Below are 57,671 nucleotides of genomic sequence, written 5' to 3'. Positions count from 1 at the left end.
TGCCCCCTCCCCTACCCTATTTATCTAGAACTCTTTCCTTTTTGGGGCTTGCCCGCCCTTCAGGCGGGCCGGGCTGTGTCAGGGCTCGCAGGCCTGCTCGGCCCTTCGCAAAAATGCTTTGCATTTTGCTCGGTCTGCGGCTGCGCCGCCCCCTTTTCCATCCCTAAGCCGGCGGCTTCGCCGCCTCTACACGCAATTGGACCAAAAGGCTGAAAACAACTGCCCAATCTAGCATAAACCGATGAGCGGCCTAGCGATGCGGCGGGGTGGCCGTCAGGCCAGACCGAGGCGGCAAAGCCGCCGCAGGGCCGAGCAGACCTGCGAGCCCCAAAGCGTAGCGCCGACGAGCGAAGCGAGGCGGAGGCCCCAAAACACAAAAAGGACAGCCTTAAAAGACTGTCCTTTTTTACTTCTATAATATAAGGAGCATACTAGCGCTGAATAACTAGTTTTTGCTGCAAGTTGCCATAAGGGGTATTCAGTACCACCATATAAATACCATTGCTCAGTTGCCCAACTTCTAAAAGTTGCGCATTGTCGCCAGCAAAAAACTGAATCTTATCTAGACCCGCTACTTTGCGGCCATCTAAACTATAGACCTGCAAGCTTCCTACTAAGTCCTTAGGCAAATTGATTAACAATTCTGCCGTAGAACCTGTTAGTGGGTTTTGCATTAAACGCATTTCTGACATGCTGTTAAATTCTTCTCCAATAACAGAAGATACAGGGGCTGTTGTGCTAAAACTCTGTGTAGGAGAAGTAGCACCACAAGTATTCAACTGATTGATGGGTCGAACCGTCCAACTATAATCTTTAGGATATCCTAAATCGGCTTCAGGAATAGTTAGTGAAGTAGCCCCATAAACCAATTCAATAGCAACTGGAGCAATTGGACTACCAAAGAACGTGCGGTATACTTCTACATAATAGGCCGTAGCATTGGGTACAGCCGTCCACTCCAAAGTAATATCTCCATTTAACTCTACAGTGCCACCATTAGCTGGCGTTACTGCGGTAAGCCCTGCCCCAGAAACGACAGCATTAGGAGTAGGAGCTGAAAAAGAATTCCAACGGCTCAAAATATCAGCTGCCATAGCTGCCTTTTGCTCGGCAGTAAAAGAATCTACACAAGCATCGGCATAATAAGACATAAAGTTAGATTCCATAGGGTCGATGGCTACTCCTGAAGGATCTTTTACCCCTCCAGTATAAGGGCAATTGTCGCGGAAAGACACATAATCTGCTGGGGTATCGCAAAATCCATCTGCAGCAGAGCTACAGTTGGCACTACTCCCTGATCGAACAGCTCGTTCTACTGCCACACCATTAATCAAGTTAGGCGCATTTCCTGGCTCATAGGCAGTTACATCAGCTCCCTCCCAACCATAAAAGGTGTGATTTAGGGTGAAGAAGTGCCCTACCTCATGCGTCCCCGTACTAGAAGTACCATTGGCCATTTGATTAAGCACAAATACAAAATCTCCTGATGGCGTATAATAAGACGCTACCTGGTTATTTACCGAAGCACTCATGAAGATGTTAATCGCTCCAGCCGATTTATTATTAAACATGATGTTTTGAGAACCAAAGGCCCCACCATCATTATATACACTGCTATTATTAAAGAAGTTAATAGAATTCGTCACTCCCTGCATATAAAACTGTACATCTTGCGTGCGATAGTCATTGTTCATATCGCAAAGCATCGCAAAAACCTGTGTCAAGGGAACTGTATTTTCACCATTAGCATCACCTACCACATGAAACTTAACAGGGATATATTTAATATTTCGACTCTGTTGGAAGGCAGCAATCTCTGCAGGATCCACCAAACGGCGGTTTTCCATCAGACGTTGTTTAATGAGTTGACCATCGGCAAAGCTAACACCACAATCTGTATTTAGCTGCTGGGCCTGTAGGCTAAGGCTCGATAAACCCAATAGGGCAGCTCCGACTAGTGCTTTTATTTTCATAAAAATTTGTATTATAGTTAGTTAATCCCTTTATTGATAGGCTAATCTTTCAAAGATAAATAATTATATCTTGCTAAACGGCCTAAGTGACAGTATTTTTTTAGGCGAAAGAGCTGCTTTGGCTCTCAATTATATGCCCACTATGCTTTCTAAGACGATCCTAACTGGCCTCTGTTTTTTGGCCTTTTTTTCTTCTTCGCTACAAGCTCAGCTACATAATCAAGGTGCGCTGATTTCTATTAAATCAGGAGCTATGTTGAGTATTCAGGGAAATCTCCAAAATGCTGGGGCCATTCATAACAGCGACACGATACACCTTTATGGTGATTTCATTCAAAATCACCCCACAAACCAAGGCTTCACTTCTACTAACGAAGGTTGGCTCTTTTTGGATGGAGGACAACAAGCTATTAGAGGCAATTTTCCTAGCCGTTTTCACTATTTGGTCTTGGCCGGCACAGACCATAAAACGGCCAAGGCCCAATCTAGTTTTGTGACGGGCCAACTTCGCTTAAATGAATGGGAATTAGCCCTAGATAGCCAACGATTAGAAATTATTTCTACAGCGCCGAATGCCCTGCAAACTGGGCAAAGTGGCCAATATGGCTTTATTTCTTCCTCCGGACCTGGTGGCCTTGTTCGTGCTATGGACCGGCCCGCCCCCTATCTCTTTGCCTTAGGCGGAGAGGATAATGGGCTCCGCCTTTTTCGCCCTATTTTAATTCAACCTCAAATTAATGACAGTAGTCAAGTTTGGGCCAGCTATTGGGCAGGCGATGCAGGCCAATATGGCCTAGACCGACAACAAAAAGAACTGGAACTCTGTCTGCTCAACCCGCTTTATAGCCATGCCATTAATCGAGAAGCGGGCAGTAGCCCTCTCCAATTTAGTTTTTATAGCGACCCCAACACAGAAGGACAGTTTGAACAATTGGCCCAATGGAACAACAACTGGAGCTACCTTGAAGAGCTTCAAAATCAATTTCCTAGCTTTGCTGGCCTACAAAGCCTTACTCTCGATAGTCTACTCACTAACTGGAGCGATAGCCTCTTTATTCTGGCCCAAAAAAGTCCCGAATTAATGCTAGAAGCAGAAGCCGCTCCCTATTGCGACAACAAGGGGATTCTACTTAGCGAAACGCTTGGCCAATACAATGATTACGAACTCTACATTAATGGACAAGCTTGGGGGAATAGCAGTAGCTCCAGCTTTTCGCCCCTACTCGCCCCCGGCCAATATCAGCTTCAGCTCTTGGGCCAAAATGCAGCCTGCGGCCGCTGGAGCGATAGCCTATTCATTGAGGTGTTTCCCGCCCCTCAACTCCAACTTAATAATGATACCCTTATCGTAGAAGGCAGCAGCCTTCCCCTACAAGCTAGCGGAGCCGATTTTTACAATTGGAGCCCTAGCCCAAATATAGATTGTGACATCTGTTCACAAACAATTGCCCAGCCCAATAACAGCGGATACATCCAACTTTTAGGCGAAAGTATGGAGGGCTGCAGCAGCCTCGATTCTTTTTATGTCGAACTGCGCCAAAAAGTAGAAGACATCCTCTTTATTCCCAATGTGATTACGCCCAATAACGACGGCCAAAATGACTTTTGGGTCATCCAGAATATCCAGCTTTTTCCCAAAAATAAGTTGCGCATTCTCAACCGCTGGGGAGACCTGGTCTACCGAGCCGATTTTTATAACAACAACTGGCAGGGAGACTTTGCCAATGGTCCTCTTCCCGCTGGCACTTACTATTATATTCTGGACCTAGGCGAGGGCTGGGGCGTCTTTAAAGGCCCTATTACGATTATTCGTCAGTAGCCTGTATTTTAATAATCATTTGCCGAATCTCTTCGCAAAGGCGGCCCGAATACTCTAATTCTAAAAGGAGCTCTCGGGCCGCCTCTTTTTGGCCCCGATAGTAACGATAAAGGGCCGCTTGCAGCTTCAATCCACCAAATGTATAATGGTCCTCCGCCTGCTCCAAACCCGCCAAAGCCAATTGATAAGCCTCGCTGGGCCGCTGATCCAAATAACGACAAGCTTCCAAATAAGCTGGCGCATAAGCTACCGCATGTTGCCGCATGAGGCTTAGCGCTTGCAGAGCCTTTTCTTTGGGCAAATTTCGACTTTGGATGAGCGCCCGATAAAACCCTTTGGGAAAACGCCCCGACAACTCTCCTTCTACGGCCCAACTCGCTTGCACCGCCGCCCGAAAATCGCCCAAAAAAGCATAGGTTTGCTGCGCCCAACGATAGCGCTTGAGCAAAAGCAATGCATAGGCGGCATCATATAGAAATTCAGGCTGTTGGTCCAACTTGTAGGCGGTCCAAAAAGCCCGCAAAGCGGCCAAAGGCTGGTTGGCATTTAGGGCATTTTGGCCCTTTTCGTATTCTAATTTGGCGCTGCTGTTCATCTTCTTTTTATTTTTTTTTGGGGCCTCCGCCTCGCTTCGCTCGTCGGCGGTTACTCCCTTCGGTCGTCGAACTGCGCCCTAAAGGGCTTGTTGTCGTTTCGGGGCTCGCAGGTCTGCTCGGCCCTGCGGCGGCTTTGCCGCCTCGGTCTGGCCTTCGGCCACCCCTGCACATCGCTAGGCCAGCTGGACCCTAAAGGATGTTTTTTGCTTTTAAGCGCTAGCGTTTGCGTTTAAAAAAGCTTTGGAGTAGGGCTTGGGCTTCTTCGGCTAGCGGTCCTTGTTCTAATTTGGTTTTGGGGTGTAGGGCTTTTGGAGCAAGGGCCAAAAAACCTCTTTTAGGATCGGCGGCGGCATAGACAATTCGACCAATTTGGGCCCAAGCCAAAGCGCCAGCGCACATCAAGCAAGGTTCTAGAGTCACATAAAGCGTGGCCTTGGGCAAATACTTGCTATCTAAGGCTTGAGCGGCGGCCGTAATGGCCAAAATCTCGGCATGAGCGCTAATATCGGTCAGGGCTTCGGTGCGGTTGTGGGCCCGGGCCAAAATCTGATTTTGGGCCACCAAAACAGCGCCAACAGGCACCTCCTCTAGTTCAAATGCTTTTTGGGCCTCTAAGAGGGCTTGGCGCATAAAAAACTCATCGGAAAAAACATTGAAATCCATATTCTTAGACATTAGACAGGCTGGCCCTTTTTTGGACCAGCCCGTTTTGCTTGACGTAGGCGGCAGAGGAGCGAAGCGACTGGCCTAGCGATGTGCAGCAGTGGCCGTCAGGCCAGACCCAGGCAGCTTTGCTGCCGCAGGGCCGAGCGAATAGCGAGCTGCGCAACGTAGCGCCGACGAGCATAGCGAGGCGGAGGCCCCAAACCTTTAATTACTCCCCTCTTTGTTCATATTGGTAAATCACTTGCAAAACTGTTTGGCCAACGGCTTTGAGAGTAGTTGGGCTAATAATGTCAATATCATCTTGATGAGTATGCCAGTAAGGGCCAAAGCCAGTGGGGCTTCCTTTGGGTAAATTGATAATATCGATCATGGGAATTTTGCGAATTTCATTCACAAAAAGGTGGTCATCGACCAATTGGCCGTGTGTTTCGTCTACAAAAAAGTCGTTATAGCCTAATTTCCAAGCCGTTTGCCAAACCTCATCCACATAAAAAGCGGCATGTTTGAGAGAAACCCCTTCTTTCGGGAAGCGGGCGGCACGGGCGCCGACCATATCGAGTAAAATTCCAAATTTCGCTTTATAATTGGGAGCATGTGGGTTTCGGCTCCAGTGTTGGGCACCTAGGCACCAAGAGCTGCGATCGTAGGCATCGCCAGAAAGGCCTTGGTCTTCCACATCAAAAAGGACAATATCCACGCCTACATTTTGGAGGCTTTGTTTTTGAATTTGGCGGCTAATTTCGAGTAAAACGGCCACCCCGCTAGCGCCATCATCTGCGCCAGGGATAGGCTCTGATTGGCGTTCGCTATCGCGATCGGCCATAGCGCGGGTATCCCAGTGAGCGGCAAGTAGAATGCGTGTTTTGGCCTCGGGCTTAATTTGGGCCACAATATTTTTGATGGGGTAAGTTTTGCCTTGGCCGTTATTCATTTCGGCCGTTTGGATATGGGCCTTTGTTCCGTAAGCTTCAAACTTTTGGATTAGCCAATTGGCGCAATCCTCATGGCCTTTAGTTTCGGGCACTCTGGGGCCAAAAGCCAGTTGTGCTTTCACAAAAGCGTAGGCAGAATCGGCCACAAAAACGGGCGCTTTAGCCAGTTTTTCTTCTACTGGAGGAGTTGGTTTGGGTTGGGGTTTAGGCTTATCATTTTCACAGGCCCACAATAGGCTTAGGGCGAGTAAAAGAGTGGCAAATTGGCGCATAATAAATTAGGATTCGGGAGCAGCTTTTGCGGTTTCTAGAAGGAGTTTAAGGCTAGCGATGCCGGCCAGTGAATCTTGGCGGCTATACTGTTGAAACTCAATTTTATAATTGCCCAATTGATCAAACTTAATATTGGGCATAAAGATAAGGCGACGTTGGCAGAACTCGCCTTGGCATTCGCCCTCCCATTTGCCTTTAGGGCTAGCGAGTTCGAGAGAAACCTGTCGTTCATTGAGCTTACCGTCGGGCATTTGGACTTTAAGTAAGCTATAGACATTTTCGAACTCATAATCCTGCTTATGTTTAATTTCTAAGTAGAGATTATAGGCCAGAGTAGTATCTGTGATAGGGAGTGTAAATTCAAGCGGTTCGGCATAGGTCCAGACTGCCTCCTTAATAGCTTGTTCTTCTTCATAAAGGTAATCTTGGCAGCTAGTAAATAGGGCCAAGAGTGGCAACAACATAAAAGGGAGCCAGTTATTTTTTGTTAGCATCATGCTTCGCTTTATTATTTTGCGAGTTTCGGGGGCGTTTTTTACGATTGCTTTTTGGGCGAGTAGGCTTCGTTTTATTCTCTGCTGATTTTGGCCCTTGTGGCCGTTGATTGGAGGCGTTAGGATTTTTAGGTTTTCGCTTGCGTTTTCGTTTGCGATTATTTCGTTTTTGATCTTCTTTGAGTTCGCTTAATTCTAGGCTACCGGAGCCATCGACAAAATCATCGGGGCCGGCTTCCTTATTAAAGTGGTGGCTTGTTTTATTATCCACAATAAACTCAGAGAGGTGATAGGGTTTTTGTCCTTTTTTATTTTGGGCAGCAATTTCCTCTACTCGTTCTACAGAAAGGGGAAAAACCTCCATTCCGCCAAATTCTTTTTGGTAAGCGAAGTACATAATTCGCTTAAAGATATCGGTTTTAAGGAGTTGGGCTGTCCCCTGTTCTGTTTCTAGGCGGTGAATATGTTTGGGAAAGGTTTTGAGGGCATCGAGGTAGGTATTCAGCTCAAAGTTGAGGCAACATTTGAGGCGCCCGCATTGGCCAGATAATTTAGATTGGTTGATGGCCAAATTTTGGTAGCGTGCGGCTGTGGTAGAGACCGATTTAAAATCGGTTAGCCAGGTAGAGCAGCAGAGTTCGCGGCCACAGGGGCCAAGGCCGCCGATAAGGGCAGATTCTTGGCGGGCTCCAATTTGGCGCATTTCAATTTTCACGCGGAACTCTCTAGCAAAGATGCGGATCAATTCGCGAAAATCGACTCGGCCATCAGCGGTATAATAGAAAGTGGCTTTTCGCCGGTCCCCTTGGTATTCTACGGCACCAATTTTCATATCGAGTTCTAACTCGCGGGCCAAAAGTCGAGCTTTCACCATTGTTTCTTGTTCGGCAGCTCTAGCCTCGGCTAGGCGTTCCAAATCTCGTTCATTGGCTGTGCGGAGCACATTGGGGAGGATAGCATTGGGTTTAACCCTTTTCTTTTTCATTTGCAGGCGAACCAATTCGCCCATTAGACTCACTCGGCCAATATCATAGCCTCCAGATTTACTTTCTACGGCTACTAGGTCGCCTGTATGAATTTGTAAATAAGGAGGAAGGCGGTAAAAAGCCTTACGCATATTGTCTTTAAAAGAAAGTTCTACCAGATCTAGTTGGGCCATATCGGGCATTTCCATATTGGCCAGCCAATCAAAAGTATTGAGTTTATTACAGCCTCCGCTGTTACAGTTTCCGTTATCTCCACAACCAGTACTGCTACAACCGCCAGTACTGGAACAATTCGAACATCCCATAAATATGTATATAGCTAGAGGGCTTAGCCCTCTTTATTGTTGAGAAAGATGAGTTAGCGCTTTTTATTTAGGGCAAGGGAAATTGGGCTCTCTCGCCAAAGCGCTATAAAAATTCAGCCAACTGGAGTTGTGCTAGGCCATTGCCTTAGAGCAGTTTATCTCAAGTAAATAAGCAGGCACAACAGCCTTAAAAAGGATCTATCTAATTAAATAGAAAGGCTTATTTTAGCTCGCTAAAAATCATTCAAAAGTACAAATTTGTTTAGACTTTTGTGGCCTTCAGCAAAAAAAAGGCCGCCTTTTTGGCCGCCTTAAAGTTTTCTTTAGTTGTTATTGGGAGTAACAATTAGTGCTTCTTGCTCAAAGTCGTTGGGCAACTCTCCGTATTGGCCCAAATAAGTCCATTCTCCTTGATCATTGCAGCCAAACTGCCATTCTACCGTCATTTCTTCTCCTTGGTCGTTATAATAAGGATAGACATAAGAAATCAGCCAGCCCCCATATATTTTTTTGCTGTAAATATCTGGTCCTCGTTGAGCTAGACTTGGAATCTCGACTAAGAACACATTGGCCTGCTCCGAGAACTTACGTGCGATATAAGCAATATTTTTAGGTCTTGGACTTTGCAAATTTAATTGGAGTAGCCCCTCTTCCTCTTTCCAAGATTTAATACTCAGCTCATAGGTATCCAACAATAAGCGCAAAGGCCCCCTTTGTAATTGGTTGCTGCTACGTAGCTCTTGCAAATCAGGTAAACTAGGATCTAAATAAAGCGTAAAACTATAGCAATTGGCCGTTTGCTGTGCCCGAATATTCAATTCATTGATAAACAAAAAAGCTTCATGGCCCGACTGGCTGAGTGTTTCTAACAAAATAGCCAATTCAGCCACCTCAGCCAAAGGTAACTCGGCCTGCTCTACAGCCTCCGCTTGTCTAGCTACAAGCTGCAAGGCATTTTGATAATACTGATCCTGAGCACTAAGCGAAATCGAAACAGCAAAGAAAGCAATAGTAAGAAATAATAGCCTGTAAAGATGTCCCATAAAAGCAATATTCTAATAATGTTGGTTTCCATAGAGAGCACTAGTGGGGAAATAGGTCACTATGAAAAAATAAACTTAGGGATATATGGGATGAGTCTTATCTAAAGATAGTCTTTTTTAAACTAATGACAAGACTCGCTCTCAAGTTATTCCATTTCGCTAAAAAGCAGTACCTTTCAGGACCTTAAAAAATAGTATTATGCCTAGCATTTTTAGTAAAATTATCAGCGGTGAAATTCCCGCCTACAAACTAGCCGAAACCGAAGACTTTTTGGCTTTCCTCGATATTTCGCCCGTAGAAAAGGGCCATGCTCTCGTTATTCCAAAAAAGGAAATCGATTATATTTTCGAGCTAGAAAATGAGGAACTTGCCCAACTCCATATTTTCGCAAAAAAGGTAGCTCTAGCTATCGAAAAAGTGGTCCCTTGCAAACGCATTGGCATGGCGGTAGTTGGCCTAGAGGTTCCTCATGTACACATCCACTTGATTCCGCTTCAAGGTCTAGGCTCTATCAATTTCACTAAAGAAAGAGTACAGCTCGCCAAAGAAGAATTTGCCGATTTGGCCCAAAAAATTCAGCTTGCCTTAACCGAGCAGCACTAGCACATTATGCTAGACCTCCTCTTATTGTCGGGCCTAGCCATTTTGCCTAGTCTCGTCCTAATTCTTTTCCTCTATGGGCTCAGCTATAAAGCTCCGCCCCCCATCCCCCTTATGCTTATTGCCTGCCTTTTTGGCGTCATTAGCACCTATCCCGCCATCAAAATGGAGGAGTTTGGGATCTATGATTTAGGTATGCTTTTACAAGGCGATCTCTGGACCAGTTTTACCTTCTCGTTCCTAATCGTAGCCTTTAGCGAAGAAACCCTCAAGTATATTTTTTTACGCTATTACCTCTATCCCAAAAAAGAGTTTGCTGTCCCCCTCGATGGCATTGTTTACGCTGCCTGTATCGGTTTGGGCTTTGCCGCTGCCGAAAATTTTCTCTATCTCGTTATCCGATTAGAAGATCTTGAACAAGCCTATTCCCTAGCCTACCGCCGAATGTTTACCGCCCTGCCCGCTCATGCCGCTTTTGGGGTCGTAATGGGCTATTTTATGGGCCTTGCCCGCTTTCAAACTAAAAGAGAAGTCTTTTTTTTACTCCTAGCCCTCCTCCTTCCTATTATTCTACACGGCCTATACGACTTCTTCATTTTTCAAGAATTATCTAAAGTTTTAACTATATTTACCGAGATAACCTTGGCCATTTCGCTACTCTTGGGCGCCTTCATGATTCGCGCCCATCGGCATTATAAAAGAAGAGCAGAGAAAGGCCCTCCCCCATTTATTGAGCTATAATAGCTTCCAAACTTTTTTACATGGATTACTATCTCTTGGCCCTCTCGGTCTTGCCGGGCTTGGCTATCTGCTATTATATCTGGTGGCGCGACAAGCACGAACCAGAACCCAAACACCTCCTCTTTTTCTGTTTCCTTTTTGGCATGCTGAGCACCGTTCCCGCTATTTTTCTCGAAACCCTAGGCCAAAATATGGGCATCATCGCCGATGAGAATTTAGTCAAAACTTTTGCCTTTGCCGTTGGCGTAGTCGGCTTTAGCGAGGAGTTCTGCAAGTTTCTATTTCTCCGCTATTTTATCTATCCCAAAAAAGAATTTGATGAGCCAATGGATGGCATTGTCTATTCTGTTATGGTGAGTATGGGCTTTGCCACCCTCGAAAATATTCTCTACGTGACCCAAGGCGGCTATGAAGTCGCTTTTCTACGCATGTTTACTGCCGTTCCCGCTCATGCCGCTTTTGCCGTGATTATGGGCTATTTTGTGGGCCTTGGCAAATTTCACTTGCACAAAGGCAAAGAAAGCCTTTTCTTGCTCAAAGGGCTGGCCCTGGCCGCACTGGTCCATGGCCTCTACGATTTCTTTATCTTTCAGGTCAATTTCCCCAGCCTGCAATACCTTACTTTTGTGGTCCTTTTTGTGGCGATTTTCATCACTTTCCCCATGATTAAGCACCTCCAACATATTTCGCCCCATAAAGAAGAACCCAATGATGTTTATTAAAGAGCTGATGTAGGGGCCTCCGCTGCGGCTTCGCCTTGCGGCGCTACGTTTCGGGGCTCGCTATTCGCTCGGCCCTTCGCAAAATTTCGCTACGCTCATTTTGCTCGGTCTGGCGCTCTGCGCCACCCCTCCACATCGCTAGGCCGTTTGGCCTTCGGCCATGGGGCCGTTTTTGCTTCTTTTAGTGTCCATTTATGTCTAAACCACCTTATATTAGTTATGAGGCCGCTCTGGCCAAACTACAAAGCTTTTGCGCTTATCAAGAGCGCTGCCATCAAGAGGTCCGCCAAAAACTCTTGGACCTAGGCGTCTATGGCGAACGCCTAGACGAAATTATAGCCGACCTAATCGAAGATAATTTCCTTAATGAAGAGCGTTTTGCCCATGCTTTTGCTGGCGGGAAATTCCGAGTTAAAAGCTGGGGCCGCCTACGCATCCAAAGAGAACTCAAGGCCAAAAATGTCTCGGCTTATTGTATCCGCAAGGCCCTCAAAAATGAGCTACCCGAAGAGGAATATTTTCCCAAATTGCTGGATCTATTGCGCAAGAAAAACCGCCTTCTCCATAAGGGAGATTATTATAGCCGCTCTAAAAAATTGGCCCAATATGCTCAATATAGAGGCTATGAGGCCCATCTCATTTGGGAGGCCATCAAAATCGTTTTAAACGAAGAAGAGGAAGAATAATTTTGGTCCAAAACGACCGAAGGGAGTGGCCTAGCGATGTGAAAGGGTGGCCGAAGGCCAGACCAAGCAAAATGAGCGCAGCGAAATTTTGCGAAGGGCCGAGCGACCTGCGAGCCCTGAAACGTAGCGCCGCAAGCGCAGCGCAGCGGAGGCCCCAAAAAAGCATAAAAAAAGAGCAAGATTTCCCTAAGGTCATCTTGCTCTTTCTATTTTAGATTTGCCTCAAGAACTAGTCTTGGTAGCAGTAGTCGTTGGCAGCAAGTAGGCTGTCTGCAATTTGGCGACGAAGCGCCTTAGTATTGATAAACTCTTGCTTGCAATAGCGTTTGATAGCGAGCATTAGCGTCTTCTTTTTGTCGCCATCGGCCCAAGAAGCCACTGCTTGGCGGGCAGAGAAAGCGATGCGTTCGGTGGCATCATTGAGGTAAATGCGGCTCATGGCAATTTGGTCGGCCACAGCGGCTTCTCCACGGATACTAGCCAACTTTTGAGCGCGCAAAATAGCGGATTCTGCCAAGTAGATTTCAGCCATTACATCAGCCATATTCATCAAGATTTCTTGCTCATCTTTGAGGCCCATCATGAGTTCTTGAGCGGTCATACCAGAAACGGCCAAGAAACATTTTTTGAGGTTTTGGACCTGTAGCAATTCGGCTTCTAGCAATCCTTCGGGAGCTGCTTTTTGCAAAGAGAAAGACATCAATTCTTTTTGGATCGCCATAGCGGGCGTCATCATGTCCAACTCGCCTTTCATAGCCTTTTTGAGGAGCATATCTACCGAAAGCATGCGGTTGATTTCGTTGGTTCCTTCAAAAATGCGGTTAATTCGAGAATCGCGATAAGCGCTAGCCATAGGCGCCTCTTCAGAGTAGCCCATACCGCCATAAATTTGGAGGCCTTCATCCACCACATAATCCAAACATTCTGAGCCGCGCACCTTGAGGATTGCGCATTCGATAGCGTACTCTTCGGCAGCACCTAGTAGTGATTCGCCCAAAGTTTTGCCCTCTGCTTGGAGTTGGTGCTCTACATGATCAATAGCTTTGCTTGCACGATGTACAGCGGCTTCAGTAACCCAAATGCGAGTAGCTTGCTCGCCCAATTTGTGCTTAATTGCGCCAAAGTTACCGATAGATTGGCCAAATTGCTTGCGCTCATTAGCGTAACCTACAGCATGCTTCACCACAGACTTAGAAGCGCCCAAAACGCCAGCCGCTAGTTTAATACGGCCAATGTTCAAGATATTAAAAGCGATTTTGTGGCCTTTTCCAATTTGGCCCAAAACATTCTCAACAGGAACCTCTACATTTTCGAAAAACACCTGACGAGTAGAAGAACCTTTGATTCCGAGTTTCATTTCCTCGGCTCCCAAGCTAACGCCTTCCCAAGCTTTTTCTACGATAAAGCCCGTGAATTTCTCGCCATCGATTTTAGCAAAAACCACGAAGACATCAGCGAAACCCGCGTTAGTAATCCACATTTTTTGTCCATTAAGGATGTAATGTGTGCCTGCTTCATTCAAGACGGCCTTCGTTTTTGCGGCCAAAGCATCTGAGCCAGAATCGGGCTCTGTAAGGCAATAAGCGGCAAATTTATCGCCAGCGACTAGGCTAGGCAAGTATTTGCTTTTCTGCTCTTCATTTCCAAAATAAAGAATGGGAAGCATCCCGATCCCCGTATGTGCGCCCACAGAAAGAGAAAAAGAGCGCGTATGCGCTAGATATTCGGTAATGGTCATGTTGGTAGAAAAATCTTGCATAAATCCACCGTACTCCTCGGGGAAAGAAGTCCCCAAAAGGCCCAAATCACCTGCTTTTTTAAGCAGTTCTTTGGTCAACTCGATATCTAGTTTTTCAATTTTGGCCGTATTGGGTGCTACTTCCTTATCAATAAAATCTTGTAGCATATTGAGGACCATGTTCTGCTCCTCTGTGCGTTCTTCTTTGGTAAAAATGTTTTCGTAACCGATCTGCTCAAGGAGAAATTCTCCACCGCCCAGTACTTTTTTGCTAGTTGTCGTAGCCATAATAAATTTGATTAGAATTTGGTGATGATTAGCCATCTAAACAGCTAGAATTCATAGCGGTTTATTTTGGCCCGCTTAATATAATGAGTTCTCATTAAAAAATGATTAAGTTTTGCATACAAGCTCATCACAGATCATAAAAAAACTCTCCGCGCCCAAGGGCACAGAGAGTCACAGCTAACAAACAACTAAACAACATAAACCATTAAAATATCGTCTTAAAACGATAAAAGCTCAAAGGCAAATACCCTCGAGCTTTTTATATTTCGTCATCTTTCGATGCTTCATTTAAAACAGCTTCGCTTATCTGCCCCTCCACCTTTCGGCTTCAGTAGGAAGTAGCACCTTGCCTCTAAGAGCAGGTTGCTAAGGTTTCTTTGGGCCTAATCCCTCCACCTTTCTGGATAAGTAAAAGTCCATCTAAAAGCCGCTATTTAAGCAGCCTTTAAAGGGACCATATATAGAACTTTCTATACACAAATATGGGGTCTATCTCTCAGATTTCCAAATCCTTTTGACAATTATTTGTCCCAACAACCATTTTCTACGCCCTCTACATCTATACAACTAAAAGGGCTAAAATAGTCCCATTTTAACATATCCTTTTATAATTTTTCATTTCTTCCAAAGGACTTAATTTTATCAGCTCAAAGCCAAGATAGGCCCCTATTTTTAAAATGATATTTTGAGGCCCTTTTTCATAAAACTGGCAATATGCGCAGCATTTTTTTTTTCATTTTTTTTCATTTTTTTTTCTGCAGCCTTGCCCAAAAGCAGGCATTTGTCTCTGAATATTACATTTATAGTGGTTTGCCCCCTGCAGACAGCCTCCCCAAAATGAAGTTTTTACATAGCTGGGGCGACAGTCGCTGGAGCGCCCCTTTTGCCCCTACGGGAGGTGATATTCGCTTTGCCGCTCATGATTCTATTATCCTGATTGCAGGAGGTAGTTATCTAACAGCTTGGGATAGGTTTGCTGGCGAGCTTATTTGGGAGAGAGGTTTTTCTCACCGAAAAAATTACAGCAACCTGAGCCGAAGCCTGCGTATTCTAAAGGATCAACCGCTGGGAATGGTCAGCAATGACGGGAATGGGGCTTATGTCTTTAATTATTATACTGGCGAGCTAATCGATAGTCTGCCCTTTTCTTCTGACTATCCAGAGGCCCGGATTAGCCCCGATGGCAAATGGTTAGCTATTTATGGCGGCCAATACCAGCTCTCTAAAATTAAAAACCTAAAAACTGGCGAAGTTCGAGAGCTGCCAGGCACCCTCGCCGCCATTGAGTTTCATCCCCAAAAAGAGGAGGCGGTAGTGAGTATTATTCCTAGCCAAAGATTAGATGTCCAACTGGCCAAATTGGAGCTCAACAGCCTGCAATTAGACCCTATCAGAACAGATTTTAGTTATTCAAAAACACAACGAATCGCATTTTCTCAAGATGGCGAACTCCTGGCCCTCAGCTTTTTTGAAGGCCGCCTAGAAATTTGGGATTATCTGGACCAAGCCAAGCTCATAGACACGATTATCGATAGAAGCTGGATTGAAGGCCTAGAGTTTTCCCCCAACGACCAAGAACTCTTAATTGTGGGCAGTGTCCATATTCTACTTTGGAAGCGCAAAAACCAAAAACTAAACCCTATCCCCCTCCCCAAAGATTGCCGCTGCAATGGCTGGGAAGATGGCAGCTGGGACCAAGAAGGCAAGGGCTTTCTTTTGGCCTGCCGCCAATGGACACATCCCGTTTACCTCAATAAAAAAGGAGTTGGTGGCCAACTCAAAGGCCCCCAAACCTTCACTTTCCCTCCCGATATCCTCAGTTTTTCGCCTGATGGGAAATACTTGGCGGTGGGTTCGCATTATGGCCCAAATGTCCGAATATTAAAAACAAAACAGCCCAATTGGCGGCTAGATTTACCGCCCAATGATAGCATTTTAAGCTATTATCAAGTTCGTTTTTCACCTGATGGAAACTACCTTTTGGCCCTTCCCTCCTCCTATCAGCATAAAGCGGGCGTGCAGCCGCTCTACAGCTTTCCAAAGCTAGAGCGACAGCCCCAACGACTCGAAAAACATTATTTAGATGCCTGCTTTACCCCCGATAGTCGCGCGATTTTGGGCATTCATTACCGCAAAAACAATGTCTTTGATTACGTTCTGGAACGCTGTCCCATCCATAATTATCGAGGAGCAACGGCAGCGGAATGGGAACAACTATTAAAGAAAGAGGGGCAGCCTTTTATCCCCCTGCTGTGGCAAAGCCATTCGATAAATTTGGCCCATTGGCTGAATGGGCGAGTTAGCAAGCTGCTGCCTGCCCCTGCGGTTCGAGGCTATGACAATAAGAGCGCCCTGATGTCTGAGCACTGTTTTGGCGGCTTTACGGCCAAGCAAAACTATTATGCGGGCATCGGTCAAAACGGCCACCTCTATCTCTATGATGGCCAAACTGGACAGCCCAAGGCGGTGGTTCCCTTTCAGGGGAGGGCCGTTTCGCATACGGCCATCAGCCCCGATGGCCGCTATATTGCGGTAATCAGTTGGGAGGGCCTGATTTCCCTTTATGAGGTCCCTAAGCAGCTTAGAAATTAGCTGTTTTTGGGGCCTCCGCTGCGCTACGCTTGCGGCGGTTACTCCCTTTGGTCGTCGAACTGCGCCCTAAAGGGCTTGTTGTCGTTTTGGGGCTCGCTGCTGTTTTTGGGGCCTCCGCTGCGCTGCGCTTGCGGCGCTACGTTCGGCAGCTCGCTATTCGCTCGGCCCTGCGCAAAAAACAAGTTTTTGCTTGGTCTGCGGCTTCGCCGCACTGCCTACCATCGCTAGGCCACTCCCTTCGGTCGTTCTGGACCAATAAAGAGGGCCCAAAACCGTGGTTTTGGGCCCTCTTCTTTTCTGCGCTCAAATCTGGCTGAGGGATGGAAAGTGGTGCGGCGAAGCCGCAGACCAAGGGGCTGAAGCGAAGCGAAAGCCCCGCAGGGCCGAGCAGACCTGCGAGCCACGACACAGCCCGACCCGAGCGAAGCGAGTGGGCAGCCCCAAATCCTTATCCTACAACTGGCGAAGCAACTGCGCTACATCTACTTTCTCGCTGATGATGCGTTCCACCTCATCAATAGATACTCGTTTCTGCTCTAGGGTGTCGCGGTCGCGAATAGTTACCGTATTGTCCTCCAAAGTATCAAAGTCGATGGTCACGCAATAAGGCGTACCGATAGCATCTTGGCGGCGGTAGCGGCGACCAATGGCATCCTTCTCATCATATTGGCATTGGAAGCTATATTTTAGGCGATCAAAGACCTCTCTGGCCTTGCTAGTTAGGGCCTCTTTGTTCTTGAGCAAAGGCAAAATCGCACATTTGACGGGGGCCAAAGCGGGGTGAAGCTTCATGACCGTGCGGCTAGATTCCTTGCCATCGGCATCGGGTACAATATCCTCTTGGAGGGCATCGCTGAGGACCGCCAAGAACATCCGATCGCAGCCCACAGAAGTCTCGACCACATAAGGCACATAGCTTTCCTTGAGTTCGGGATCAAAATATTGCAACTTCTTGCCAGAGAGCTCTTGATGGGCCTTGAGATCAAAGTCGGTGCGAGAGTGGATGCCCTCTAGCTCGCGGAAGCCAAAGGCATATTCAAACTCAATATCGGCAGCGGCATTGGCATAATGCGCCAATTTTTCGTGTTTGTGGAAACGGTGCGCATTTTCTCCGCCAATAATGGCTTGGTGCCAGCGAAGGCGCTTCTCTTTCCAGTACTCATAGGCGGCTAGCTCCTCGCCAGGGCGCACAAAATACTGCATCTCCATTTGTTCAAACTCTCTCATGCGGAAGACAAACTGTCGGGCCACAATCTCGTTGCGAAAGGCCTTACCAATCTGTGCAATACCAAAGGGCAACTTTTGGCGAGAGCTATTGAGCACATTATTGAAATTGACAAAAATACCTTGAGCGGTTTCGGGACGAAGATACAAATTGTTGTCGCCCAAAGAGCCTCCCCCTTGAGTAGAGAACATCAAATTAAACTGACGAATCTCGGTCCAGTTGCCCGTTCCACTTACGGGGCATTTGATCTCTAGCTCCTCGATCAGGCCTTTAAAGCCAGTTAGATCTTCAGCATTGAGGAAAGCATTCATGCGCTCAATGGCCGAATCAATTTGGCCCTGATATTTTAGGACTCTGGGGTTGGTCGCTCGGAACTCCTGCTCATCAAAGGCATCGCCAAAGCGCTTAGCTGCTTTGCGAATTTCCTTATCAATTTTACCTTCTAATTTACCGGCATAAACCTCCTCAATCAGGTGGTCGGCACGGTAGCGTTTTTTAGAATCCTTATTATCGATCATCGGATCGTTAAAGGCATCCACATGGCCAGAAGCCACCCAAGTTTGCGGGTGCATAAAGATAGAAGCATCTAGGCCCACAATATTTTCATGAGCTTGCACCATAGCGCGCCACCAATAATCCTTAATATTTTGGCGGAGTTGGCTACCGTAGGGGCCGTAATCATAGACGGCATTGAGTCCTCCATAAATGTCTGAAGAGGGGTAGACAAATCCATATTCTTTACAGTGGGCCACAATTTCCTGTAGGCCAAATTTCTTTACAGTACTCATAAGATGTTTTGTTCTTTAAGGCCTTTTGGCCTCAACTTCTTAATTGGTTTCGGGAATAACGGTGGTATTGGGCTGAGGGCGAGGTGCTTGGGGCCGTTTCTCCTTAGCCTTTTCTACTTTTAGCAGACGCATATCGCCCTGAGGCGTAATCCAAATAAACTCTTTTTCTCTTTCAATTTTGACTTCTGGGGCTGGTTTTTTCAGCTTGAATGCAAATTGGAGATGGTACATAAACTGCACCGCAGGATCTTTAATCTGTGGGTTCAAGATAATCTCAAAATCATTGTAAGGCATAGGCGCATAGTACTCCGTCTGGGCCTTATCCTGAAGGTTTACCCGGCTTTTTCCATCCAAAGAAGGACTAGAAAATGCCTGATAACTAGCATAGCGCTCGGCGGGATAAACAGCCCCTTCGGCCTCGGCCATACGGCGACTAGCCATATCTAGCTCCAAACCTATTTGCTCTAGCTCAATCATTTCGCGCATCAAATAAGCGAGGGCTTCTTTGCGAAGTTCCTCATAAACGGCGGCAGTATTCTCTACAAAGTATTCCACCTTGGCCAAATCATAGATTTCTACCTGGGCCGCAGCCGATACAATGGCCCCTAATTGCTCTGCATTTCGGTAAGAGACATGCACATTTTGCTGCATCTCAAAGCCTTTAGGGATCTCATTATAGGTTTTGGGGCTAAATAGTCGCTTTTCTTCCTCCAATTCATAAACAGGGACAAAAGAAAGCATATCTAAATGTATATCTGCATTTGGTATGCCCAAAGCCTGCAACTTTAACTTGAAGTTGCGGTATCGCTCTTGGAGCAGACGGTCGGCCTCCTCTGCCGTTTTGCCCAACTGCCGAATATTAAAGATTGCTAAATAGCTATCGGCGGTTTGGTTAGAGAGCGCCCGAACTTCTAAAAGCACCTCATCTTGTCCAAAGAAGTTAGCCTGAGGGAGCTCCCCCTCTGGCTGCAAGAGCGGTGCCTGATAGTTGGAATTTACCTTGGCCTTATAGTTATAATTGCCTTTGGAGCGACGAGCATTGCCCCTTGCTTGACCAAAGGCTACCCCCTGGCCCAAAAAGAAACAGGCCAAAAGTAAAAGGAATGAATAACGCATGCTTTTCTATATTTTGGGGCAAAAATACAAGAAAAAATGGGATTCCCGTCTATTCCTCCTCCTCCTTAGCCCTTCTCCTTGAGGCTTCTTTAACAATGAGTTTTCCCCTAATCACCGCATATTTTGCGGCGATTAGGCCTTTTTTTCGCCGCACTAGCCTTATTGTCCCTCATCACGGGCCAATTTCTTCTGCAATAGGGCAAAATGAAGCCCAGCCAACAATGCCCCCCAAAATAGGCTGCTCAACTGGGACAGTAGCAAAGGGCCTAAGACTAATTTTTTCGCCAAAATCGCTTTAAAAAAGTACAACTGATTGGCTACTGGCAAGATGGCCTTTCCCCAACTCAAACCAGCTGTTCCAAAGGTCAATAAAGAAAATAGCAGCAACACCGATAAGAGCAAAATAGCCGTTCCCCAACGGCCCAAGCTCCTTAGCAGCAAATAGAGGTTGAGCCAAAAGAAAGCTGCCGCCCCCATTGCCAAAGCCATCCCCCACAAACGAGCGTTAGGCAAGAGTTCTCTAAACTGAATAACAAGCATATCCGCCAGCCCTTCTTGGTCCTGCCCCAAGGCCCAACCAAAGCCCAAAAGCGCCAAGCCCATAATGAGCCAGAGGTATAAACTCCCCATCAATTGCATAGCAGCATAGGTCTGCCCCAAAGGCTGCCGCAGCTGCTGCAAGCCCCGCCAAGGCGCTCCCTCAAAAAGGAGTCGATTGATTCGACCTAAGCCCAAAAGGGCCAAACACAAAAAGCCAAAAGCAAATAACAAGGCCAAGCCTTTACGCAACTGCCTAAATATTTGCCGAATCTGGTCCATTTGATTGCTCTGATTGCGCTCTTTTAACTCAATCGGACGGATAAGCGTGGGGGGCAAATTGGCTGCAGCTAAATTCTTCTCTACCCAATAGCCTTCATAGTCTTTCAATACCTCCTTAAATGGCCCCAAGGCCGCAGGCCGGCCCGAACTATAATAATACAACTGCAGTTCTACCGATTCTCCCCGCAATAGGCTGCTATCCATGTCTTCGGCTAAGGCCAAAGCAAGGTCTATTTCCCCCTTTTTCAAGGCGGTTAAGGCTTCTTTTTGGTCCAAACTATCAATCAGTGAGATGTTGAGGTGTAAATCTAAGCCTTCTCTAAGCTCAACAGCCTGTTCCTTGCCCCCTAACCAAGCCACCTCATAGACTTTTTGGTTCTGGACCTGCAATTGCTCTTTTACTTGCTCCGCCAGTTGTTCCACAAAGAGCGGGAAGCCCAGATAGGGCAGACAAAAAGCCAACAATAAGGGCCAATAAAACTTCCAGCGGCCCAATAAACTCAGGCCATAGCTCCACAGTATATATAGCATTAGTCGGGATAATTTTGACGGTCAAAAATAGCTTGTTCAGCAGGCAGTTCGGCCAAGGGGAAAAGCTGCCCCTTCCGCCAGAGCCATTGTTCTTCTGGACCAAAAAACGCCTGACTATCCAAATGGCTGCTCCACAAAACTAGCCCATAATGATGCGTTCTGGCCAACTCTAAAAGCTGCAAGATGGGCCAAGCCTCAGCCAGGCTCAATTGGGCAAATGGACGCTCCAATAAGTACCAACTAACTCCCCTTTGCAAGCCCAAAACGATTTGCAAGGCCCATTTTTGAGCCTCGCCCAATTGGCTAATTTTGCTGTTGGGCGACAACCCCCATTCCTCCAAACGATGCGCCGCCCAAGGGCGCAGCCCTTCTAGTCTGGCCCAAAAGCGCAAGACCTTAATGACCGTTTTTTCGGGCCCAAAATCAAAGTCGCTATACAAATGTTGGCTGGCCCAACGCCGATGCGCCAAGCTCTCGCTCCCCTCCCACAAAATTTGGCCCTGCTGCGCTTTGCGGCTTCCCTGTAGCAGCTGCATAAAGACCCTCAGCTCTGGCGCCTGCGCATTGCCCAGCAATAAATATTGAGCTTTTGGCCAAGCGAGTTGGTCAATCTTCAATCGAGGGCCCTTGGGGCCCAATCTATGGTCTAGCGCTTTAATTTCTAGCATATCTGCTTTTATTTTTTTGGTTCTGGGGCCCCCGCAGCAAGCTGCGGCGCTATGTTGCGCAGCTCGCTAGTCGCTCGGCCCTGCGGCGCTAAAGCGCCTTGGTCTGCGGCTGCGCCGCCCTGCTCCACAGCGCTGGGCCGCTCATCGCTTATTTTTACTTTGGGCATTTTGTTTTCAGCCCTTGGTCCAACTGCGTCTAGAGGCGGCGCAGCCGCCGGCTTAGGGATGGATAGGGGGGGCCGTAGGCCAGACCCAGCCCCTGGGGCCAACGGCCTCAGGGGCGCAGGGCCGAGCAGTCTTGCGAGCCCCGACACAGCCCGACCCGCAGGCCCATAGGGCCGAAGGGGAAGCCCCAAAATAATCATCGCAAACAGGAAAATAGTTAGTATTTTGCGAATCGAATTGATTCTTAGTATAAAAATTAACGAAATGCGTTCCCCTTTAGCCATTATCTTGGCCGTTTTGGGCCTGGGCGGCCTTGCTGCGGCAGCTTATTTTATGGACCTGCCCGCCTACTTTGTCCAAAATAAAGAAATTACGGTAGCTGTAGACAGTAGCGGGCCCGATAGTCTGCCCACGCCTTTATTTCCCGACCCAAACCGCATTGATTTTGTGGATGAAGAGGGCGACAGCTTTTCGATTGAGCTCATTAACCCCACTTATTTGAGCAATGAACGCCGCAACTATTATGGCGATAGCTTACCCGATAAACTAGATGTAATCTGGCAACTCACTTTGGGCTCTGGAAAGACCCAAGTTGGGCGAACCATTAAGAATTGGAGTGGCGCAGGTTGGACCGGCCAGCCGCTGATGGTCATTGAAAATGGCAAAAAGTATATCATTCAGGGCGCTTTTGATCATCGCCTCAAAAAAATTGACTACGAAACGGGAGAGGTGCTTTGGCAATACCGTTTTGATGATGTGGTCAAGGGAACAGGTAGTCTTTGGATTAACCATAAGGCTGATTCCCTCAAAGACCGCGTTTTGGTTTTGCAGGGCACGCGGGCAGGTGGTAAACTCAACGCCCCTATCGTCGATTGCTATAGAGCGATCTCTTATTTTACAGGAGAAGAGCGCTGGAGAGTGAACTCGCCAAGAACCCGCTGCTATAGCCGAGATGTAGATGGCTCTGCCCTCATCATCAATGATACGGCTTATCTACCTTTGGAAACCAGCATCTTTACGGTCTTCAATCCAGACCCCAAAGCGGCAAAAATGAAAGATGGACTCCTACAACCTGAGTTTTATCGCTTCCAAGACACCCTGTACAGAGATGCAGACGCTAGTGTACATGGGGGCAATGTGGTTTCAGAGGCTTCTCCCGTTCGTTTGAGAGACCATGTTTACATTGCTTCTGGTTCGGGCCGAGTTTGGGGCTACAACATGAAGAACCCAGGCATGGATTGGGAATATTTCATTGGATCCGACATAGATGGCTCGCCCGTTGTGACTGATGATAGCTGTATCTTGGTTTCGGTAGAGAAACAATACATCAAAGGGCAGGGAGGCATTCTCAAGCTAGACCCCAGCAAAAAGCCCGAAGACGCCACCGTTTGGTATATGCCTGTAAAAAACCGCAAATTTGTGGGTTGGTTAGGTGGAGTGATTGGAACTGCCGCTACCAATGAGGCTAGCCGCAAAGCAGGCCAACCGCATATTGGAGCCACTATTGGCATTGATGGTTATACTTACTTCTTTGACCTCAATAAAGTCGATACCCAAAAAGTGACCCTATTTGATGGCGAACGTAAAGTGCCTACTCCTAAGGTGTATTACAAGCATAGAACAGGACCAGCCATTGCCAGCCCCATCATTATCGGCAATCGAGCGGCTGTACCTACCTACCAAGGATTTTACCTCTTTGAGTTTGACGATCAGATGAACTTCAAGCTGTTGGACAAAAAAGAATTTAGTGCAGAAGCCACCCCTTTTGTAGATCAGGGGCGTATTTTCATTGCGTCTAGAGATGGTAACCTCTATTGTTTGGGCCGTAGCGATGCCCCCACTAAGCGGGTCAACTCGATTTATGGCAAAACAGAGGTAAACCCTAAAAACGGCAAGCTCAAGCGCTATTGGAAAGGCGAGCTACAGCCCATCGAAGGAACGAAAGAGGTAAAGAAATAAGTTGTTTTTTTGTATTATGAGTAATTGATCCTTTCATTACAAAAACAGATATAAATCTATGTTTCTATTAGCTTTAGCTGGTATTATTGCAGGCCTTTTGGCTGCTTCGAACTTTGTTATTGAACGTTTACCCGATGCCAAAGATCTGATCGAAAAGATAAGTCCTTATCAAGCCATGATTGGGTTAGTCGCCCTCATCTTGGCCGCCCTTCGATTATTTAGTCTATTTGGTGGGAGTAGCCAAGTCTCAATCCTTAGCTATATGATGGCTTTGGGTTGTGTTGTCTCTACCATTGTTGTGGGCTTTTTGCTCAGCTATCCCATGATCAATAAATTCATTGCCGAGCAAGATGAAACGGGCAATGCCAAAGAAAAGGCGGAAATGGTTCGTAAGAAGTTGGCCCCCTATCAAGTCACTGCTGGTTTAGTAAGTATGGGCACTGGCGCCTATTTATTAATACTTAGTGTCTTATAATTGCTTTTTATCCCCCAACAGGCCTTTGCTTTAGTAGCAAAGGCCTGTTTAACTTATACTTATGAAAGAGAAAACACAGAAAGAGCTCCTTCAAGAACTAGATCGGCTGATGAGGCGACTATCAGAGATTGTAGAACGAGACTTTGCCATACTTAGTCCACAGCAGTTTAACTGGAAACCCAGCCCCAAAAGCTGGAGTATTGGGGAATGTTTAGACCATCTCAATATTATTTCAGGCTATTACATTGCGCCCTTAGAACAAGTCCTCAAAAAGGCTCGCAGGGCCCAAAAGCCAAAAGTAGAATATTATAAGGCAGGCATCATCGGCAAACGCTTTGTCCAAGGCGTACAGCTTAATGAAGAAAACCAACTAGGGCTAAAGATGAAAAGCCCCAAAGCTTATCAGCCCAGCCAAAGCCAATATGTTCCCGCTAGCATTATTCAACGCTATCTAGCCGACCAAGATAAATTTCGCATCTTCTTAGCCGATGCCCAAGGGATTGACATCAACCGCTATAAAGTAAGTATCGCCATTTTTCCCCTCATCAAACTTCGTCTAGGCGATATGCTGCGCTTTTTGATCTATCATAATGAACGCCATATTGTACAGGCCCAAAGAGTACAACATCAAATAGATTTTCCCCGTTAGCGCCTCTCTTTCGCTATCAACAAGAACTCTTCTTCTTATAAAATCAACCTAATAGTCTGAGTACTTAGCTTAAGACTAGCTAGATATAAAAAGGGCCAGCTAGATATTTCTCTAGCTGGCCTCTTCTTTTTATCCTAACAGGAACTATTTAGCCCCTTTCTTACGCGCCATCTCCTCTTCATCTTGGGCCCTTTTGCTATTATCATCATATAGCTTTTTAGCCTTGAGGGCAGGCTCAAAATTGGGGTCTACGGCTATCGCTTGCCCAAACAATTGATAAGCTTCTAGGTGTTTGCCCGCCACAGCCAAGGCTTTTCCTCTGAAGTATAACTCATAAGGACGATTTTTAGCCTGTTGGGCTACCTGCACAGCAATCTGATAGCCCTGAGCAGGCTGTCCGCCATAGGTATCAAAGTCTGCCCAAATAGATAAGGCCTTATTCACATCCTTTTCCTCTTTAAGGGCCAAATTAGCTAAGTGGAAATAACCAAAACTATATTTGTAATTCAATTCGGTTGCTCGCTCAAAATAGTAGCGGGCGCTATCAGGTTGTTGGGCATTGAGATAATAAACCCCCGCCATGCCCAAACCATTCACATAGTCATTGGCAAGCTCTCGCATACGGGTCAAAACGTTTTTCATCTCTTCCATTTTCCCCACCTGAGGGTAATATTGAGAAAGCACTAACATCGCACTTTCATTTTTAGGATCAGCGGCCAGCACTTCCTCCAAAAGGGCTACCCCCTCTGCATAACGCTTTTCTGTAAAGGCCTTCTGGGCCATCTCTCCCTTCTTATTTCCATTCGGGGCCTTGCTTACCGCCCCCAAAGGTACACCGTCCACCTCTTCTAGATGCACCACTTCTGCGGGAGGCCAAGTTTCGGACTGTAAAAAGCCATGACTTACAAAACGAGAATAGGAAAGTAGATAATCATAGCCCGTTTTGACACGCTCGTGGTAGCGCACATAGCGCACTTTGACATTGGGATAATCTCTGAAGTAATGGGCCACAGGTTTGGCACAGTTCGTCGCAACGATGACCTCTTCTCCCGCCTTAACCTTGGGCTCATTCTCTATCAACCAATCCGAAAGATTACGCATACAGGTCATCCAATAGTCGGTCTCATAATAGCCATAAGCTTCTTCTAAGCCCCCAAAGAATTCATTGAAATAGACGTATTGATAAGGGTGGCTACGGAACATCCAAGCCGTAGGTAAGGCCAATAGTCCCACTACCCCAGCAATAGCAGCATAACGTACAGCCGCAGGCCGAATCATCCGAATGAGGTTGAACCAACCATAAGCCGCCGCCAAAACTAAAATGGGATAGATAAACAAAAAGTGACGCATTCCATCATATAGCGAAGACTCTTTATATACCGCATAAGCTACAGGAAATACCCCCGTAAAAAGGACCAAGTTAAAGTAGTAGGCCCGCTTCTGTCTAAAGGCTTTCTTCAAGAATAAGAGCAGCACCAAAGGCAAACCCAATAGCACAATAATCGGAGAAGAGATCGCTAACCAAGTAGGTATATAATACCAAGGCAACTGATCCGACCACAAATGCTTGCCGCCCCAAAGCATACGAATCCCCGTCGAGAAGTTGGTCATCTCAGAAAGCGATTCTAAGGGGTGGTTCAATATATCTTCCTGCGCATAAGGCCAATACCAAGTCCCCATCCAATAGCCTAAACCCGATACCCCTAAGAGAATAGCCGCATAGCGAAGCAGCTGCCCTACTTTAAATTGGGTCAGCGCTGGGCGCAATTGTGGACACAAAATTACTCGGCTGCCCATAAATAAACCCAAATAAGGAATCAACAGGATCCCCCCCGAACGCATACTAAAGGTTATTCCCAAACCTAGAGCACTCATCAATATCGCTCGGCTAGACGGACGAGGCAGCTGTTTGGTCAAGATAACCATATAGTAAATCCCCATCATATAGCCCATCGCAAAGGGGATATCTTTGGGATTGTTCATGCTATGCCCAAAGAAACGGGGCGAAAGTGTAAGCAAAACTAAGGTCAATAGGGCCATCGACCAACGTCCAGAAAGAACTTTACCCAAACGAGCCGTAAATAAGATGGCTAAAAAACCAAATAAGGCATTGAGCAAATGCCGAGTGTCATAGGTGTCAAACCAACCTAAATACTTATTGCACCAAGCCGCCAGATAATCAAAAAGGCCCCCATAATAATGCAGGTTACTTTGGTTCATACAAGCCCGATCTTTCCCATCCGACTCAAAATAGGCTAATACATTATCCCCATAATCCTTCTGCAAAACCTCATCTCCCGTAATCCCATAATCAAAACTCAAACCCGCCATAATGAAGAGGATGAGTAAGGCCGATACCGCATACAAAAAACGATAGATGGTCGGCTCTTTGGCCAAGGCCTTACTGGCCTCGGTCCAAGGATTGAGAAAGAAGTATTTTATCTTGTTTTTAGGACGAGCTAAGAGCCCCGCAAAGGCCTTTTGAGCTATACGCCCCAAGCCCCCCTCTCTATTGGCCCCATGCCGCCAACTAATCGGCATTTCCTGAATGGGAATCCCCTCCAGTTGAGCCATCAATAAGAGGTCGGTCTGTTGACCCGAAACCGTTAGCTGCGCCAATTGCTCAGCTAAGCCCTTGGCCATAAAATAAAAAGGCGCCTGACTATCCTGTAGATAGAGGGGCGTCCAAAATTGTAGATAACTATTGTGCAACTGACTCAAAAGTAGACCATCTTTGGCCTCCAACTTTTTAGAGCCCGTATGTTTACGACTACCTAAGTAGATCGTATCAGCCGCCAAGGCTTCTTCTCGATTATCCATCCAATCCAAAAGATTGCTCAAAGCAATCCCCTGACTTCCATCGGCAAACAAGAGGTCTTCCCCCTGAGCCAAGTCTACCGCCTGCCCAAAAATCGAAGCAGGAGCTATTTTTTCCGCCAAATAACGGACGTTCTCCCCCTCTTCTTCGGCCCATTTGGCCCAATCAGCAGCCGCAGCCTCATCCCCTAAACTATTAAATAACAAAAGCTCTGCCGCAGTCGGCCAAGCCTTCTTAAAACTCGCCCAATCTTTCTTAAAGAGCGCCAAATCACTAGCTGGCAGCAACGGATAAACAACGGTCAATAATCCCTTATAGTTAATCTTGTAAGTTTTGTAGTTGCTGGGTTGCGGGCTCGATTTTCTATTCTTCTTTGCCATAGTTGTTGTTATCTAAAATAGCTTGTAGCCTGATTTTCTGCATAGTTCCCTAGAAGACTAAAGCTGTTTCCATAAGTTAAGACTTAGAAAACGTAATATTACTGCTTTTCTTGCAATTTTCAGCATTCCTCCAAATGCTTAGGCATTTAGTTTTTGCTCTTTATCTAGCCGATAAACGGCTGTCTTCCTCTTATTTTCTTCTTTTTATTTGGGGCTGCCCCTCCGCTGCGCTTCGGGTCCTGCCTTTTCGGGGCTCGCAAGTCTGCTCGGCCCTGCGGGGCGTCCCGCCCCTTGGTCTGGCCCTTCGGGCCACCCCTACAAGCCAGTCAGCCTGCGGCCCCTTCGGGGCCTGTAGGACCAATAAGGCCTTTGCCTTTAATCCACTCCCCGTTTCCACGCTGTGGCCGCCACAGACCTAAATCCACTCTCCGTTTCTGCTCTGTGACCACCACAGACCCAAATCCACTCTCCGTTTCCACGCTGTGGCTCCCACAGCCCTAAATCCACTCTCCGTTTTCGCTCTGTGGCTCCCACAGACCTAAATCCACTCTCCGTTTTCGCTCTGTGGCTCCCACAGACCTAAATCCACTCTCCGTTTTCGCTCTGTGGCTCCCACAGCCCTAAATCCACTCCCCGTTTTCGCTCTGTGGCTCCCACAGCCCTAAATCCGCTCTCCGTTTTCGCTCTGTGGCTCCCACAGCCCTAAATCCGCTCTCCGTTTTCGCTCTGTGGCTCCCACAGCCCTAAATCCGCTCTCCGTTTCTGCTCTGTGGCTCCCACAGCCCTAAATCCGCTCTCCGTTTCTGCTCTGTGGCTCCCACAGCCCTAAATCCACTCTCCGTTTTCGCTCTGTGGCTCCCACAGACCTAAATCCACTCTCCGTTTTCGCTCTGTGGCTCCCACAGCCCCAAAGAGATAAAAATCCTCATTCAAAAAGGAGAAAATCATAAAGGGCAGGCAGCTAGATTCTTATTTATTGGGCCAAATCTAGTAGCTCCTGAAAGAAAGGGCTTAGATCTAGCTGTTCCCTTTGGGGCCAATGGGGAAGGAATTGGTCTTTTTGGGCCCAAGCCTGCTCCAACTGCAAATGGTTTTGGGCTTGTAGTTGTGCGCGGCCCTGCTTAACCAAGCCTTGGGCCAGATATTCTTGTTCTGTTTGGCCAGGCGTTGGGCAGAGGAGCATAGCGCCCGCCCTTAGTTGGGCCAAATCCATCAGGCTACTATAGCCCGCTCGCAAAACCAGTAGCTTAGCCGAAAGGAGGTAACTAGCGAGTTCTTGACCAGCGGCATAGGGCAAGATGTGGGGATAATCTCCGCTTAATTTGGCACCAGTCGCTCCTATTTTGCCCCTAATGATTAGGCTTTTTTGGGGAAGCAGCGCCAATTTTTGCCTCAATTCGTCTTCTAGATACTGCCGCTGAGGTTCGGGGCCTGATAAAAGTGCAACTATCTCATAATCCTTTTGTTGAAGGCCTGTAGTTTGCAATCTAGAAAGGGGACCAATATAACGGATATTGGGCCAGGGGAGGCCCTGCCCTAGCTCCCCCGAAAGGTTTGCCCCTCCTTGATAGTCGGGCAGCCAAATCAGCTTATGTTTTTGCAATAAAAAGCGGTTGAGGGGTTGCAGCAGGCGTTTTTGCCAGCGATAGGGAAAGGCAATACGCAGCTGATGGCCCAAAAAGGCGCTAGGTAGGCTCGACAGATAGCAGCCGTAGCGATTATCATTGAGCAGGACCGAGATTTGGTATTTATTTACTAACTTCGGCAGTAGTACTTGTTCTTTAGCCATAGCGCGGAGAATCTGCGGCAGTTGCTGGGCCATATTCCAGCTCATATTTTGGCTGGGGTAGCTAATATTATAGGGCGGCAGTTCAATATGCGGCAGATCAGGGAATTCTTCTTGCCAAAGGGCCAAAGCCTCTCCTTCTGCGGCTAAATAAGGTTGCAAATCAAGTGCTATAGCCTTTTGAATGAGTGGAATTGTTCGGCTAGCATGACCCAAACCCCAATTTAGGGCCGTAAATAAGATACGTTTTGCCTTTGGCATAGCGTTTATGGTTTAGATAAGGGGGCGGCAAAGCCGCCTAGGGCCGCAGGCCCTATTGGCCTAGCGCTGCGCAAGGGTGGCCCAGAGGGCCAGACCCAGCGGGCGAAGCCCGCGCAGGGCCGAGCGAATAGCGAGCCCTGTAGCCTAGCGCCCCGAGCCCTTGAGGGCGAGGGGAGGCCCCAAAAAAAGAATCATTTAGCTTGCGAATAAAACAGAAAAATATGAAAAAGCACAGAAAGCTCTTGTTCGTTTTTGCCCTCAGTCTTAGTATGATGGCTTTATTATCTAGTTGTCGAGCCAATCGTTGTGGTGGTTGCCCAACTTGGTCTATTTCTGCCAATTCTTAAACTCTAGTACTTATGAAATCAGTAGTTTTAGTATTTGTTCTCAGTCTATTTTTGCTCAGTTTAGGCAGCAGCTGCGTTTCCAAGCGTCAGGGTTGTCCTACCTTTAACAAAATTCAACTTCCCTAATGGCCAAGGTACTGCTTACGGGGGCGACGGGTTATATTGGTAGCCATTGCCTTTTGGAGCTCGCTCAGTCGGGCTATGAATTTATTAGTTTAGACAGTCATATTCGTTCATCGCCTGAAGTATTGGGTCGTTTGGAGGAAATCACGGGCCAGACTATTCGGCATTATGCAGTAGATTTGTGTGATGCGGAGGGGTTGGCCCAAGTTTTTTTGGCTGAGCCAGAAATAGAGGCGGTCATTCATTTTGCGGCCTTAAAGAGTGTGCCTGAGTCGGTAGCTCAGCCTTTGCGCTACTATCAGAACAACCTAATGGGCCTTTGTCAGTTGTTGGAGCAGATGCAAAAGCATGGGGTCAAACAGCTTATTTTCTCCTCCTCTTGTTCGGTTTATGGCAATGTGGAGCGGCTGCCTGTGGATGAGCAAACGCCGATAGGGCGGGCGGAGAGTCCTTATGCCCGCAGCAAGCAAATGTCGGAAGAGATCATTCGCGATTTCTTGCAGGCTTATCCAGAGCAGCAGGCTATCTTGCTGCGTTATTTCAATCCAGCGGGAGCGCATCCATCGGGTTTATTGGGCGAGTTTCCACAGAAAGAGTCGTATAATTTAGTGCCCATTTTGATGGAAGTGGCTATGGGTTGGCGAAAAGAATTTCAAGTTTTTGGGCAGGATTACGCCACTAGAGACGGAAGTTGCGTCCGTGATTATATACATATCATGGATTTAGCCAAGGCACATCGCTTGGCCTTAAGCTACTTGCAAGAGGGCCGCAATGAGGAGCGATTGGAAGTCTTTAATATTGGGATTGGCGAGGGCGTCACGGTGCTGGAGACCATTCGGGCCACGGAGGCGGCTACTCAGCAGCCTTTAAACTATCGTTTGGCCCCTGCTCGGGCTGGAGATGTGGCGGCAATTTATGCCAACTACCAAAAGGCCAAAGATCGTTTGGGCTGGACCCCCAGTTATGATATTGGGGACATCATGCAGTCGGCTTGGCGCTGGCAGCAGGTCTTGGCAGCACTCAAAGAAAAAGATGAAGTTAATTAAGCTACTTTATTGCTATCTACTTTTAGTAAGTGGACCATTAGCAGCCCAACTGTCTGACAGTTTGGGCTTTTTGCGTTTAGAGCAGCTCTTAGATCAGCGTTTAGCCAAGGCCAGCTACAGCTTAGAGGAACAGCAGCTTTGGGATAGTCTTTGTAGTTGCCATTTTGCGGCTGGAGATAGCCTATTTATGGCCGACTTGCACCCCCATCCCGATCAAATCATTCGCCTTTCTCCTGAGGCGCAGGCCCAACTTGAGGCTGTGGCGCCAATACAGTTGCGTTCGCCTGCTGTTGGGAGTAGTTTTTTGCCCATAACGGACAAACGGGAGGGCCACATAAGTCAAGCGAAGGGACTTGCCTGGGGCAAGGCCTATCGCTTGGTTCATTTTAGTAGTTTTTACCATCATCAGGGCCCCAATCCCAATATGCATAAATTCAAGTCTTGTAGTTTTAAGCTCTACAAGGGCAAAACGGCTAGTTTGCGCCGCTTTTGGAAGGCGGCCAAAGCTAGGCGAGAAGATTGGGAGGACCTAGTTTTGAAGGTCTATGAAAATGGAGTGGTCGTTATCAGTGTCAGCCACCATTATATAGGGAACAGCAGTTGGATGAGTCGAGACAACTTGTTTTTGCTTCCTTTGTTTTAGGATTTTTATGGGGCTGCCCCGCCCTTTGGGCGGGTCGGGCTGTGTCAGGGCTCGCAATTCTGCTCGGCCCTGCGGCGGCTTTGCCGCCTAGGTCTGGCCCTTTGGGCCACCCTTTTCCATCCCTCAGCCTGCGGCGGCTTCGCCGCCTGTCTGCTGGATAAAGGGCCAAATATTAAAGTTTTTGGAATTTAATCTCTTTCAAAAGCGTATTTTGATCATGTTTTATCAACCTACTATTATCTATACCCAAAACCCCCATATCAACTTATGAAAAAACTATCCTTATTACAGAAGATCTTTAGCCTTGTAGGCTTCATTGGCATCTTGATGTTGGTGCCTGGTTTATTTTATGCTGCGGGCTGGGAGGGACCAGTCAATTTTTTGGAGGGCATAGCGCCTTGGGGCGATCGTTCTTTAATGACGGTAGTGGCCTTTATTTTTATGGGCCTAATGTTCATCTTTGGGGGCGGGCACAATGTGAGTGCCACCTTTGTGGGCTACCTCATTGGCTTCTTTTTGATTTCTACGGCCGTAGAAATCAGTTTTATGGGTTGGTTTAGGGATTGGGCCGCGGGAATTGGCTTTTTGTCGGTACCACCTTTAAATTACATTGTGGGCATCATTACGGTCAGCAGTGGGATTTTAATGAGTTTTAACCCTAAAATTCCTCTTTTTGCGGAGTTGGCCGCCTTGGTCATCTTGCCCATTGGTTTTTTAGTGACCACAGACCAAATGAATTGGTTGCGTTTAGAGAATCAGGACTTTGAGATCTCTGTAGATTCTGGTATGCAGCAATTGGGGCAGATGATTGATAAGAAGTACCTCAAATTGCCTTCGGTTAAGCAGTATCTACAAAAAGTAGAGGAAGATGAAAGCTTAGAAGAGGGAGAAAAGGAGGCCAAGATACAGGAATTGCAAGAGCGCATTTCGCGTATGGAAGAAGACCAGCAAACGATAGAAGAGCTCAAGAAGCAAAATGAAGAATATGCCAAGCAGATGGCTCAACAGCGGCAAAACCTCAAGGATTTTACTTGGTGTGCCAGCTCTAAAGAGTCGAGCAAAATGGTGAAGCGCATTTCGGAGGCGGTAGTACCGGGGCAACCTTGTGTGCGGGACTTTGCGGTCTCTTTGGTCAAGGCAGAGTCTGGGCCGTATTATGATTATCAGCGGGGATTGCCAGGCCGCAACGGGATTAAGCAGATCTGTGCCTTGCATATGCACCTGAGTTCTCATTGGAGCTACGTAAATGACCCCACCGTCCTAAGAGATGACTTCTACTCCCCTGCCGATCGGACCATTGCGGTAGATTTGGCTGGCGACTGTGATGACTTTGCGGCCCTAACGGCCTCTTGTATAGAGTCTATTGGGGGCGTATCGAGAATTATGGTGGGCCGCTGTAGTGGTGGTGGCCATGCTTGGGCCGAGGTCCTTATTGGTAGCCAAAGTGATTGGGATCGGGCAGTAAAGGCTATTCGCACTTATTACAACAAGCCCAATATGACCATCAATGGTTTAAAGGATGAGCAAGGGCAGCATTGGCTTTGCTTAGATTGGAAAATGGGCCAATATTCTTGTAATGATTTTGGCACCCAGTGTTGGTATACCTCTAGAGAGCAAAAAACAAAGAAATATTAGTTTTTTAGCTAGAAAAAAGGGGCTGTCGCTAGTAGCGACAGCCCCTTTTTGGGTTTTGGCCTTAATCCAAGGAAGCATTTAGCGCCAAAAACAGTTAGTCCTTAGTATAATTATTGGCCAATTCCAACAAGCGATCACGGATCAGTTCATAGCGGTTCCAGATCAGGAAGTGGTTCATTTTGTCTTGGTAGAGACTATCTACAGGGGCCTTAGTTAGGGCTTTTTCTGCGAAATAGGAGTTTTCTACGGGAACAATATTATCGTTTCGGCCATGGACCAAGACCGTTTCATTTTCTATGTTTTCCCAAAGTGGCAACATCTCTTCTAGCTCCTTGGCATGGGCCAATTTTTCTTTATTGGCCACCTTAAACGAGCGGGGCAAAGGCCAGTTAAAAATGGTATAGCGCATAGGGTAGTTGAACCAGAACAACTTCTCGTGCTCAGGGTCTAGAGCCGCCGCCAAAAGGTAAAGCGGGCCCGTCTGCTCGGGATAATCCATAGCCAGGCGAACAGCCACTGGCCCACCATAAGAATGGCCCACCAAAATAGGCGGTTTTTTGTATTGATTGAGGGCCAAAACGGGCGCCAGATAGCGGGCCTGCTCGGCAATAGCGGGTAGAGATTTGCCAAAATTAGAGTAGCCATAGCCAGGGCGATCAACGGCCAAAAGATGATAGTTTTGGTACAAACTGCTATCCTGCAAATACTTCATATAGTCCTGTGAAGAACCTGGCGCACCATGAATAAAAACGATGGTAGGGGCATCTTCTGGCCCTAATTCCAGATAGCGAATTGTTCGGCCATCCAATTCATAGCGGCCAATTTTGGGCTTGATGGGCAGCTTTTTAAACTTCTTTTGGACCTTTTTGTCCGACATTCTAAACTGCATACAGGCATCAAAAATAAAGCTCAAGCCCAGAAAAAGGCTAAATAAAAGGCCGATTTTGCGCCATTTTTTCCATCGCATCATAATCGCATTAGTTGTAGTGGGGAAATCTAAACTCCTTACGGAAAAAGAGGGCTAGCGGTCGATTTAACTAGTCAGTTTTTGGAAGACCTGCTCAATACTAGAGCGTTCGGGCACCAGTTCCAGCAAGCTCAGCTTTTGGTCTACCGCAAAACGGAAAAGTTCTTCTCGTAAATCGTTTTTTTGGCTAGAACTGAGCAAAAATGCACCTCCTCCAAGGGGTTCTACTTGGCCCAATTTCTCTAGTTGTTGGCGGCTCACTTTTTCTTTGAAGAGCACCTTTACTCTTTGTTCTTGGCCCAATTTCGTCTGCAAATTGCTGATGCGGTCATCGGCCACCAATTTACCGCGGTTCAGGATGAGCACCCGATCGCAAAGGGCTTCAATTTCTTGCATAATGTGAGAAGAAAACAGAACGGTTTTCTCCTCGCCTAGTTGGCGCACCAGAGCGCGAATTTCCACCAATTGGTTGGGGTCCAAACCTGAGGTCGGCTCATCTAAAATCAGCACTTCGGGATCATGCAAAAGGGCTTGCGCTAGGCCCACCCTTTGGCGATATCCGCCCGATAAACTCCCAATCAACTTATGCGCTTCTCGGCTCAGGCCCGTTTGCTCAATCATCTGATCTACCCGCGCTTTTTTGCGGTCCAAACGGTGCAAACCCGCAATAAAAAGCAAATATTCTCGCACATACATATCCAAATAAAGGGGGTTATCTTGGGGCAGATAGCCCACTCTTTTGCGCAGTTCATCCCCCTCTTTTTCGATATCAAAACCAGCCACAAATGCCCGTCCAGAAGTAGGTGGAATAAAGGTGGTCAGCATTTTCATCGTGCTGCTTTTTCCGGCGCCATTGGGCCCCAAAAAGCCGAGAATTTCGCCTTTTTTCAGTTCAAAACTCAGGTTATCGACGGCGGTTTGCTCGCCATATACTTTGCTCAGATTTTCTACAACTATTGACATGCTATTTCTTTTTTGTTTTTTTGGGGCCTCCGCAGCAAAGCTGCGGCGCTACGTTCCGCAGCTCGCTATTCGCTCGGCCCTTCGTCGCTTCGCGCCTCGGTCTGGCCTTCGGCCACTGCTGCACATCGCTAGGCCGAGGAGGCTTGGCCTTATTTCCTGCCTCGATATTGGCCCAAGCCATAGGCCGCCAAGAGCAGGCCCAGAAAAAGGGCTAATCCCCATAGATAGGGGGCAAAATTAGCGGCTTTCCAGTTTTTGGACAAGCTGCGTTCTTTTCGTTTTTTGCTGTATATGGGATTTTCTTGGCCGGGGCTGCCTGCATTGCGCTCCTTTTTCCAGTTGAGGGCAAAGTTGCTCCTTTGCAGATAGGGATGCCTTAGGGCCAAGGACAAAAATAAAGAATCTTTTGACTTTCCCAGCTTGTAGCTTAGGCTATCTACCAACTCATTTTGGGCATAGAGCAAGAGCTGATCGCTTTTGGCGCCTAGGCCAAAATTAAGGCCGCTCCAAAGCTGGCCCGAGAAGTTTGGAAAGCGTTTTTTAAAGCCTAAGCTATCTCGGCAAAGGACCAAATAGGCGCCAGCGGGCAGTTCACCAGCTTCAAACTGGTAGTGATGGCCCTTTTCATCTTCTAGTGCGTATTTTTCTAGCTGGAGTGGTTGAGCGCTGGCATTAAAAAACTCAATCCAATCGCCAGCCAAGCTATCTCGGCAGCTAAACTCATTAATAATCAAGTCTCGTTTTGGGGCCAGCTCAAAAACGGCTCTAATATAGAGGCTATCTCTAACTTGGGGAGGCAATGCTAGTGTTTGGCCCTCATAGCGTTGGCCATTAATGATCCAATGCGAAAACTTTTGGTCCAGATAAGGCTGCGCCTTTAGGCGCAGCCCTAGGCCTTGAAAATAGAGCCCCTGGGCTAGGCCTTCTGTATTATATAAATCATTGACACGGATAAAGCCATGTCCTGTAGTTTGTAGAACAAGGCTTTGTTGGGGGCCAAATTCTGGAAAAAACTCGGCTAAGAATTGGGCCATATAGACTGGGCGTTTGTGGGCAAACTCTGCCATTTCCTGCATGCGATTGGTCCAGAGGCTGGGGTGCAATTGCCAGCGCAATTGGTGGCGCCAGAGTTCAGGGCCGAGAACTTGGCCCATACTATCTAGGCGATTGCAGAGGCGTTCTGCTTGAAAGTGGCCATTAATTCGGTCGCAAAAGCGTTGTAAAAACGCTTGGCGAAAGTCTTGATTTTTGAGCAATTGGCGGAGCAAAAAAGTGGACCAGGGCGGATTGGGCCAGCGGGGGCCATTGGCTTCGGTATGAAACTTCAGGCTATTAAAATTGTAGCCGCCTTTACTATAAAAGCCAAAGCCATAATCGGTATCATAGAGCAGCCATTGCCAGCGGCCATTGGCTGTTTTTGGTCGCCAAAACTTAATATTTCCGCCAGCGTCCTGATTATCGACATAGATTTGCATGATTTGATAATCCATAAAATTTTGGATATCCATCCAGCGGCCAACTTGCGCATAATGTTGGCTATCGGCCAAATTATGTTGTTGCATATAATTGCGTAGGCGTAAATAGTGGGCAGAGCTGCCGGCATTAACATTCACGCTATACTCCATAAGGTCTAGGCTATCTTTATCTACGCCATAATGTTGTTCGAGATAGCGAGCTGTTAATTTTTCTCGGATATTGAGGATGCCCCAATATTGGCCATTAATGTAGACCCTAGCGGGGCGGTAAGCTTGAACGCCTAGGCCTAATTCACGACCCAATTTGCCAATAAAAGCATCTCGGAGGTGGCTACCTTTAAAGCCGCTGCCTGAATTTCGGAGGACGAGGCGTTTATACTTCTTATAAGGCAGATCGGGAAAAATGGGGTATCGGATCCATTTGGCCCCATAAGAAGAGCGGGCATAAATGGCTAGAGACTTTTGTTCATAGGCTCGGCTATTGCCGCCAAAAATGCTGAGGCCAACGGGGCCTTGCCAGAGCAGGCCGCTACTATCCATTAATGCCAATTGGGCGGGGACCTCTTTCTTTTGGTAGAAATTGGCGCCTTTATAGGGGAATTTTGGCCAAGCGCGGGGGCCTTTGCTATAAATTCCTTTATAATCATCCCAGAGGAGTTCGGGTTGAACAAAAAGGCTAATCGTCATTAATTGGCTGGGGACTTCTTGGACCAAATAGCTGCGATAGGCTAGGCTATCACTAGTTTGCCAGATGGCAAATTTGGCTGTTTTGAGCAAGGTATCTAATGGTCCTTGGAGGAGTTGGGGTGGAGAAAAGAGTTGAAGACTTTGGCTATCGGTCAAATGAATGGGTAGTGCTTTGGCGTAATAAGCCGAAGGCGGGATTTGGGCGACAACTGTATTGGCCCAGAAAAGCAGGAAAATCCATAGGCGCATAAGGAAAGGCATTAGGGGGATCAAGATACAGAATATAATCTAGCTGCAGCTCTTATTTTGAGTTGGGAGAGGGGCCAAGTGCGGGGCGTCCATTTGGCCTAGCGATGTGCAGCAGTGCGGCGCAGCCGCAGACCAAGGCCGTCAGGCCGCAGGGCCGAGCGAATAGCGAGCTGCGAAACGTAGCGCCGCAAGGCGAAGCCGCAGCGGAGGCCCCAAAAAAGAGGCTTTAAACAGCTCTTAACAGCTCAAGTAATTAAATCACAAACTAATCTGAAGACTTTTTGTTAACTTTGTAACTGATCTAATTAAAGGGTCTGAAAAGGCCAAAAACACTGAATACGACTATGGAAAATACCGTAGAAAACAAGCGTCCGCCTGTGATGCTGTATACTGAGCAAACGCCCAATCCGGAGACATTAAAGTTTGTGACCAACCAGATGTTGTACCCTAAGCGCACGGCTGATTTCAAGGATGAGGATCGTGAGTTGGCGGAAGAGTGGTCGCCTTTGGCGGCGGCTTTATTTGCTCAAACGGGGGTAAATGGGGTTTATATTTGCAACAATTTTGTGACCATTACGAAGGGGCACAACTTTGAGTGGGCTGACATCATGTTGGAAGTTAAGAGCTTCATTAAGAACTACTTGCAAGAAGGAAAAGAAGTCATCAAGGATGGCTTTGAGGAAGTTCAGGCGGCTCAGAAGGCGGAAGAATTGGAGCATTATGAGGGAGAAGAGGCGGAAATTGTGGTAAAGATCAAGAATATTTTGGAGACCTATGTTCGTCCGGCGGTAGAGATGGATGGTGGCAACATTGAGTTCAAGGCTTATAAAGAGGGGGTTGTTAGTGTGGTAATGCAGGGGGCTTGCAGTGGTTGTCCATCTTCTTCAGTAACCTTAAAAACGGGGATTGAGGGCATGCTCAAGCGCATGGTTCCTCAGGTGACGGAAGTTAACGCAATTATGGGTTAGCCAGAGAGTGATAAAAGATAATTTTGTACTTTTAAGGTTGTTCGGAGAGGTTTCGGCCTTATCGAACAACCTTTTTTTTATTGTATAAAAAATAGAAAGAATGATTGGACAGAGAGGCATACAATTACCGGAGGTTGTTAAGAACCTGATTATCATCAACGTCATCATGTACATTGTGTCCATGATGTTTCCGGCCATGAATAATATGCTCGCCATGTATCCCATCATGAGTGATAATTTTCAGCCTTATCAGATTGTGACGCATATGTTTATGCATTCGCAGCAGAGCATCACACATATTTTCTTCAATATGTTTGCGCTTTATATGTTTGGGCGAGATGTAGAGTGGCGATTGGGAGCCAAGCGTTTTTTGCTCTTTTATATTATTACGGGTTTGGGGGCTGTTTTTCTTCATCAGTTGGCGGGTTATGTGGAGTTACAATATGCTTTAGAGGGTTTAGATCCTGCGGTTAGAACGCAATTTTTGGAAGAGGGGACCTATAATCGGAACATTTCTCCTGATGTTCGGGACCAGCTACAGTATGCTTACAATATCATGAATATACCTGCGGTGGGAGCATCTGGGGCGATTTATGGGGTTTTGGCAGCTTTTGGGGCCTTATTTCCGAATCGGATGATTATGTTATTAATCCCCCCGATTCCCTTGAAAGCCAAATACTTTGTGTTAATCATGGGAGGATTGGCTTTATACATGGGGTTCTCTGGGCAGCAGGCTGGGGTGGCGCATTTTGCGCATCTTGGAGGGGCCATTTTTGGGTATTTGCTTATTTGGTATTGGAAAAAAGCGGGAAAGCTCTATTAAATTTTGTATTTTTTGAAACCGATCGACTAGCTTTCCCTTTAATAGACAGAAGCTTATCAGTAGATTGATTTCATTTGTCACACTCCCCAATCAGTTAAAATATGACCACTCTTTGGCAAGACTTAAAATATAATTATCAGCGGGGCAACTCTGTTATTCGGCTAATCATGCTCAACATTGCGGCTCATTTGGGCCTCAATCTTTTGTTGTTGCCTTTCTTCTTATTTGGCATTTCTACAGAGCTCTATTGGGCCGAAGTGCAGAATTGGCTGTATTTGCCTGCGGATGCTGCCAAGCTTTTGGTTCGTCCTTGGACCCTCATCAGCTATATGTTTTTGCATAGCGGCATTTGGCATTTATTGATGAATATGCTCATTCTTTATTGGTTTGGCCGTATTGTCAACAACCTACTTAAGGATCGTCAGATTTGGGGGATTTATTTATTGTCTGGGCTTAGCGGAGGAATATTCTTTTTATTGTCCTACAATTTATTTCCTGCCTTTTATGGGCAGAGTTCAACAGCGGTTATTGTTGGGGCCTCGGCTGGAGTTATGGGGGTTGTGCTAGCTGCAGCGGCCCTAACGCCCAAAGCGAGCATGCGCTTTATTTTGATTGGCAATGTTCAATTACAGTATGTAGCCTTAGCCTTTGTTTTGATTGATTTAGTTTCTGTCTCGCTCAATAATTCTGGTGGGCATTTGGCTCATCTTGGAGGAGCGGCCATGGGTTGGCTCTTTATTTACCTTTTAAAGCGTGGTCGAGACCTTTCCCTTCCACTTAGTCCCCTTTTTGAGGGACGCCAACAAAAAGTAAAGCCTCAAAGTCGCCCACAGCCCAAAATGGCTTATCGAAAAACAGAAAGCAATAGTATGCAGGCTTCGGCTCAGAGCCAGACCTCCAACAATAACTATGGAGGCTATAGTCGGACCTTTGCCCAGAAATATCGACATCTCAGTCATCAAGAATGTGTAGATGCTATCTTGGACAAGATTCGAAGTTCGGGTTACGATAGCCTCACAAAAGATGAAAAAACTTATCTGGACGAAAGTAGCCAGAAGAAATAAAACAATCAGCCTCCTAATTTTTAGGGGGCTTTTTTTTGCCCTTATTGGCCCAAAAACAACCTAACTTCAAAATATTTACGAAAAAAATTAAATATCTCTTGCATATTTAAAAAACTAGTCCTACATTTGAGTAAACGATAAAACAAAAGCAGTTATCCCATGGATGAACCCATTCAACCCCAGCAAGCTAGCTATCGTCATCGCCCTATAACAGAATGGGCGGTAGCGGAGCGGCCCAGAGAAAAGTTTTTAGAAAAAGGTGGTGCTCAACTCAGCGATGCGGAGTTAATTGCCATTTTACTGAGTTCTGGCTGTAGTGGCAAAACGGCTGTAGAATTGGCCCGAGAAATCCTCAAAAAGGTAGAAAACAATTTACAGGTTTTGGGAGAGCTTTCTCTTCGGGAGCTAAAGGGATTTTCGGGAGTGGGCCAAGCCAAAGCCATCCGTATAGCCGCGGCTTTAGAGCTAGGGAGAAGACGTCAATCAGCGGCTCTTCCATCTCGGCCAGTCATTCGCTCATCGGCGGAAGCTTATCGCTTGGCGGCTCCTTTGGTCATGGATTTGGCCCATGAAGAGTTTTGGGTGCTTTTGCTCAATAGAGCCAACCGAGTTTTGGCCAAATTGCAATTGAGTGAGGGCGGCTTGGCAAGTACGGCCGTAGATCCCAAAAAACTCTTTCGTCGAGTTTTGGAATATGAGCGCGCCTGCGCTTTGATTTTGGTCCATAATCACCCCTCTGGTAATAAAACGCCTAGTCAAGCGGATATCCAACTCACCGAAAAGCTCTGCCAAGGTGCCCGCATTCTAGATCTTCAGGTTTTGGACCATATAATTATTGCGGCTACTGACTACTGCAGCTTTGCCGATGATGGCTTTATGCCCTCTTAGCGAGGCCCACATAAAAAAGAAACACCCCAGAAAGCGATCCTTATTGCTCACCCCAATTAAATTTATTTCATGGCTTACCCCAATTTCAAACAAAGCTTGGTTTGGCAAAAAACAGCTAGTTTCTGTAAAAGCCTGCACCAAAGTCTACAAAATTGTTCCGAGAGCTGGTATAAAGACAGCCTTTTACTCACGGCTAGTCGAGCACTCAATCAAGTGGCCTTAGGCCAAGAGCAATTTCACAAAATGGCCCAAGAACAATACCTTTTAGATGCTCGCCAAAGCCTAAGCGAATGCCGAAGCATGCTGGCTTTGGGCCAAGAAATCGAGCTTATTCGTCCCAGGGACCAAGAAGAGTTAGAAAATAAAGCCAATGAGGCTGCCGCTGTTCTCTACGGCCTAGTCAAGCATTTGCGCAAGCAAACTGCTCCTCTAGATTAGAATTACTCCCTTTTAAGGGCTAAAAAAGGCAGAGCGCATAAGCGCCCCGCCCTACAAACAAAGTTTTATCCCAGTTTCTTGATGATTTCCAATTTATAGCCGCCTAATATTCAGGCTGCTTAGTCTCAAAAAGACTTTTCATTTTAGTGGTTTTTTAATGGTTTTAATGTTTGTTTTGTTTTGGTTAGTACCATGGGTCTGTCTCGCAAGAGCAGGCCTATGGCTGTTTGTAGACTTCCAAAACTATTTGGCCAAATTGCCCCCTAGGGCTTTTGTATCAACAGTAGTTTACTAAACTGCCCAGTTGCTGTTCGCACAATCAACTGATAACTCCCATTGGGCAAGTCTTCTAAGTTAATTTGTAATTGCTGGGCGCCGCCATATAGCTCCAAAGAACTACTAGGGCGTACTTTCTGGCCCAATAGATTATAAACATCTAGTTGAGCCGCTGTGGCTACTTCGCTATTTAGTTCTAGTTGCAAATATCCCGTAGAAGGATTAGGATAAATTTTACCCGACAAATTATTAAGCTGCTCAACTGCCGTTGGTCCCATTTGCCAACTAAAACGTAGCCCTCCTTGAGCCCCAAAACTACCGCTACTATCAATGGTTAACCCACCAATTTCAAGCGTATAATAACCTAATCCATAACCACAGCAAATACCATCGCCAAAAGCATCTTGGATAATAAACTCATAACAATGTCCCGAAACAGCGTCAAAATCCTGAACAACACTAGCTGTCACAGCATCAATGCTATCACCGTAAAGGACCAAACTATCCACACTAAGGTCACGAAGTTCCCAACTCACGTCCTCTGGATAATTATCAAAAACTACTCGCAATTGCCCCACTGCGCTATCCGATTGGAAGCTGGGCGCTTGGTTAATGACATCATTCACAATGTTTACATTGGGATTGGGTAAACCGTTAATTTCGCTAATACTTAATTCCAAGCTATTATTGGCTTGCAAAAAACCTGGAATATCTTCTACCACAATAATTTGACTATACCCTGGGGCCAAACTAGGCTGTAAAACTACTTGTTGACTCCCCGAACTTTGGCCCAAGTTCAAGTCATAACTCACACCTAGACTATCAATATAACTGGTCCCCAAATTTTTTACCAACAACTGATAGCTGGCCGTACTCCCACAAATGCTATTAAATGGCTCCGCCCATTGCCCCTGCACAATACTACTGGCAAAAGGATTTGGACCAGTCAACCGAGGACGAATTTCAGCCGCATTCAATACTTCTCCTTGCTCAGCAGTACTGACCAAAGCCAAAATGCGCAACTGAGCAAAGTCTAGCGCTACGCCCTGAAATGAATCGGGTAAACTCAACTGAAAACTATCAGCCTGAAAACTTGTAGCAGCCGTCTGAGTTAAGGAAACCAAAGGCAATTGCATACGCAAAACATTGCGCTGCCAATAAAGCCCCTCAGCCGTCAGATTATTGGGATTTAAATCCGCAGCTCCCGCCTGAGTACTTAACACACTATCTTGCAAGATGTAAACTTGCAAGTAGTTCGTGTCCGTGGGACTATCAGCCGTATAATAACTTTCCGCCACGATATTAAGCTGCCCATTGCTCAAATCCAAACTAGCATCCAAACCCAAATTTACTGCAGCATTAGCCGTCCCCAAGCTATTCAAGGCTGTTTCCCAATCTGCCAAAGAAACTGATAAGCTGCCCGTTGCTTGGGCCAAATTCCCCATATTTTTGCGGTTAATCATTGCCGCAGGCAATTGATCATAAGCCGCTAAATCACCCAAAGCATCAGCCGTAGCATTCCGAAAATCAATTTGCCCATTCTGAGGCTGTGCAAAAGCCGATGTATGCAACTGGCTAAAAACAAAGTTATGAGTCTGTGCCAAATCCTTAAGCTCCGCCAACTCTTGCGCACAATAGTAACAGTTGACTCCCGTAATGCCCTCTAGCAAATGGGTCTGCGGCTGAGCCGCGGTAGATACAATATTTTGGGCCGTAAGGACCGATGATGACAGCAGAAAAGCAGCTGCAAACAATTGATAGATTTTTGACATTTGGCTTTTTTTTAAATGAAATTGCAAAATACAGAACTCATTTAAGAATGAGGCTCTGCTAATGCTTGAGTAATAATTTTATGCTGTCCTTAGCAACACAGTTTTGTAAACACGACCTAAAACAGAAGGGTTGGGCAAAAATAATCACTCCTTTATACTTCTTTTTTTGGGGCTGCCCCGCCCTTTGGGCGGGTCGGGCTGTCTCGCAGCTCGCTATTCGCTCGGCCCTGCAGCGGCTTTGCCGCTTTGGTCTGGCCTGCGGCCACTGCTGTCCATCCCTCAGCCGAGGCGCTTCGCGCCTTGGCGGCGGCTTTGCCGCCTTTTTCTTGGACCAATAGACCACTAGGGGCACTCACAATCCGAAATTACCGCCCGATGATCAGATATAGCATTGGCCTGCAACCGATGATTATGAGCTTTGCAAGCTTCAGGCAACAAAATGTAATCTATCCGCAAGCCAGGCAAGGCTCCAGCATAACTAGCCCCCAAACCACTTCCCTGCTCAATAAAGCTGTCTTTTCTTCCCTTGACCAATAAACGATAAGTATAAGAAAGAGGCGTATCATTAAAATCGCCCAAAATAAATACTGGATGCGGCGAAGAACTCGCATGCTTGGCAATGGCTTGGGCCTGAATACACCTCAATTCAAAAGCATTACTCAACTTGGAACCAATGCGATAATAAGTATCTTGGGTTTTCTTATCGTTTAATGATTTTAGATTCTCTTTTTTTAGGACCTCTCCTGCATCTTGGCCCAAGCGGGTAGATTGCAAATGCACAGAATAAAGTCGAAAAGTATCTTTTGGACCAATTAAATCGGCGAAGATGGCCCCATTATGCGAGCCCTCAAAGCGTATTTGGCCCAAATTGATTAAAGGATATCGGCTAAAGATGCCCAAGCTGCTCCCGCCTCCCAAATGCTGATAAGACAGGCCCATTTTGGCCAAACTATCTTGAAAGCGCTGAGTCGAAGCTCCTCCCCTACCAGAGCACTCTTGAGCGGCCAAAATATGGGGATTTTCCTTTCTGAGATAGGCCAAAAAGCGATTTTGTTCCTGCAGCCAATCCTGCTCTTTTCGGTATAGGCCCGTATTAAAATAGCGCATATTATAGCTCATCATTCGGAAGCCGCTGGGCGCGGCCTGCTGGGCCGAAAAGCGCAGTCCATAGGTCTGTGAAAAGTAAGGGAAGCCCAACAAAATGCAAATGGCGGGCAAATAAAACAGTCGTTTTCTTCTAAAGAGCCAAAAGAGGGTCCAAGCAAAATTGGCCAAGAGCAAAAAAGGGAAACCCAAGGCCAAAATAGCCAAATAGCTATTGCTCGTAGGAGGAATAATTGGGGCCAAATAAGAGAGTAAAAGCAAAATACTAAAGGGCAAATTTAGTAGCAGTAAAAGGCGGACCGACAAGGCCCTCAGATAGCGAACAATTTTCATCCTACAAAATATCAAAGAGGTAATAACAAACTTTTTGGGAGCTAGACTAAAAGTAGTACTTAGCAACTAGTTAAAGCGAGTCAAAGATAGAAATTGGAAGAATCTTGAAGCATAGGGCCATAAAAATTTGAGGAAGAGAGAGAAGTTTTTGAAAAAGCCTATCTTTGCCCCCGAAAAGCGAAGGGGTATGGCCCTAGCTGGCGAAGCCAGCAACGGCCTAGCGATGGACAGCAGTGGCGCGCAGCGCCAGACCGAAGCGGCAAAGCCGCTGAAGGGCCGAGCGAAGAGCGAGCTGCCGAACGTAGCGCCCGCCGAAGGCGGGAGGCCCCTTGATAGCGAGCTGCCGAACGACAACAAGAACGTTAGTTCGCAGTTCGACGACCGAAGGGAGTAACCGCCCGCCGAAGGCGGGAGGCCCCAAAACAATAACCTTTTCAGATTTAGCAAAATAGTAAAAAAGCCATGATGTCTCAGCAAGTACGACTGCGTTTTGCACCTAGTCCAACTGGAGCCCTACATATTGGGGGTGTGCGTACCGCCTTATACAATTATCTCTTTGCCAAAAAAATGGGTGGAAAATTCATTTTGCGGATTGAGGATACCGACCGCAAGCGTTTTGTGGCTGAAGCTGAGGACTACATCAATGAAGCCTTGGCTTGGTTGGGTTTGACGCCTGATGAGGGGGTAGTAGAAGGTGGAGAATATGGTCCTTATCGCCAATCTGACCGCAAAGCCTTGTATGCAAAATATGCGCAGCAACTATTGGATAGTGGCTATGCTTATTATGCCTTTGACACGGCAGAGGAATTGGATGCGATTCGTCAGGAAGAGCCAAATTTCAAGTACGATGCAGAAAGTCGGATGAAATTGCGCAACTCTTTAACGCTAGGGCAAGAAGAAGTGGATCAGCTTGTGGCTAGTGGTGACTACGTTGTTCGGATTTTGTTGCCTGCTGAAGAAGAAATCGTTTTTGAAGATATGATTCGGGGCGTGGTGCGTTACAACAGCCGCGACATGGATGACAAAGTTTTGTATAAGGGGACTGAGCAAATGCCCACCTATCATTTGGCCAACATTGTGGATGATTATTTGATGAAAATCAGCCATGTTGTTCGTGGGGAAGAGTGGTTACCCAGCACGCCTTTGCACGTGATGCTCTATCGTTATTTGGGTTGGGAAGAGAGTCGTCCCGCCTTTGCGCATCTTCCGTTAATTCTCAAGCCCAAGGGCAATGGGAAGCTCAGCAAGCGGGATGCGGCTAAATTTGAAATGCCTGTTTTTCCTCTTGATTTTGAGCAAGAGGGGCAAGAAAAGATCAAAGGATTTAGAGAGTGGGGCTTTGCGCCTGCTCCAGTGCTCAACTTTTTGGCCTTATTGGGTTGGCATCCAGAGGGAGATCGCGAGATGTTCAGTTTAGAGGAGTTGGTAGAAGCCTTTGACTTAGAAAAAGTCAGTAAAAGTGGGGCGCGTTTTGATTTTGAGAAAGCTCGTTGGTTTAGCCAGCAATATTTGATGGCCACAGAGAACAAAGTACTTGCTCAAGAACTGCAGCCTTTGGTGGCAGAGCAGGGGCAAGAGTTTTCGCTTAATTATTTGGAAGCTGTTGCCGCCATGCTCAAAGAGCGGGTACATTTCCTGACTGAAATGTTGACGGTAGGAAAATACTTCTTTGGAGCGCCCAATTATGAGGACACCTTAGCCAATGAGGCCAAAAACCTCAAGAAAAAGGTTCTTAAGAAATGGACAGCGGAGCGGGCAGAACTCTTTGGTCAGTTGCCCGAGCTGCTTGCTGCATCCGATGCAGCTGCAATTAAAACAGCGGTAACGGCTTTCATGGAAGCCAACAGCCTAGGGTTTGGGGATTTGCTCCCCTTCCTTCGCTTTGCTCTTTCGGGAACGATGCAGGGGCCTGATGTTTTTGAGATGGCCGCCTTATTTGGTCCAGAAGAAAACAAAAATCGCATTCAAGCCTTTATGGCTTTTTGTGACGCCCAATAATATCAAGGCGCTAGCTGTATGCAGCTAGCGCCTTTTTTGTGAAGAATAGATGAAGCTTGCCACCTTAAAAAGAAACAAAATATTTACTTGCTAAAACTAGCAGTTATACTTCAAAAGCATTAAATTTCGCAAAAGTTAAAGGAGTATATGCGGCAAAAGCTAAAAAAGGCGGTTAAAATCCAACTTTTATTCCTTTTAAAGCGTATTAGTTAAACTTTTGGGACTTAATATAAGTTAAGAACCCAATCCCTCAAACTATCCCATATCCCAAATTTACGTTATTAAATTCTGCGCTTATGAGCAAACAAGAAAATGTAGCCAAGAATCGCTATAGCGATGAGGACCTTGCTGAGTTTAAGGTGGTCATTGACAAGAAGCTCGAGGAGGCTAAACAGCAACTCGAAGAACTGAAAGTTCAATTGACGGAACTCAACAACAGTGGTGATGAGAATCGTGCAGGCACCTTTGATGATGGCGCCTCAAATTGGCAAAGAGAGCATCTAAACAAATTGGCGGCTAGACAGCAGCGTTTTGTTCGCGATTTGGAGCATGCACTCATCCGTATCAATAACAAAACCTATGGCGTTTGTACCATTACGGGCAAACTCATTAGCAAAGAGCGTTTGGCCTTGGTTCCTCATGCTACCAAAACGGTAGAGGGGAAGCAACAAGAAAAAGGCGACAAGCCCCGCAAGGTGATTCGCCGCTCTTAGATAGCCGTTTTGTTTCGACTGTTGCGCTAGTTTTCTTGAAAAAGGAACTAGCGCTTTTTTATTTCCCATTGTTTGCAGCGAAAAGCGTAAATTTGTCTTCATTCTAGCGCTCAGCTAAAGATGGTTCTTTTCTGTTCTTTCTAAATGAGCTCATTCTTATAAACTATTGTATATGTCCATTTGGAGCCGCCTTAGCCAAGATGAACGCCTCTATGCTCAGGCCCTACTACAAGACCAAACGGCCCCTTGGCCCAATAGCCAAGGTCCCTATTTTATCGCTTTTTTGGCCCTTTATAAATTAGGGCATACAGAAGAAGACAAGATTGAGGAATTACTGCATAATTCTGCTGAGGCTCAACTTTATTGGCAAGCCTTAGCTTTCTTTGATCAAGATGCACAGGATAATGAACAACTCTTGTCGTTTTTTGAGCATTTCATGCAAAACCAAGAACTCTTCACGCCATTTTTCCAAGAGCTGCCGAACTTCCGCAAACAACTTGTTCAAAAAGCCCAAGAGCTTTTTTTAGTCCTCAAACAACCAGATCTAGCAGAAGAATTACTGCATTTGCTAGGGGCTCAGCTCTATGAAAATGAAACAGCAGTTTTACTTCAAGCCAAGCGCTATGCTCAAATTGAAAGTGAAGAACAAGCCCTAGAATGCTATGAAGAAGGCCTAAAGCATTTTCCAAAATCACTCTTGCTTTGGAAAAACATGGCCCAACTCCAATATCAAGTAGAAGACTATTCCTCGGCTATTCAAAGCCTTAACCAATGCGTTGAAGAATCTCCTTATGAGGCAGAGTATTATGTGGCTTTAGCCCAAAATTATCACAAATTACAAGCAAGCGAACGCGCCAAACAATTCATAGACATTGCCCTTTCTATGCAGGCTCGAAACGAGGCCGCTCATTTTCTTTTGGCCCAAATTGCTCTAGATAAAGAAGAGGTCCAACTCGCTATGCAATACCTTAGCCCTGAAGATTGGGAATCGCCCCTTCTTTTAGCCGAAAAAGCAAGAATCGTCTGGCAATCTCTAGGCGATCCCCAACTCGCCAAAGATTATTTTCAAGGCGCTTGGGATAATGGCCTGCACTCAGAACAACATATTCTCTATTTTGCCCAACTCTTAGCCGATGAACTACAAACGCTCCCCAGAGCTATCGAACTCTTACAAGAAGGCCAAGAACGACTCGTTTACTGCCCCAAACTTCGCCTACAAGAATATATTTACCGCCTAGACTGGGAGGAAAGCCCCAGCGAACGCCTCTACCAACTAGAAGAAGAAATTGAACGTCTCAACCCACCTTCTGATCACGAACATCTAGACGATATGGATGAACATTTTCTTGATTACTATAATAATCCTGATGATTACGAAGAAATAGAGGACGATGACAATGATGATGATGACGACTTCTCTGCAGGTGGGGCCGCTAGCGATTTTTAAAAGTTTGTTAATTTGCCCTTATTTCGACCAGGATCACTAGTTTTTTTCATTAAAAGCTGTTTATTAGTGACTTCAATAGATCTAGATGTTTTCTATGTCATTTAAAATCCATTCTTATCTGCTCTTTTTCAGTTGCCTGCTGCTCCTCGCACACAACTGTATCCCTCATGCTCACGACCGAGCAGAGGAGGAGCATCCTATGAATTGGTTGCACCTTCTTTTTGAAGGACATAGTAGTCTAGCTCACGGACAAGAGGAGGCCTTCCAATTTGTAGAACAAGAAGAGGAGCAAAGTGAAGTTACTCCCAAAGATTCTATTGCCGAAAAACAAAATAAAGCGGCCAAAGGTAGTTTTCAACTACTTTTCATCTCGCATTTTGCCCAAGAACAAGCCCTCTTAGCTAAGTTTTTGGCCCAACTTGCCAGCCCTTCAGCCTCTTTTAATTATCAAAGCGCCCAAGAGCGCCTTCTCACCAGTAATCAAGCTGGTCGAGCTCCCCCTATTTATGGATAGGTAACTGCTGCAGCCCTGCAATGGGGCCCTTATCAGCCTTTGCCAGGCCTAATTTTTAGGTCTAGATCGCCGCTACTGTATATAGACAGCTAGCGGATTTTTTATGCCCTAAGACCTTGTTTATAAGCCTTTAGGCCCAGTTTTGCGTATCTTATTAGATACGACCCAAACACATTGTCTTATCCATAAATATATTCCTATGCAACGTAAAGAGTTTTTGAAAACCCTAGGCGCTGGCGCCTTTTTCGCCCTCACCGCTGGCTGTTTTGGCGGCTGCCGAAAAGATGATGAAGATTTTACCCCCACAGAAAATGTGGATTTCACCATCGATTTATCCGATTCTACCTACGCCAATCTCCAACAAAATGGAGGCTATATTATCCAAGATCGCGTAGTCGTAGCCAAAGATAATGACGGCAATTATGTGGCCGCGACCCAACGCTGTAGCCATGAAGGTAGCTACGAGATCGTCCTACGCAATAATGAGTGGTTCTGTACCGACCATAGCGCCCGATTTGACCTCTCTGGCCAAGGCCTAAATGCAGAAGGTAGCCGCAATCTCACTATTTATCAAACAGAACTCAACGGCCAAATGCTCCGCGTGTTCTCCTAAACAGCTCCCCAATGAAATATCTATTTGTTTGCCTGGCCCTGCTTTTTGCAAGCAGCAGCTGGGCCCAAGAATTAAAGCGTTTTGAGGCCGCCAAAGCTAAAGAACAGCCCATTTTACTGGTCTTTTCTGGCTCCGATTGGTGCGCCCCCTGCAAACGCCTACATAAAGAGGTCCTCAGCCAAGACGCCTTTCTCCAACTGGTGGATAAAGAGTTTTCTTACCTCTATCTCGATTTCCCCGTCCGCAAAAAGAATAAAAAATTGCAAGGCGAGGCAATCCGTGCCGAAAATGAGGCCCTGTCCGAAAAATATAACCCCTTTGCACAGTTTCCAACGGTGGTCCTGCTCTCTCCCCAAGGCGATGTTTTAGGCGAGATTAAGTACCATCATGAAGGCCCCGATTTCTTTATCGAAGCCCTGAAAAAACTGCTGCCCTAATTTTTCTTTCCTGTTTTTGGGGCCTGCGGCGGGCGGTTACTCCTTTCAGTCGTCGAACTGCGGTCTAAAGACCTTGTTGTCGTTGCGCAGCTCGCAGCTATTTTTGGGGCCTCCCGCCTGCGGCGGGCGCTACGTTTCGCAGCTCGCAGTTCTGCTCGGCCCTTCGGCCGCAAGCGGCCTCGGTCTGCGGCTTCGCCGCCCTGCTTCACATCGCTAGGCCAGCGGGCTTCGCCCGCTTCTACACGCAAAATTCTTCTTCTTATGCCAATTCATTATTTGCTCTTATTGCTGCTTTCGATTTACAGTTGGCGCCTTTCCGCTCAGGAATTGGCCCAAAAGCAATTTCAACTGATGGGCTGCTGGTTTGAAGTAAAGGTTTTTGCTCAAGAAGAGGAACAAGCCCAAGCGGCTTTGGCCGCTGGCATAGCCGAAATGCAACGCATCGAGGAACTGATTTCTTCTTGGCAGCCCAATTCGGCTACTAGCCAAATCAATGCGCAAGCGGGACAACAAGCCGTTCGGGTGCCTCTAGAGCTTTTGACCCTGATCCAAAGGGCCAAAAAGATCTCGGCCCTAACCGATGGCGCCTTTGATATTAGTTTTGCCCCCAAAAATTCGCCTTGGCAATTTAAGGGGCAAACTTTGGAAAAATGGCCCGAAATGCCGCCCAAAGCTAGCTCCGCCAATTGGCAAAGCATCCAAGTAGATGAGCTGGCCCAAACGGTCTATCTGCCCGATCCCCAAATGCAAATTGGTTTTGGGGGCCTAGGCAAAGGCTATGCAGCCGATAAGGCCAAAGCTCTAATGCAAAAGATGCCTGGAGTAACGGCTGGTTTGGTCAATGCTAGTGGCGACCTCAACTGCTGGGGGCAACCTCCCGGAAAAACAGGATGGAACATTCAAATTCTTTCGCCAAACAAACAAGCGCCGCCTTTGGGCTATCTCCAGCTAAACGGGCAGGCCCTAGTGAGCTCTGGCGATTATGAAAAATTCTTCTATTACCAAGGAGAGCGCTATGCGCATATCATTGACCCCAAGACGGGGCGGCCCACGCAGGGCATTCAATCGGCCTCGGTCCTTTGTCCCTCTGCAGAATTGGCCGATGCCTTGGCCACGGCCCTTTTTGTTTTGGGGCCCGACAAAGGGCTAGCACTCATTGACCAATTGGACCAAATAGAAGCTTTTATTTGGTTGAGCGATAATAGTTATCGCTGCTCCAAGAACATTGAAATCAAGAGAGATGATCAATAAACTTATTCTTTTACTGGCTTTGGCGGGGCTCTTCAGCAGCTGCCAATCGGTAAAAGCTTACCAGCAAATGCAATTGCGGCAAGCCCAGATGGAGCTTTCGCCCAAGAAAGAGCAAAGCTTTGAGACCAACTTTCAATCTTATCGAGAGGGGGCCTCTGGGGCCAACTCGGGAAAGACGGGAGGCGGCTGCGGCTGCAATTAAGGTCCAAAAAGGCGGCTTCGCCGCCTGCAAAGGCCCGCAGGGCCGTCGGCTGAGGGATGGACAGCAGTGGCGCGAAGCGCCAGACCCAGCAAAATGAGCGAAGCGAATTTTGCGCAGGGCCGAGCGAATAGCGAGCTGCGAAACAGCCCGACCCGCCCGATAGCTCATGAGGGTTTCAACCCTCATTTTGTATAGCTTCGCAAAGCGATACCGCTTTGCGCTGGGTTTCAACCCGACGGAAGGGGCAGCCCCAAATCCATAATATTTGGCAAATTAAAGATGAAATTATGAATAAGATATACCTTTTGGGCCTAGTATTTTGGTCCATAGCGGCTAGTAGTTGGGCGCAGCAAGCGGCACAAGACAGCAGCTATAAAATCCCGGCGAATAGTCGAGCCATCACGGCCGATTTGCTCAGCAGCTACTACCAGCAAGATGGGCAAAATGGGGCGGTACAGGGTGGTCAGGGGACCGAAAAATTGCAAGATGTGGCCAATAAAGTGCAGTTGTATGTCCCTTTAGATAAAAATAAGGCGATTCAGCTGCAGGCTGGGGCCGATAGTTATAGCTCGGCCTCTACGGATGAAATTGACAACAATCCCTCTTCGGCTTCGGCCCAGGATACTCGGGCCTATGGGCAGTTGAGTTATCAGCATAAATTGTTGCGGCAGGGATTAGAGTTAGCTGTTGGCGGTGGATTTTCGACAGAGTACGACTATCAGTCGGTTTCGGCCAATTTGGGCATCAAAAAAGACTTTTATGCGGGCAACAGTCAGTTGGCCTTCAACTTTGGGCTTTTTCAGGATAACTGGAAGTTAATTTACCCCCGAGAGCTTCGGGGATTTGTAGATGCGGGACGTTCGGACCGGCAGAGTTTGAGTTTTTCTTTGGCCTACAGCCAGATGATCACGCCCAGTTTGCAAGCCATTGCCAATGTTGAATACATTCGGATGGCGGGGCTGTTATCTACGCCCTTTCATCGGGTCTTTTTTGAGGATTTGAGTTTGGATATCGAGCGTTTGCCTGCGTTGCGGAGCAAAATCCCGGCTAGTATTCGCTTACATTATTACCTCAATGAATACTTCATCTTGCGCAGTTTTTACCGCTATTACTGGGATGACTTTGGGGTAGAGGGGCATACCCTAGAATTGGAAATCCCCATTCAACTGCATCCTAACTTCAATCTACAGGCCTTTTATCGCTACCATCAGCAAACGGCCTCCGATTATTTTGCGCCCTTTGCGGAGCATAGCGTCAACTCGAGCTTTTACACTTCTGATTATGATCTATCGGCCTTTTATTCTCAGCAATTTGGTTTGGGCTTCCGTTATGCGCCTGCTTTTGGTCTATTGCGCAGCCAAGCCTTTTTGAAAAGCAAAAGAGTGGTTCTTTTCAAATCGATTGCGGCCAGATTGGCCTATTACCAAAGAAGCACGGGCCTAGAAGCCTTTGTTGCTTCCTTACATCTTGCCTTTAGTTTAGAATAAAACACTGATTTATAGCTTTTCTCGCAGCTTTCCCCTGAGCTGCAAGGAAAGCATAGCTAATCACTTCCCGCAAAACATCATTATTATCACATTATAAGTACGTCATGTTAGACAAAATCATCCTTTGGAGTATTAAGAACAAGCTGATGATGGGTTTAGGCGTTTTGGCCCTTTTGCTGCTGGGGATTTACAATCTCCGCTCGCTATCCATAGACGCCTTGCCAGACATCACCAACAATCAATTGCAGCTCATTACGAATGCGCCACAGCTCTCGACTCAAGAGATGGAGCAATTGGTCACTTTTCCTTTAGAGCAGAGCGTGAAATCTATTCCGCATTTGGTGGAACTTCGCTCTATTAGTCGCTTTGGGATTTCAGTAGTAACCCTAGTCTTTGATGAATCTGTAGATCCCTATTGGGCCAGAGCTCAGGTAAACGAGCGGATTGGGCAGGTAGAACTCCCCTCAGGAGTAGACCCGCCCAGTTTGGGGCCTGTAAGTACTGGTTTGGGAGAAATTTACCAGTATAGTTTAAGCGCCAAAGCGGGCTTTGAAGAGCAATTTTCGGCCATGCAACTCAGAAGCATTCAAGACTGGGTCATCAAGCCGCAGGTACTAGGCATTCCGGGAGTGGCTGAGCTCAACACCTTGGGGGGCGAACTCAAGCAATACGAAGTGGTCATTTATCCTGAGCGCTTGCGTCCTTTGGGCCTTTCGCTACTCGATGTAATGTCTGCCTTAGAGAACAACCATGAAAATACGGGTGCGGCCTATATTGATCATAAACCCTATGCGCATTTCATTAGAGCAGTGGGTAAAATTCAGAGCTTAGAGGAGTTGGGCCAAATTCATTTGGGCCAAACGGAAGAAGGCCGAGTAATTTTGCTCAAGGAAGTGGCCGATTTTAAGTTTGGTAGCCCTATGCGCTATGGTGCCGCCACCAAAGATGGACATGGAGAAGTGGTTGTGGGGATTGTCATGATGCTCAAGGGAGCCAATAGTGCCAAGGTCATTGAGGCCGTTCGCAACAGAATGGAAGAGATTAAAGCCAAATTACCTGAAGGCGTAGAGCTCACTACCTTTTTAGATCGCTCTCGTTTGGTCAATAAAGCCAGCTCTACCATTGCCACCAACCTTATTGAGGGGGCTTTGATTGTACTTTTTGTTTTGCTTTTGCTCATTGGTAATCTGCGGGCGGGCCTTATTGTAGCCTCAGTTATTCCCTTATCGCTACTCTTTGCCATCAGCCTGATGAACTTTTTTGGCGTAAGTGGTAACCTGATGAGTTTGGGAGCCATTGATTTTGGGTTGATTGTAGATGGTTCGGTGATTATTGTAGAAGCGGCCATCCACTTTTTGCATCAACAGCAGAAAAAGCGACTGACTGCAGAAGAAATGGATCAAGCGGTTTATGAATCGGCTTCCAAAATCCGATCTACAGCAGCTTTTGGCGAAATCATCATCCTGATTGTTTATCTGCCCATTCTCGTTTTGACAGGGGTGGAAGGAAAAATGTTTGTGCCCATGGCCCAAACGGTGGCCTTTGCCATTTTGGGGGCCTTTATTCTATCCTTGACCTATGTACCCATGATGATGGCCCTATTTCTCTCTAAAAAGATCCCTCAAAAAGCGAGTTTCTCTGATCGCTTGGTCGCAGCTTTGGAGCAGGCCTATAGTCCAGTTTTAGCCTTAGTGATGCGGGTCAAAGCGCCTATTTTGGGCCTAGCTATTCTAGCTTTGGGCTTTAGTGGCTGGATATTTAGCCAAATGGGCGGAGAATTTATTCCTACCCTTGGCGAAGGCGATTTAGCCGCCCAATTCATTCTCCCCGAAGGCAGCTCTTTGGAGCAAGAAATAGAGGTTTGTGGAAAAGCAGAAAAGCTACTTCTAGACAACTTTCCTGAAGTCTTACAGGTCGTTTCTAAAATTGGTAGTGCCGAGGTACCTACCGATCCCATGCCCATGCAAGTAGCCGATGGTATGGTTATTTTAAAGGATCATGATGATTGGGTTTCAGCAACAAATAGAGAAGAACTGGTAGAGAAAATGCAGGCCGTTTTGGCACAAATTCCAGAATTGACCACGGAATTTAGCCAGCCTATCCAAATGCGTTTTAATGAGCTAATGACTGGCGTTCGGGCAGATGTGGCCATTAAAATTTTTGGCGAAGACCTGGCCACTCTTAGCCAACTGGGCGAGCAGGTCCAAAAGAAACTGGCTAGCGTAGAAGGCACCGAAGATGTGCGAGTAGAGGCCGTTAGTGGCTTGGCTCAAATCCGCATTGAATATATCCGCGAGCGCTTGGCCTATTACCAACTAGATGTAAGTAGCCTCAACCGAATTTTAGAGGCCGCTTTTGCTGGAAGTACTTTGGGCCAAATACAAGAGGGACAACGCCGTTTTGATCTAGTTATTCGCCTAGCGGCTAAAGACCGCCAAGATATTCAGGCGCTAAAATCCTTGCTCCTCCCCCTCCCCTCTGGAGAACAAATCCAGCTAGGCGATTTGGCCAAAATCGACTTTGTAGAAGGTCCCGCTCAAATTTCTAGAGAAGAGGGCCAAAGAAGAATCGTCATCAGCTTTAATGTGCGGGGACGAGATGTGCAATCTGTGGTAGAAGAGATTCAAGCTAAGGTAGAACCTCAACTTCAAATGCCGGCCTCTTATTACCTCAGCTATGGCGGACAGTTTAAGAATTTGGAAGACGCCAGCCAACGCCTATTGGTGGTTGTGCCGCTAGCCCTTTTCCTCATCTTTTTGCTGCTCTATTTCACTTTTCACTCTATAGGCCAAGCCTTGCTCATTTTCACAGCAATTCCCTTTTCGGCCATTGGTGGAATCTGGGCGCTTTGGCTTAGAGATATGCCCTTTAGTATTTCTGCCGCTGTGGGTTTTATTGCCCTTTTTGGTGTGGCGGTATTAAATGGAATTGTCTTGATTGCCTACTTTAATGAACTAAAAAAGAATCCTGATTTGAGTTTGGAAGAACGCATTCTACAGGCCTGTAAGCTTCGTCTACGTCCTGTACTGATGACGGCCTCGGTGGCGGCTTTGGGCTTTTTGCCCATGGCGCTAAGTCAGGCCGCTGGCGCAGAGGTCCAAAAACCCTTGGCC

48 protein-coding genes and 1 riboswitch (1 of these 49 running past the window's edge) are annotated in these 57,671 nt (G+C 46.8%); of the genes, 29 read left to right on the top strand and 19 right to left on the bottom strand.

Translation table 11 applies throughout. The annotated features are described in order from the left end of the window. Positions 1-431: 431 nt before the first annotated feature. Positions 432-1,973 carry a zinc-dependent metalloprotease gene (locus tag PPO43_RS08465; RefSeq protein WP_272616817.1) on the bottom strand — a complete coding sequence of 514 codons (1,542 nt, stop codon included), beginning with the start codon at positions 1,971-1,973 and terminating at the stop codon, positions 432-434. Positions 1,974-2,043: 70 nt separating this feature from the next. On the opposite strand from PPO43_RS08465, the gene PPO43_RS08460 reads away from it, so the two are divergent. Continuing rightward, on the top strand, positions 2,044-3,792 hold the full coding sequence (locus PPO43_RS08460; RefSeq protein WP_272616815.1) for a gliding motility-associated C-terminal domain-containing protein: 1,749 nt from the start codon (positions 2,044-2,046) through the stop codon (positions 3,790-3,792). Here the strand turns inward: PPO43_RS08460 and PPO43_RS08455 are convergent. The 6 genes from PPO43_RS08455 to PPO43_RS08430 all read right to left on the bottom strand — a co-directional run bounded on the left by PPO43_RS08455 (position 3,779) and on the right by PPO43_RS08430 (position 9,087). After that, positions 3,779-4,387, bottom strand: coding sequence for a hypothetical protein (locus PPO43_RS08455; RefSeq protein ID WP_272616813.1), 609 nt, complete (start codon positions 4,385-4,387; stop codon positions 3,779-3,781). The two genes, PPO43_RS08460 and PPO43_RS08455, sit on opposite strands and share 14 nt — an antisense overlap. Before the next feature lie 217 nt (positions 4,388-4,604). Next, the gene (locus PPO43_RS08450) at positions 4,605-5,063 is read right to left on the bottom strand and encodes a nucleoside deaminase (RefSeq protein WP_272616811.1); all 459 of its coding nucleotides are present in this window, start codon (positions 5,061-5,063) and stop codon (positions 4,605-4,607) included. Positions 5,064-5,262: 199 nt separating this feature from the next. Further along, positions 5,263-6,258 (bottom strand): M28 family peptidase, encoded by a 996-nt coding sequence (locus PPO43_RS08445; protein ID WP_272616809.1) that lies wholly within the window; start codon positions 6,256-6,258, stop codon positions 5,263-5,265. Between the two features lie 6 nt (positions 6,259-6,264). Beyond that, a complete protein-coding gene (locus tag PPO43_RS08440) occupies positions 6,265-6,756 on the bottom strand; it encodes a gliding motility lipoprotein GldH (RefSeq protein WP_272616807.1) in 492 nt (163 codons plus the stop codon). Continuing rightward, complete coding sequence (locus tag PPO43_RS08435) at positions 6,737-8,044, bottom strand: PSP1 domain-containing protein (protein WP_272616806.1); 1,308 nt, start codon at positions 8,042-8,044, stop codon at positions 6,737-6,739. Before PPO43_RS08435 ends, PPO43_RS08440 begins: the two co-directional genes overlap by 20 nt. 323 nt (positions 8,045-8,367) lie before the next feature. Next, a complete protein-coding gene (locus PPO43_RS08430) occupies positions 8,368-9,087 on the bottom strand; it encodes a hypothetical protein (protein WP_272616804.1) in 720 nt (239 codons plus the stop codon). A 199-nt stretch (positions 9,088-9,286) separates the two neighbouring features. On the opposite strand from PPO43_RS08430, the gene PPO43_RS08425 reads away from it, so the two are divergent. The 4 genes from PPO43_RS08425 (at position 9,287) to PPO43_RS08410 (ending at position 11,837) form a co-directional block, all read left to right on the top strand. Next, positions 9,287-9,691 carry an HIT family protein gene (locus tag PPO43_RS08425; RefSeq protein ID WP_272616802.1) on the top strand — a complete coding sequence of 135 codons (405 nt, stop codon included), beginning with the start codon at positions 9,287-9,289 and terminating at the stop codon, positions 9,689-9,691. A 6-nt stretch (positions 9,692-9,697) separates the two neighbouring features. After that, complete coding sequence (locus tag PPO43_RS08420; RefSeq protein WP_272616800.1) at positions 9,698-10,429, top strand: PrsW family intramembrane metalloprotease; 732 nt, start codon at positions 9,698-9,700, stop codon at positions 10,427-10,429. A gap of 20 nt (positions 10,430-10,449) precedes the next feature. Further along, on the top strand, positions 10,450-11,151 hold the full coding sequence (locus PPO43_RS08415) for a PrsW family intramembrane metalloprotease (RefSeq protein ID WP_272616798.1): 702 nt from the start codon (positions 10,450-10,452) through the stop codon (positions 11,149-11,151). Between the two features lie 194 nt (positions 11,152-11,345). Further along, complete coding sequence (locus PPO43_RS08410; protein WP_272616796.1) at positions 11,346-11,837, top strand: regulatory protein RecX; 492 nt, start codon at positions 11,346-11,348, stop codon at positions 11,835-11,837. Between the two features lie 229 nt (positions 11,838-12,066). Here the strand turns inward: PPO43_RS08410 and PPO43_RS08405 are convergent, their stop codons facing one another. Beyond that, positions 12,067-13,863 (bottom strand): acyl-CoA dehydrogenase family protein, encoded by a 1,797-nt coding sequence (locus tag PPO43_RS08405; protein WP_272616794.1) that lies wholly within the window; start codon positions 13,861-13,863, stop codon positions 12,067-12,069. A 300-nt stretch (positions 13,864-14,163) separates the two neighbouring features. Further along, positions 14,164-14,274: riboswitch (SAM riboswitch) on the bottom strand. Between the two features lie 303 nt (positions 14,275-14,577). On the opposite strand from PPO43_RS08405, the gene PPO43_RS08400 reads away from it, so the two are divergent. Next, the gene (locus PPO43_RS08400; RefSeq protein ID WP_272616792.1) at positions 14,578-16,455 is read left to right on the top strand and encodes a WD40 repeat domain-containing protein; all 1,878 of its coding nucleotides are present in this window, start codon (positions 14,578-14,580) and stop codon (positions 16,453-16,455) included. 453 nt (positions 16,456-16,908) lie between these two features. Here PPO43_RS08400 and PPO43_RS08395 read toward each other — a convergent pair whose 3' ends face one another. The 4 genes from PPO43_RS08395 to PPO43_RS08380 all read right to left on the bottom strand — a co-directional run bounded on the left by PPO43_RS08395 (position 16,909) and on the right by PPO43_RS08380 (position 21,602). Beyond that, positions 16,909-18,468 carry a glycine--tRNA ligase gene (locus tag PPO43_RS08395; protein ID WP_272616790.1) on the bottom strand — a complete coding sequence of 520 codons (1,560 nt, stop codon included), beginning with the start codon at positions 18,466-18,468 and terminating at the stop codon, positions 16,909-16,911. 39 nt (positions 18,469-18,507) lie between these two features. After that, entirely contained in the window at positions 18,508-19,584 is a 1,077-nt protein-coding gene (locus PPO43_RS08390) for an SIMPL domain-containing protein (protein WP_272616788.1), read from the bottom strand. A gap of 159 nt (positions 19,585-19,743) precedes the next feature. Beyond that, positions 19,744-20,934 (bottom strand): sodium ABC transporter permease, encoded by a 1,191-nt coding sequence (locus tag PPO43_RS08385; protein WP_272616786.1) that lies wholly within the window; start codon positions 20,932-20,934, stop codon positions 19,744-19,746. Then, entirely contained in the window at positions 20,934-21,602 is a 669-nt protein-coding gene (locus PPO43_RS08380) for an ABC transporter (RefSeq protein ID WP_272616784.1), read from the bottom strand. The genes PPO43_RS08385 and PPO43_RS08380 overlap by 1 nt, the downstream gene beginning before the upstream one ends. A 429-nt stretch (positions 21,603-22,031) precedes the next feature. On the opposite strand from PPO43_RS08380, the gene PPO43_RS08375 reads away from it, so the two are divergent. The 3 genes from PPO43_RS08375 to PPO43_RS08365 all read left to right on the top strand — a co-directional run bounded on the left by PPO43_RS08375 (position 22,032) and on the right by PPO43_RS08365 (position 24,850). Then, complete coding sequence (locus PPO43_RS08375) at positions 22,032-23,726, top strand: hypothetical protein (RefSeq protein ID WP_272616782.1); 1,695 nt, start codon at positions 22,032-22,034, stop codon at positions 23,724-23,726. Between the two features lie 58 nt (positions 23,727-23,784). Then, a complete protein-coding gene (locus PPO43_RS08370; protein WP_272616780.1) occupies positions 23,785-24,201 on the top strand; it encodes a hypothetical protein in 417 nt (138 codons plus the stop codon). 61 nt (positions 24,202-24,262) lie between these two features. Then, the gene (locus PPO43_RS08365; RefSeq protein WP_272616778.1) at positions 24,263-24,850 is read left to right on the top strand and encodes a DinB family protein; all 588 of its coding nucleotides are present in this window, start codon (positions 24,263-24,265) and stop codon (positions 24,848-24,850) included. Positions 24,851-24,994: 144 nt separating this feature from the next. On the opposite strand, the gene PPO43_RS08360 is transcribed toward PPO43_RS08365, so the two are convergent. Together PPO43_RS08360 and PPO43_RS08355 are read right to left on the bottom strand one after the other, a co-directional pair. After that, entirely contained in the window at positions 24,995-28,048 is a 3,054-nt protein-coding gene (locus PPO43_RS08360) for a glycosyl transferase family 2 (protein ID WP_272616776.1), read from the bottom strand. 973 nt (positions 28,049-29,021) lie between these two features. Continuing rightward, complete coding sequence (locus PPO43_RS08355; protein ID WP_272616774.1) at positions 29,022-30,095, bottom strand: glycosyltransferase; 1,074 nt, start codon at positions 30,093-30,095, stop codon at positions 29,022-29,024. Positions 30,096-30,316: 221 nt separating this feature from the next. On the opposite strand from PPO43_RS08355, the gene PPO43_RS08350 reads away from it, so the two are divergent. The 4 genes from PPO43_RS08350 (at position 30,317) to PPO43_RS08335 (ending at position 33,889) form a co-directional block, all read left to right on the top strand. Continuing rightward, positions 30,317-30,442, top strand: a complete 126-nt coding sequence (locus PPO43_RS08350) for a hypothetical protein (protein WP_272616772.1) — start codon at positions 30,317-30,319, stop codon at positions 30,440-30,442. Positions 30,443-30,567: 125 nt separating this feature from the next. Beyond that, positions 30,568-31,611 (top strand): UDP-glucose 4-epimerase GalE, encoded by a 1,044-nt coding sequence (galE, locus tag PPO43_RS08345; protein ID WP_272616770.1) that lies wholly within the window; start codon positions 30,568-30,570, stop codon positions 31,609-31,611. After that, positions 31,598-32,254, top strand: coding sequence for a hypothetical protein (locus PPO43_RS08340; protein ID WP_272616768.1), 657 nt, complete (start codon positions 31,598-31,600; stop codon positions 32,252-32,254). The genes galE and PPO43_RS08340 overlap by 14 nt, the downstream gene beginning before the upstream one ends. Positions 32,255-32,521: 267 nt before the next feature. Further along, the gene (locus PPO43_RS08335; protein WP_272616766.1) at positions 32,522-33,889 is read left to right on the top strand and encodes a transglutaminase domain-containing protein; all 1,368 of its coding nucleotides are present in this window, start codon (positions 32,522-32,524) and stop codon (positions 33,887-33,889) included. 94 nt (positions 33,890-33,983) lie between these two features. Here PPO43_RS08335 and PPO43_RS08330 read toward each other — a convergent pair whose 3' ends face one another. The 3 genes from PPO43_RS08330 to PPO43_RS08320 all read right to left on the bottom strand — a co-directional run bounded on the left by PPO43_RS08330 (position 33,984) and on the right by PPO43_RS08320 (position 38,230). Further along, on the bottom strand, positions 33,984-34,859 hold the full coding sequence (locus PPO43_RS08330; protein ID WP_272616764.1) for an alpha/beta fold hydrolase: 876 nt from the start codon (positions 34,857-34,859) through the stop codon (positions 33,984-33,986). Positions 34,860-34,922: 63 nt separating this feature from the next. Next, positions 34,923-35,819, bottom strand: a complete 897-nt coding sequence (locus PPO43_RS08325) for an ATP-binding cassette domain-containing protein (RefSeq protein ID WP_272616761.1) — start codon at positions 35,817-35,819, stop codon at positions 34,923-34,925. Between the two features lie 149 nt (positions 35,820-35,968). Next, positions 35,969-38,230 (bottom strand): CotH kinase family protein, encoded by a 2,262-nt coding sequence (locus PPO43_RS08320; protein ID WP_272616759.1) that lies wholly within the window; start codon positions 38,228-38,230, stop codon positions 35,969-35,971. Between the two features lie 344 nt (positions 38,231-38,574). On the opposite strand from PPO43_RS08320, the gene PPO43_RS08315 reads away from it, so the two are divergent. The 5 genes from PPO43_RS08315 (at position 38,575) to PPO43_RS08295 (ending at position 42,411) form a co-directional block, all read left to right on the top strand. Next, complete coding sequence (locus PPO43_RS08315; protein WP_272616757.1) at positions 38,575-39,198, top strand: NifU family protein; 624 nt, start codon at positions 38,575-38,577, stop codon at positions 39,196-39,198. 100 nt (positions 39,199-39,298) lie between these two features. Beyond that, positions 39,299-40,021 carry a rhomboid family intramembrane serine protease gene (locus PPO43_RS08310; RefSeq protein ID WP_272616755.1) on the top strand — a complete coding sequence of 241 codons (723 nt, stop codon included), beginning with the start codon at positions 39,299-39,301 and terminating at the stop codon, positions 40,019-40,021. A 101-nt stretch (positions 40,022-40,122) separates the two neighbouring features. Then, positions 40,123-41,085, top strand: a complete 963-nt coding sequence (locus PPO43_RS08305; RefSeq protein WP_272616753.1) for a rhomboid family protein — start codon at positions 40,123-40,125, stop codon at positions 41,083-41,085. Positions 41,086-41,244: 159 nt separating this feature from the next. Next, positions 41,245-41,973, top strand: a complete 729-nt coding sequence (radC, locus tag PPO43_RS08300) for a RadC family protein (protein WP_272616751.1) — start codon at positions 41,245-41,247, stop codon at positions 41,971-41,973. A 69-nt stretch (positions 41,974-42,042) separates the two neighbouring features. Next, entirely contained in the window at positions 42,043-42,411 is a 369-nt protein-coding gene (locus PPO43_RS08295) for a four helix bundle protein (RefSeq protein ID WP_272616749.1), read from the top strand. Between the two features lie 263 nt (positions 42,412-42,674). Here the strand turns inward: PPO43_RS08295 and PPO43_RS08290 are convergent, their stop codons facing one another. Together PPO43_RS08290 and PPO43_RS08285 are read right to left on the bottom strand one after the other, a co-directional pair. Next, positions 42,675-44,459, bottom strand: a complete 1,785-nt coding sequence (locus PPO43_RS08290) for a T9SS type A sorting domain-containing protein (RefSeq protein WP_272616747.1) — start codon at positions 44,457-44,459, stop codon at positions 42,675-42,677. 342 nt (positions 44,460-44,801) lie between these two features. Beyond that, positions 44,802-45,896: an endonuclease/exonuclease/phosphatase family protein gene (locus tag PPO43_RS08285; protein WP_272616745.1), complete on the bottom strand. Its 1,095-nt coding sequence runs from the start codon at positions 45,894-45,896 to the stop codon at positions 44,802-44,804. 127 nt (positions 45,897-46,023) lie between these two features. Here PPO43_RS08285 and PPO43_RS08280 point away from each other — a divergent pair, with 127 nt between their 5' ends. From PPO43_RS08280 to PPO43_RS08230, 11 genes are all read left to right on the top strand, one after another. Next, positions 46,024-46,290, top strand: coding sequence for a hypothetical protein (locus PPO43_RS08280; protein WP_272616743.1), 267 nt, complete (start codon positions 46,024-46,026; stop codon positions 46,288-46,290). A gap of 71 nt (positions 46,291-46,361) precedes the next feature. Beyond that, positions 46,362-47,894 carry a glutamate--tRNA ligase gene (gene gltX, locus PPO43_RS08275; protein ID WP_442985450.1) on the top strand — a complete coding sequence of 511 codons (1,533 nt, stop codon included), beginning with the start codon at positions 46,362-46,364 and terminating at the stop codon, positions 47,892-47,894. Positions 47,895-48,190: 296 nt separating this feature from the next. Then, complete coding sequence (locus PPO43_RS08270; protein WP_272616739.1) at positions 48,191-48,607, top strand: TraR/DksA family transcriptional regulator; 417 nt, start codon at positions 48,191-48,193, stop codon at positions 48,605-48,607. A 172-nt stretch (positions 48,608-48,779) separates the two neighbouring features. Beyond that, positions 48,780-50,054, top strand: coding sequence for a hypothetical protein (locus tag PPO43_RS08265; protein ID WP_272616737.1), 1,275 nt, complete (start codon positions 48,780-48,782; stop codon positions 50,052-50,054). 94 nt (positions 50,055-50,148) lie between these two features. After that, on the top strand, positions 50,149-50,568 hold the full coding sequence (locus PPO43_RS08260) for a hypothetical protein (RefSeq protein ID WP_272616735.1): 420 nt from the start codon (positions 50,149-50,151) through the stop codon (positions 50,566-50,568). A 142-nt stretch (positions 50,569-50,710) separates the two neighbouring features. After that, a complete protein-coding gene (locus PPO43_RS08255) occupies positions 50,711-51,181 on the top strand; it encodes a QcrA and Rieske domain-containing protein (RefSeq protein ID WP_272616732.1) in 471 nt (156 codons plus the stop codon). An 11-nt stretch (positions 51,182-51,192) separates the two neighbouring features. Continuing rightward, positions 51,193-51,618 (top strand): thioredoxin family protein, encoded by a 426-nt coding sequence (locus tag PPO43_RS08250; protein WP_272616730.1) that lies wholly within the window; start codon positions 51,193-51,195, stop codon positions 51,616-51,618. Between the two features lie 261 nt (positions 51,619-51,879). Beyond that, entirely contained in the window at positions 51,880-52,869 is a 990-nt protein-coding gene (locus PPO43_RS08245; RefSeq protein ID WP_272616728.1) for an FAD:protein FMN transferase, read from the top strand. Further along, a complete protein-coding gene (locus PPO43_RS08240) occupies positions 52,859-53,071 on the top strand; it encodes a DUF4266 domain-containing protein (protein WP_272616726.1) in 213 nt (70 codons plus the stop codon). The genes PPO43_RS08245 and PPO43_RS08240 overlap by 11 nt, the downstream gene beginning before the upstream one ends. A 287-nt stretch (positions 53,072-53,358) precedes the next feature. Beyond that, the gene (locus PPO43_RS08235; RefSeq protein ID WP_272616724.1) at positions 53,359-54,558 is read left to right on the top strand and encodes a DUF3570 domain-containing protein; all 1,200 of its coding nucleotides are present in this window, start codon (positions 53,359-53,361) and stop codon (positions 54,556-54,558) included. A 104-nt stretch (positions 54,559-54,662) separates the two neighbouring features. Further along, positions 54,663-57,671 carry the 5' portion of a CusA/CzcA family heavy metal efflux RND transporter gene (locus PPO43_RS08230; RefSeq protein ID WP_272616722.1) on the top strand. It continues 1,341 nt past the right edge of the window, so only the first 3,009 of its 4,350 coding nucleotides appear in the window; its start codon is at positions 54,663-54,665; its stop codon lies beyond the right edge, outside the window.

This window comes from Saprospira sp. CCB-QB6 (genome assembly GCF_028464065.1).
GTDB lineage: Bacteria > Bacteroidota > Bacteroidia > Chitinophagales > Saprospiraceae > Saprospira.
This window is presented reverse-complemented; position numbering and strand designations above follow the sequence as displayed.

Excerpts from the sequence above, each read along its gene's own strand:
- PPO43_RS08465 (WP_272616817.1), bottom strand. The coding sequence starts at position 1,973 with ATGAAAATAAAAGCACTAGTCGGAGCTGCCCTATTGGGTTTATCGAGC.
- PPO43_RS08455 (WP_272616813.1), bottom strand. The coding sequence starts at position 4,387 with ATGAACAGCAGCGCCAAATTAGAATACGAAAAGGGCCAAAATGCCCTA.
- PPO43_RS08450 (WP_272616811.1), bottom strand. The coding sequence starts at position 5,063 with ATGTCTAAGAATATGGATTTCAATGTTTTTTCCGATGAGTTTTTTATG.
- PPO43_RS08445 (WP_272616809.1), bottom strand. The coding sequence starts at position 6,258 with ATGCGCCAATTTGCCACTCTTTTACTCGCCCTAAGCCTATTGTGGGCC.
- PPO43_RS08440 (WP_272616807.1), bottom strand. The coding sequence starts at position 6,756 with ATGATGCTAACAAAAAATAACTGGCTCCCTTTTATGTTGTTGCCACTC.
- PPO43_RS08435 (WP_272616806.1), bottom strand. The coding sequence starts at position 8,044 with ATGGGATGTTCGAATTGTTCCAGTACTGGCGGTTGTAGCAGTACTGGT.
- PPO43_RS08430 (WP_272616804.1), bottom strand. The coding sequence starts at position 9,087 with ATGGGACATCTTTACAGGCTATTATTTCTTACTATTGCTTTCTTTGCT.
- PPO43_RS08425 (WP_272616802.1), top strand. The coding sequence starts at position 9,287 with ATGCCTAGCATTTTTAGTAAAATTATCAGCGGTGAAATTCCCGCCTAC.
- PPO43_RS08420 (WP_272616800.1), top strand. The coding sequence starts at position 9,698 with ATGCTAGACCTCCTCTTATTGTCGGGCCTAGCCATTTTGCCTAGTCTC.
- PPO43_RS08415 (WP_272616798.1), top strand. The coding sequence starts at position 10,450 with ATGGATTACTATCTCTTGGCCCTCTCGGTCTTGCCGGGCTTGGCTATC.
- PPO43_RS08410 (WP_272616796.1), top strand. The coding sequence starts at position 11,346 with ATGTCTAAACCACCTTATATTAGTTATGAGGCCGCTCTGGCCAAACTA.
- PPO43_RS08405 (WP_272616794.1), bottom strand. The coding sequence starts at position 13,863 with ATGGCTACGACAACTAGCAAAAAAGTACTGGGCGGTGGAGAATTTCTC.
- PPO43_RS08400 (WP_272616792.1), top strand. The coding sequence starts at position 14,578 with ATGCGCAGCATTTTTTTTTTCATTTTTTTTCATTTTTTTTTCTGCAGC.
- PPO43_RS08395 (WP_272616790.1), bottom strand. The coding sequence starts at position 18,468 with ATGAGTACTGTAAAGAAATTTGGCCTACAGGAAATTGTGGCCCACTGT.
- PPO43_RS08390 (WP_272616788.1), bottom strand. The coding sequence starts at position 19,584 with ATGCGTTATTCATTCCTTTTACTTTTGGCCTGTTTCTTTTTGGGCCAG.
- PPO43_RS08385 (WP_272616786.1), bottom strand. The coding sequence starts at position 20,934 with ATGCTATATATACTGTGGAGCTATGGCCTGAGTTTATTGGGCCGCTGG.
- PPO43_RS08380 (WP_272616784.1), bottom strand. The coding sequence starts at position 21,602 with ATGCTAGAAATTAAAGCGCTAGACCATAGATTGGGCCCCAAGGGCCCT.
- PPO43_RS08375 (WP_272616782.1), top strand. The coding sequence starts at position 22,032 with ATGCGTTCCCCTTTAGCCATTATCTTGGCCGTTTTGGGCCTGGGCGGC.
- PPO43_RS08370 (WP_272616780.1), top strand. The coding sequence starts at position 23,785 with ATGTTTCTATTAGCTTTAGCTGGTATTATTGCAGGCCTTTTGGCTGCT.
- PPO43_RS08365 (WP_272616778.1), top strand. The coding sequence starts at position 24,263 with ATGAAAGAGAAAACACAGAAAGAGCTCCTTCAAGAACTAGATCGGCTG.
- PPO43_RS08360 (WP_272616776.1), bottom strand. The coding sequence starts at position 28,048 with ATGGCAAAGAAGAATAGAAAATCGAGCCCGCAACCCAGCAACTACAAA.
- PPO43_RS08355 (WP_272616774.1), bottom strand. The coding sequence starts at position 30,095 with ATGCCAAAGGCAAAACGTATCTTATTTACGGCCCTAAATTGGGGTTTG.
- PPO43_RS08350 (WP_272616772.1), top strand. The coding sequence starts at position 30,317 with ATGAAAAAGCACAGAAAGCTCTTGTTCGTTTTTGCCCTCAGTCTTAGT.
- galE (WP_272616770.1), top strand. The coding sequence starts at position 30,568 with ATGGCCAAGGTACTGCTTACGGGGGCGACGGGTTATATTGGTAGCCAT.
- PPO43_RS08340 (WP_272616768.1), top strand. The coding sequence starts at position 31,598 with ATGAAGTTAATTAAGCTACTTTATTGCTATCTACTTTTAGTAAGTGGA.
- PPO43_RS08335 (WP_272616766.1), top strand. The coding sequence starts at position 32,522 with ATGAAAAAACTATCCTTATTACAGAAGATCTTTAGCCTTGTAGGCTTC.
- PPO43_RS08330 (WP_272616764.1), bottom strand. The coding sequence starts at position 34,859 with ATGATGCGATGGAAAAAATGGCGCAAAATCGGCCTTTTATTTAGCCTT.
- PPO43_RS08325 (WP_272616761.1), bottom strand. The coding sequence starts at position 35,819 with ATGTCAATAGTTGTAGAAAATCTGAGCAAAGTATATGGCGAGCAAACC.
- PPO43_RS08320 (WP_272616759.1), bottom strand. The coding sequence starts at position 38,230 with ATGCGCCTATGGATTTTCCTGCTTTTCTGGGCCAATACAGTTGTCGCC.
- PPO43_RS08315 (WP_272616757.1), top strand. The coding sequence starts at position 38,575 with ATGGAAAATACCGTAGAAAACAAGCGTCCGCCTGTGATGCTGTATACT.
- PPO43_RS08310 (WP_272616755.1), top strand. The coding sequence starts at position 39,299 with ATGATTGGACAGAGAGGCATACAATTACCGGAGGTTGTTAAGAACCTG.
- PPO43_RS08305 (WP_272616753.1), top strand. The coding sequence starts at position 40,123 with ATGACCACTCTTTGGCAAGACTTAAAATATAATTATCAGCGGGGCAAC.
- radC (WP_272616751.1), top strand. The coding sequence starts at position 41,245 with ATGGATGAACCCATTCAACCCCAGCAAGCTAGCTATCGTCATCGCCCT.
- PPO43_RS08295 (WP_272616749.1), top strand. The coding sequence starts at position 42,043 with ATGGCTTACCCCAATTTCAAACAAAGCTTGGTTTGGCAAAAAACAGCT.
- PPO43_RS08290 (WP_272616747.1), bottom strand. The coding sequence starts at position 44,459 with ATGTCAAAAATCTATCAATTGTTTGCAGCTGCTTTTCTGCTGTCATCA.
- PPO43_RS08285 (WP_272616745.1), bottom strand. The coding sequence starts at position 45,896 with ATGAAAATTGTTCGCTATCTGAGGGCCTTGTCGGTCCGCCTTTTACTG.
- gltX (WP_442985450.1), top strand. The coding sequence starts at position 46,362 with ATGTCTCAGCAAGTACGACTGCGTTTTGCACCTAGTCCAACTGGAGCC.
- PPO43_RS08270 (WP_272616739.1), top strand. The coding sequence starts at position 48,191 with ATGAGCAAACAAGAAAATGTAGCCAAGAATCGCTATAGCGATGAGGAC.
- PPO43_RS08265 (WP_272616737.1), top strand. The coding sequence starts at position 48,780 with ATGTCCATTTGGAGCCGCCTTAGCCAAGATGAACGCCTCTATGCTCAG.
- PPO43_RS08260 (WP_272616735.1), top strand. The coding sequence starts at position 50,149 with ATGTCATTTAAAATCCATTCTTATCTGCTCTTTTTCAGTTGCCTGCTG.
- PPO43_RS08250 (WP_272616730.1), top strand. The coding sequence starts at position 51,193 with ATGAAATATCTATTTGTTTGCCTGGCCCTGCTTTTTGCAAGCAGCAGC.
- PPO43_RS08245 (WP_272616728.1), top strand. The coding sequence starts at position 51,880 with ATGCCAATTCATTATTTGCTCTTATTGCTGCTTTCGATTTACAGTTGG.
- PPO43_RS08240 (WP_272616726.1), top strand. The coding sequence starts at position 52,859 with ATGATCAATAAACTTATTCTTTTACTGGCTTTGGCGGGGCTCTTCAGC.
- PPO43_RS08235 (WP_272616724.1), top strand. The coding sequence starts at position 53,359 with ATGAATAAGATATACCTTTTGGGCCTAGTATTTTGGTCCATAGCGGCT.